This is a genomic window from Brucella sp. NBRC 113783 (assembly GCF_040372265.1).
In the GTDB taxonomy this organism is placed as follows: Bacteria; Pseudomonadota; Alphaproteobacteria; order Rhizobiales; family Rhizobiaceae; genus Brucella; species Brucella teleogrylli.
This window is the reverse complement of the sequence record NZ_BAABRX010000011.1, coordinates 1-57,671: the sequence shown is the minus strand read 5'-3', so window position 1 is coordinate 57,671 and position 57,671 is coordinate 1. Positions and strand designations below refer to the sequence as shown.

Below are 57,671 nucleotides of genomic sequence, written 5' to 3'. Positions count from 1 at the left end.
CGGCGCATCGCAAACGACGGCCCACATCAATGGCTCGCCTGAAACATGTAACATGTTAGAAATTTCTGCACTGCGGTCGGGATTTGTCATGCCGTCACTCGTCCATCAGACCGGCGTAATAGACTTCAGAATAGCCGATGTGCTGGCGCAGGAGTTTGCGCACCGCTTCCACATCATTGGCTTCGATTGCATCGCGCAATCCCTTATGCTCGCTGAGCGAATGTTCGACATGCTGCGGCTGTTGGCTGAAACGCGTGCGGAGCGCGGCAAAGCGGCTATTAACCTTGCTGGTGAATGTTTCCTCCAGGAAAGGCGAACATGCACTTTCCACGAACAGAAGATGCAACCGCGTATCGAGCTTTTGATATTCATCAATTGCCCCGCGCTGGGCGCAATCGACCATCTCGTCATAAATCTCGCTGACGCTGCGCTGCAACACACGCAGGCTGCGCTGCATGGCAAGAGAAATTGCCTCAAGTTCCAGCGCCGTGCGCAGCTCGGACAGAGCCTGAAGCTCCTGCGGCGTCGGCTTGAAAACAAAAGTTCCAGACTGCGCCCGGATTTCAATCAGCCCTTCTGCTTCGAGGCGGATATAAGCGGACCGGATCGGCGCCTTCGTGACCTGATAAAGTTCCGAAAGCTGGCCCTCCGAAATCTTCTCGCCCAGCGCAAATTCGTTGTTGACGATATCGGCGCGCAGTCGTTCCAGCACGATCTCGGATACCGGTTTCGGTCGGACGATTTTGGCAATCGTTTTCTTGGATCTCATATCATCCTGCCCGCTTGCTACCCATGGCGCCGGTCACAGTACCGGCCATGGCTTCAACTGCCTTTGCCGCGATCACAAGTGTCGTCGAGTTGGTATTGCCACTGATGATATTTGGCATTGCGGAAGTATCGCCGATTCGCAAGCCCTCGACACCCATCACTTTGAGATCGCTGGTGACAACCGCATTCGGATCGTCCTCGCGCCCCATTCGCGCTGTACCGACCGGATGATAAACGGTTTTGACGAATGCCCTTGCATGTTTGGCCAGCTCTTCATCCGTATCCTTGCCGGTGCCCGGAAAGATTTCGCGGTCGACCATATGCTTGAGCGGCGCCGAATTCAGCACCCTGCGCGCCTGACGCAAGCCCGCGACAGACAGGCGCAGATCTTCCGAATCGGACAGATAATTCGGGTTCACCAGGGGCTGTTCGTCAGCCCTTCCAGAATTCAGCCGTACCGTTCCCCTGGACGCCGGACGCAACACACAGGAATTGATGGTGACGCCATAGCTCGGCTTCAGATCGGTTGTGCCCCGGTCGAGATAAACCGACGGAATACAGAACTGCTGTATCTTCGCGTCGTTGGAGAAATCATCCGGGTCGAAGAACGAACCGGCTTCCACCCCGTTCGATGTGACAGGACCGCTTTTGAACAGAAGATATTGCAGGCCATTGCGGATCTGGTTCCAGCCCCTATCCTGCCCGAAATAGCCGTATTTGCCGTTGCAGAAGGCAAGCACCGGCACCTCGGTGTGATCCTGAAGGTTTTCACCGACGCCCGCTCGATCCAGCACAACATCGATGCCGTGCGCCTTCAGATGCTGTTGCGGACCGATGCCCGACAGCATCAGGATTTTCGGCGTGGCGATGGCCCCGGCGCAAAGCACCACTTCCTTTTGCGCCTCGATCTCGGTTACGGCATTGCCACGCGAGAATATTACGCTCTTTGCACGTCCGTTTTCGATGCGCACGCGATGAACGAGGCTGCCGCTTGATATATCGATGAGCCCCGTTTTCGTCGCCGGATAGAGGAAAGCATCGGCTGCCGAACAGCGTCGACCATTATGCGTGTTGAGCTGGAAAAAACCCGCTCCGGTCTGCTGACCGCGATTGAAGTCAGCCTTGAAGGGCAGGCCTGTGGCCTGCGCTGCCTGCACATAAGCCCGCGACAACTCATTGACATGCAACGGGTCGGAGACTTTCATCGGTCCTTCGCTGCCATGCAGATCGTCGTTGAAACGGTTATTGCCTTCAATGGCGCGAAAAAGTGGCAGCAGTCGCTCGTAACGCCAGCTCTCGTCGCCGGTCGCCTCCACCCAGCGGTCGTAATCGGTGGACTGGCCACGGATATAAACCATCGCATTGACCGAAGACCCGCCGCCGATGACGCGGCCGGACGGAATGACCGGTGTGCGTCCATTGAGCTGTTCCTGTCGTACCGACTGGAAAAACCACATATAGCGCGCAGCATTCAGCAACTTCACATAACCTGCCGGCATCTGGATCAGCGGATTGCGATCCGATCCGCCCGCTTCGAGAACCAGAACACTTGCGCCCTGCTCGGCCATTTTAGCCGCGATATAGGAACCGGACGTGCCGCCACCGACGACGATATAATCATAAGCCTTGCGCGTCATTTGAACTGGTCTTCCTTTGCCGCATGAAACAGAAGCAGTTGCGACGGATCGATGGAAATCGCGATCGCCTCACCGCGTTCCACACGAATATCCGGCGCTGTAACGATGGATATGCGGGTCGCGCCGACATCGGCAAAGACAATGCTGTGATCCTGCAATTCCTCGGTAATGAAGGCTTTGGCTTTCAACTGGATCGGACCATGCGCGCCGAGTTTCAGGAAATGCGGTCGCACGGCGATCTGTCCCTGCGGCCCGACCTCTTGCAGACGCGGCAGCAGATGGTCCGGCAGATCGATATGATTGCCCTCCACATCCAGTGCACGGTTAGAGGCTGCCTTATAGGGGAGAAAATTGATCGGCGGCTCGCCGACAAATCCCGCCACAAAGGCATTTTTCGGGCGTTGATAAATCTCCGATGGGACGTCGAATTGCTGGATATTGCCGTTGCTCATCACCATGATGCGGTCGGCGAGCGCAAGAGCCTCTTCCTGATCATGGGTCACATAGATCATCGTATGGGCGAATTCCTGATGGATCGCCTTGATGAACCGCCGCATGCGATAACGCTGACGCGTATCGAGATGGCTGATAGGCTCGTCCAGCAAAAAGACCGACGGCTTTCTGACCAAGGCGCGCGCCAGTGAAACACGCTGCGCCTGCCCCGACGACAGACCGCCCGGACGCAACGAGAGCAAAGACTCCAGCTCCATCTTGGATGCGATGTCGCGCACACGCTTTTTTACCTCCGCATCGCTCATGCCGGATGCGCGCAGGGGAAAGGCGATGTTTTCGAAAACGGTAATCGGCGCATAGAGTGCGTAATTCTCAAAGCTCATGGCGACGTTGCGATCGCGAGCGCGCACATCGTTGACCTTTTTACCGTCGAAATAAATGGCGCCATCCGAGACAGTTTCAAGGCCAGCGATCATGCGCATGGTCGAGGACTTGCCGCAGCCGGAAGGCCCCAAAATAGCAACGAATTCACCGTCATTAATCTCAAAATTCAGCGGGTGCACGGCTTCCACGGTGCCGTATCGCTTGACGAGGTTTTCCGCTCTTATCGATGCCATGTGTCAGGCCCTTCCTTCCAGAGCCTTTTCGCCCTGGAACAACTGAAACTTGCCGGGATCGATTGCAACGCCGACCCTGTCACCAGCGCGCACAGAGGTCGTTGTCGGCAGCGATATCGACACCTGATCCCCACCCACATTGACGACGGCAATATTCGCATAACCAAGATGCTCGACGACGCTGACCTGCCCTGCAATCGTGCCGGACTTACCTGCTTCGCCAAGCGAAACCGCTTCCGCCCGGAAGCCGGCCTTGAGATCATCCAGCTTGCTGAAGCGGCTGAAATGTTCATCGGAGACAATCTTTTCACCGGCCAGGCTTGTCAGTCCGACGCTCTTGCCTTCGCCTGTCACACGCACGGAAACGAAACTCATTGGGGGATCGCCAATGAAGGAGGCAACAAAAGCGTTTTCGGGCCTGTGGTAAAGCTCCGCAGGGGTTCCAACCTGTTCCAGCTTGCCCAGATTGAGCACCGCGATGCGGTCGCCGAGCGCCAATGCCTCACGACTGGAGGTGGTGGTGAACACCACGGTCGCATTGAGGTCTTGCGCAAGCGCCTTGAGTTCAGCCCGCATCTGGTGACGCAGCTTTGCGTCAAGGTGGCCGATGGGTTCGTCCAGAAGATAAATGTCGGCCGGGCGGATGATAGCGCGTCCCAAAGCCACGCGCTGACGCTGCCCGCCAGACAGGAAGCCCGGACGGCGATCGAGCAGATGGCCGATGCCGAGCATCCCCGAGACCCGCTTGACCCTGTCTTCGACTTCCGCACGCGACATCTTGCGCGCCTTGAGCGGAAAGGCGAGGTTTTCGCCGACGCTCAGATGCGAATAAAGCGCGTAATTTTCAAACGCCATCGCAGCATCGCGCCGTTCGGGCGGCAGCGGCAACAGGGAAACGCCGTCGCGCTGAATATCGCCCGATGTCGGCCTGGTGATGCCGCCCAAAAGGTTGAGCATCGTTGACTTTCCGGCACCTGCTGGACCGTAGAGAACGAAGAAGCTACGCTTTTGAATATCCAGATTGATCTTGCGCAGCGCAACCGTTCGCAAGCCGTAACGTTTATGGACGTTGACAAAACTATACATGGTCAGTCCACCTCTTTCATGAGGGCGGCGATTTCAGCTTCGGCCAGCGCACGCTCCTTGCGGCAGCTTTGACGGGCGAAAATGAAGAAGCCAATGGCGAGTATGGCGGCGACGATATTCATGATCGTGACCGAAAACCCACGGTCAGGAAAATGTGCTTCAAGAAAGCAGAGCCAGAAGAAGACAACGCCGATGTAGATCATCACGGACTTGAAGCCCGCATCCCAGATTTGTGAGAAAGACATCGTTACCCCCTCACCGCGCCGAAAGTCAGTCCGCGGACCATATAGCGCTGCATCAAAAGGACGAAGAGAAGCATCGGCGCGACCGAGATCGTTGCCGCTGCTGCGACGGGACCCCAGAGAATGCCTTGCAGGGTGAAGAAGCTTTCAACGCCGACCGTCACCGTCGAGGCAAATTTGCGGGTGAGAATGTAGGCGAAGAGGAACTCGTTCCAGCAAAAAATCAGGGTGAAAACCGTGGTCACGGCAATGCCGGGTGCAGCCAGCGGTAACGTCACCTTGCGCAGTACTTTCATGCGACTGAGACCGTCCATACGCGCCGACTGTTCCAGTTCACGCGGAATGTCCTGAAAGAAGCTGACCAGAAGCCAGATGGCGAACGGCAGATTGAACATCACATAGGACACGATCAATGCGCCATGCTGGTCGAGCCCCAAATGCATGAACTTGCCAAATCCGGTGCGCCCGATATCGCGAAAGATCAGAAAATAAGGCAGGATCACCGCAATGGCTGGCATCATCTTGGTGGACAGGATGAAGAACAGCACATGACCATCGCCAACATTATAACGGGCGAAACTGTAAGCCGCGAGCGAGCCGACAACGATCACGATTGCAGTCGAGATCACCGAAATGATGAGCGTATTGCGCACATAGAAAAGGAACCCCTTGTCAAAGAGCGCATGCTGGTAGTTTTCCAGTGTCGGCGTGAAGAAAAACTGGGGTGGCGACACCATGATCGCCGATTCCGGCTTGAAGCTCGTCAGCAGCATCCAGAAAATCGGAAAGAAAAAGAACAGAAGTACGACAAGGATCGCCGCATAGCGCAGAATTTCTTTCAGTGATGATGTCTTGTGTTGCAACATCTCATGCCTCCCCTGCACGATCGGTGAACTGCTTGAGCAAAGGCTTGAGCGCGAAGATTGACGCCACAAGCATCACGTAAAGGAAAAAGACAGCCATGGTCGAAGCATAGTCCATGCGGAAAAGCTTCAAGCCTGTGCGATAGAGATAGAAGGTCATGGTTTCCGTCGAGGTGCCAGGACCACCCTGCGTCAGCACCGCGACCGCATCATAGAGACGAACGCAATCAATGGTCCGCAGCACGAGAATCAGGAACAGAACCGGCTTGAGCAATGGAAAGGTCAACGTGCGCAGGACGCGCCATGTGGATGCGCCGTCCAGTTCGGCAGCCTCGAAAGGTTCCTTGGGCAGCGCCTGAAGCCCGGCCAGCACGATCAGGGCCACAAAGGGCGTCCACTGCCAGACGTCAAAAATAATGACGGACCAGAGCGCGATATTGAAATCGCCGAGCCAGTTGGGCTCCGGCAGACCGAAGGCGCCCAGCACCCAGTTTACGACGCCGAACTGCGTATCATAGAGGTAGCGCCAGAACAGCCCCGTCACGGCAGCCGAAGTCGCCAGAGGCAGGATCATGATCGATCGGATGAGGCCCTTGCCATAGCTCGCCCCGTGGATGAGAAACGCAATCGCTATGCCGAACGACATTTGCAGGCCGACCGATACGATGGTGAATTTCAGCGTGATCCAAGCCGCAGCCCAGAAGGCCTGGTCGGCAAATATCGTGCGGAAATTGTCGAGTCCGACATAGTCTCCCAGCTTGCCGCGTGAGAGGTCGGCAAAACGGAAAGATACGTCCACCGCATAATAAAGCGGCAACAGCGCGAAGATAACGATGACCAGCATCGCGGGAACGATAAGCAGGACCGAGAATGCGCGGTCGGACGCCACCTTTGCAGGTGGAGCATGATAACTGTTCATGACAGGAACCCGGACTGTTTCTGAGTAGGGGTACCGGAGCGGCCTGCGGGTGCCCTCAAGGCAAAAGCCGCTCCGATGTATATCAGACATTTCCGACGGGGCGCTCAACGCTTCCGCGAAATATGCCAACTGATCGGTCGGTCGGAACATGTCCCGACCCCGACCATATTTACTTGCCGATGGGGCAAGGACCACCGCAAATCTTCTCGACTTCAGTCGCAAGGCTTTCAGCCGCCTGCCGCGCGGTCAACTGACCGGCCGCCGCTGACTGCAACGGAATTTGCATCGTGTTGTAGATCTTGGCGCCAAATGGCGAGGAGACGAGATTGGACGTGAAACCGTTCATGCTCTCGAAGACCTTGGCCAGCGTTGCATATTCGCCATTGGTCTTGCGCGCTTCCGGCGTCTGGAATTTCGGATCGGTCAGGATCGACATGAGGGTGGTCGCACCGCCATAGGATGCAAACTTCGCCTGCGCTTCCGGTCCTCCGATATGGGCAATGAACTTCATTGCCATATCTGGATTTGCCGAACTCGACGAAACCGCCAGAAGGAAGCCGCCGACATAAGACATTTTACCCGGTGCCTCCGCGACGGCCATTTTCGCTCCGGGCACGCTTTCCTCGGTTTTGACCGCATTTGGCCATTGGTCGAGGAAGAAGTCATGCGTCATCGCAATCTGGCCGTCGCGCATCTGGTTCATGACACCGTCATAGGTGACGGTCAAAGCCGCGGGAGGCGCGAATTTCAGAAGTTCGATATAATCGGACAGGACCTTCTCGACGTCATCGACAGGAACCTTGCCCTCACTGTTCAGCCAGTCGGACTTCATGTCCCACAAAGGCGCCGATAACTCGTCCTGAATGTCGGGAAAACGACCGGCCATCAGACCGACACCGTAGAAGTCTTTTTTCAGAACTTCACCTTTCAGTTTTTCGCCCGCTTTGCGCGTGAAAAACTCGGCCATGTCGCGATGCTGCTTCCAGTCGGCGGGCTTCGCCAGCTCGTAGCCATATTTGGCTTTAAAGGCGGCCTGCTCCGCTGGATCTTCCCAAAGGTCGGCGCGATAGAAGAAGCCCGAGGAATAGGTATAATAAGGCAATCCCCACAGATCGTCCTTATAACGGATCGTCATATTGGCGAGAGTGGGGTGAATATCGTCAATGATGCTTTGCTTGTCTTTCAGAAAATCCGTCATCGGCAGAATGAAGCCGTTATCTGCAAACTCCGCATATTCCGCGTTGTTGAGCGTCACGACATCATAAGCGCCGGTCTGCCCCACCATCTCGATAACCTGTTTGTTATAGAGCTGGGAATTATCAATGTTGATGACATTGACCTTGGCGCATTCCTTTTCCTGAAAGTCATTGACGAGTTGCGCCATGGCGTCGGTGTAAAAGCCTGCAATGGTAGACCAGGTGATCTCGACGCGATCCGCGTCGGAACAGGCAGCTGAAGCCGGACTGGACAAGGCAATAAGACAAAGCGCGCTCGCGCCCAGAAGATAATTTTGCATGATTTCCTCCCATTTCTTAATTAGACATGTAACATGTCAGATTGAGAGTCAAGACGGTATTTTCGTGCTATTACGGATTTGAAATCCTGCCCTGCATGGCGATCGCTTCAAAGTCAGGCGGCATGAAATCCCATGTCGCAGCTGGGGCCTGGCAGAACTGCCGCGCCTCCTCCGCAGAATGAGGTGCACCTTTGCCGTCGGGAGATTAGCCGGCAAATTGATAATCACGGCGTTCTGCGCGCCGTAATTTGTTCACCACGGCGACTGGGTGCCGTTTCAAGGGCCTGTAAGTTGTCGACGGCACTTATGAAATGACAGACCGAAGGCATCTTCGCCGCGTCGAGTCATTGACTTTTTTCAATTGTGACAGTTAAAAACGCTCAAAATTCCTTCAATGGACCATTCACAAGCGGCTATTTCGACCGCTACATCGCGTTAGTAATCAAGAGTAAATCATGGCAAACGAAGATCTCGAAGCTCGGCACTTAGAGACCTTGGATCGAGATTTGGGCCGTTTCGCCAACCTCGAAACGGCAGCGAGTTACGTTTCACGTCCGCTCGTGGCACCGGGCGTGGCGCTGGTATTTATCATCCTTGCAGGGCTTGGCGCGGCCATGCTGCTCGGTCAGACCAGCCAGACGCTGATTGTCGTCGCCGCGGCCGTTTTTGGCGCCTATATGGCCTTGAACATCGGCGCTAATGATGTGGCCAACAATATGGGCCCTGCCGTCGGTGCCAATGCGTTGAGCATGGGCGGCGCGATTGCGATTGCCGCGGTGTTTGAAAGTGCGGGTGCGCTCATCGCGGGGACTGACGTCGTGTCCACCGTGGCGACGGGCATCATCGCGCCAGATACGCTCGCCACCCCGATGATGTTCATCTGGGCAATGATGGCGGCGTTGCTTGCCTCTGCCCTCTGGGTTAACCTCGCGACATGGATCGGTGCGCCTGTCTCGACCACTCATGCGGTTGTCGGCGGGGTCGTCGGAGCGGGTGTCGTCGCGGCAGGCCTCGGCGCAGTCAATTGGTCCCAGATGGCGGCCATCGCGGCAAGCTGGGTTATTTCGCCCGTGTTGGGCGCTATCATAGCGGCTGGTTTTCTTTGGCTGATCAAGGCCCGTATCGTCTATCGCGCGGATAAAATTGCTGCGGCTCGCGTCTGGGTGCCCATCCTTATGGGGCTCATGGCGGGGACCTTTGCAACCTATCTGATCATGAAAGGACTGAAGCAGCTGATCGACGTGTCGATCGGGGTAGCCTTGATTATCGGATTGGCATTTGGCATCGGAAGCTGGATTGCCTTGATCCCGGTCATTCGCCGCCAGTCCCGGGGCCTCGAAAACCGTAACAAGTCGCTTAAAGTCCTGTTCAGCATTCCGTTGGTCGTTTCGGCTGCTTTGCTCAGCTTTGCCCACGGCGCGAATGATGTCGCCAATGCTGTCGGGCCACTCGCGGCAATTGTCCAGACATCACAGACCGGTACGCTAACTGAAGGCGTTGTAATACCACTCTGGGTCATGCTGATTGGAGCCTGCGGCATTTCCTTCGGCTTGTGTCTATTTGGTCCCAAACTCATTCGCATGGTTGGCAATCAGATCACAAAGCTGAACCCGATGAGGGCCTATTGCGTCTCACTCTCAGCCGCAATCACGGTCATTCTCGCCAGCTGGCTGGGGTTGCCCGTCAGCTCGACCCACATTGCCATCGGTGCGATCTTTGGGGTCGGCTTTTTCCGCGAATGGGACACAGAACGGCGGTTGAAGAAAGCACGCCAGGCTCTACCACTGAATTCTGTTCCCGTAGAAGAGCGTCGCCGTCGCAAGCTGGTTCGCCGTTCGCATGCACTGACCATTGCTGCCGCCTGGGTAGTGACTGTCCCCGCCGCCGCGATCCTCTCCGCCATCCTGTTTGCGCTGCTGAACCAAATCTCCGCTGGAGTCTCCTGACCAGACCAAAAAACTCTGTCTCCTTGACCCGCCGAGGACAGTAATCGCCGCTTAGCTCCAACACATGGAACCTCAGCTGGTCTGGCCGGTTATCCTTGATGCGTGCGAGGAGGAGAGTGGCAATTGAGCGATTTCGATCTTTACTACTGGCCAGTACCATTCCGCGGCCAGTTCATTCGAGGAATTCTGGCTTATGCTGAATGTTCCTGGGATGAACATGATTTCGGCGAGATTGAAGAAGTCATGCGCCTTGATGTCGAGGAGCAGCCGATCGCATTTATGGGCCCACCGGTGCTGATTGATCGTCCGCGCAATTTTGCGGTGTCACAAATGCCCGCGATCGCCATGTACCTCGGAGAAAGGCTGGAACTCCTGCCAACAACAATCGAAAAACGAGCACTGACAGCCAAGATTGTAAACGATGCGAACGACGTCATCGATGAACTGACGCTCGACGGCGGGCGTGAAATGTGGACGCGTGAAAAATGGACCGAATTCGTTCCCCGACTACGCCAATGGCTCCGCATTTTTCAAGATACTGGCAAGCGAAACGGGCTTAAAGTCGATACAGGATTTATGCTTGGAACTGAAAAGCCCGGCATCGCCGACATCGTGACTTCTATCGTTTGGTCTACGATGGCCGACAGGTTCGCTACAATTGAGACCATAATCAAAGATACCTCACCGATGATATGGGGTCTTTCCAAGCGGATGCAGGAGATACCGTCGCTGGCTGCGCTGGATACCAAAAGCTTCAATGATTATGGCGATGCCTATTGCGGCGGAGAAATCGAGAAGTCGCTTCGGAAAGTCGCGACCTAGAGCGGTTCCGGTTCAAACGAAATCGGGGAATCGCTCTATCTATTTGTTTTTACGCATTATCCCACATGCAGGCCCGGTGCTTCCTGTCCTGTGCTTTCGACATATTCGGTATAGCCGCCACCATATTGCTGAATGCCATCCGGCGTGAGTTCCAGCACGCGATTGGAAAGCGCCGCCAGAAAACGACGATCATGCGATACGAAAAGCATCGTCCCTTCATAAGATGAAAGCGCTTTGATAAGCATTTCCTTGGTGTCGAGATCCAGATGGTTCGTCGGCTCATCGAGTACGAGGAAGTTCGGCGGATCGAACAGCATCGCGGCCATGACCAGCCGCGCTTTTTCACCACCGGACAGCACCCGGCATTTCTTCTCGATATCATCCCCGGAGAAGCCGAAGCAGCCAGCTAGCGCGCGCAATGGAGCCTGCCCTGCCTTTGGAAAACGCTGCTCCAGCCATTCGAGAATAGTGCTATCGCCGTCCAGAATATCCATCGCGTGCTGCGCAAAATAGCCAAGTTTCACGCTGGCGCCGAGATTCACAATCCCCTGATCGGGTTCCGCTGCACCTGCGACAAGCTTCAGCAGCGTCGATTTACCGGCGCCATTGACGCCCATAATGCACCAACGCTCACGGCGGCGAACCATGAAATCCAGTCCGTCATAGATCGTGCGGCTACCATAGGTTTTGTTGACGCCCTTGAGACTGACCACGTCTTCTCCCGAACGCGGAGCGGGCGCGAAGTCGAAAGCAACCGTCTGGCGCCGACGCGGTGGCTCCACACGGTCAATTTTTTCAAGCTTCTTCACACGGCTCTGCACCTGCGATGCATGAGATGCGCGCGCCTTGAAACGCTCAATGAACTTTATTTCTTTGGCCAGCATTGCTTGCTGACGCTCGAACTGGGCCTGTTGCTGCTTTTCGTTCAGCGCACGCTGGCCTTCATAAAAGGCATAATCACCCGAATAGGAATTAAGCGAGCCGCCATCGATTTCGATAATCTTGGTGACGATGCGGTTCATGAATTCGCGATCATGCGATGTCATCAACAGCGCGCCATCGTAGTTCTTGAGGAAAGCTTCGAGCCAGATCAGGCTTTCAAGATCAAGATGGTTGCTTGGTTCGTCGAGCAGCATCACATCAGGACGCATCAGCAAAATACGGGCAAGCGCAACGCGCATTTTCCAGCCGCCGGATAATTTGCCGACATCGCCATCCATCATTTCCTGACTGAAACTCAAGCCAGCCAGAACTTCACGCGCCCGGCCGTCCAGACCGTACCCGTCGAGTTCCTCATAGCGGGCCTGAACCTCGCCATAGCGCTCGATGATCGCATCCATCTCATCGAGCCGATCGGGATCGCACATGGCCGCTTCAAGTTCGCGCAGTTCCCCAGCAACAATGCTGACTGGCCCGGCGCCATCCATGACTTCGGCAACCGCCGAACGTCCACCCATTTCGCCGACATTCTGGTTGAAATAACCAATTGTCACGCCTTTTTCGACCGTGACCTGACCTTCATCCGGCAGTTCTTCACCGGTGATCATACGGAAAAGCGTTGTTTTGCCAGCGCCATTTGGCCCGACAAGACCAATCTTTTCACCACGGTTCAATGCGGCGGAGGTTTCGATAAACAGAATGCGATGGCTATTCGACTTGCTGATATTGTCGATACGGATCATGAGTGTGGGAGGCCTTGTGATAACTTGGCCTTCCTATGGCATGCCTTGCTCGCGCTGTCACGGGGCACCGCGCAACCCGCGTCGCTAATTTCTTTCTTAATACAGGAACGGGCAAATTGGCCATTGTTCGACCGGCAAGGCACAAGCAACGCCGAACTACGCCGCTCGATCCCTCTCAACGCGATTTCGTCCGTGTTGCTTGGCACGATAGAGATAGCTGTCGGCGCGGGCGATTGCCGATTTAAACGGCTCGCCCTGTTCCAGCACTGTTACGCCAAAGCTCACGGTCAGCTGCAGATCGGCAGATATATGGCGCCATCGTCTGGCTGCAAATGTCTGGCGCAAATCCTCGGCCAGAGTGGTTGCAACCGACGCAGAAGTTCCGGGCAGGAGTGCCACAAATTCCTCACCCCCCAAGCGCGCCACGCAGCTTCCCGGGCCCGCCCGTTCCTGTAACAATTGAGCAAAATCAGTCAAAACCATATCGCCGGCATGATGGCCAAACCGATCATTCACCGTTTTGAAGTGATCAATATCCGCAAGAATGATTGTCGTTGGCTCGACCGACCCATTGGCCAGCTGAAACGAGCGCAGGAACGCCTGCAGACCTCTGCGGTTTGGAACACGTGTGAGCGAGTCCGTGTGAGCCATATCGCGATAGCCGTTGATCAGATCGATACTCACCGCAAGGACAATCGAAAACGTTAAGATAACGCCGCCGAAAAGCCCCGTATATTGCAGCATAACGCCCCAGAACGAACGGCTCCAAAAGCCGACCTCAGGCGCGGCGTCGCTCAAAAACAGATAGACGACACTCTGAACCAAAAGAAACGCGAAGATGGCAATAAAGGTCACAAAAAGTACATTCTCGGAAGAGGATTTCTTCTTTGCTCTCACCTGCCAGAGAGACGCCAATGTCAGTGATGCGCTGCCACTGAGTATCGACAGCGTCTCAAGCCTCACGCTTTGAAAAAGCGCCAGCGATAGTGCCGCTGCGCCAAGGAAAATCACGACAAGAGCGATTTCTAAAACCGGCTTCTTTGGCATTTTGAAATGGTAAACCAGCGCGCGGCAGCATAGGGCCACGCCCGCCAGAATGAGCAAGTCCTCTCCCAAAGGTTTAACCGCCGAGAATGTGGCCGTGCGAAAGAGCATCAGGCCATAGCCAGCTCCAAGCAGGCATAATCCGCGACCCCATAGAATTGTTGGAAAACCGAACCGGGCAGCAACAATCAGGCCAAAACCGCAAACAAGGATCAATAGTGGAACGGACCATTCCAAAGCGGAATTGATTATACGGCGGCCTTTACAATCATTTAGTTGAATACAGACTTAACTGATGTCAGAAGGTCGAGTATGCCACGCAAAAACGTGGATTGCTTACGCCGTCCTGTCCGCTGATCGACTAACACTTAAGGGCGCATTCAACAACCCACGGTTTACTTAAAATCAATCAAAACAATGTGTTAATCATACATGATTGGTGAGAACAGTGACTACATTATCTATAACGACCTGCTATCAGGGCGTACCTTTCCCAACGACGGCTGATATTCCATTCGTTGGCTTTGGGCACCACACTAACTGAGTGAATTCCTGCCTACCTGCAGAGGATCGAGCTACTGACAATAGGACGGCTTCTTACCGCTTACCATGCCGCAACCGCGCTTGATTTCATCCCTGATCAAATCGCATGAATTTCCCGAATTGCACGGCGGGTTGGTGGCGGGCGAAATTTCCTTGCATTGGTTGACGAGAATATTGGCCGCTTTCGCACCAATCTCTTGTTTACAATCCATGGCTGCATCGGAATCGTCCTGCTGTCCGATTTTTTTCAGCCAACCCAACTGCTGGCTCAAGAGACCTATTCTTTGGCGCGTCAGGACTTCCTTGCAATCCGCTTCAGACACCATGATCGCGTAGTTTACTTGCTGATAGCGGCATTCACTGTCGCGGTACTTGATCCAGTTGCGCTGGCTTTCCTTGAGCTGCGCTTGACTTCCATCCGGCAAGGCATTGATGACCTGACCATAAAGGTCATTCAGCCGGCGATCCGCCGCCTTCAAATCGGCATAGGCAAGAGAAGACTGGAGCACAGCAAACACAACCAAACCGAACATCATCAATCGCTGCATCGTCTCGCTCCTCTATCGCCTAAAATCTGAACGGGCACCGGCGGACCGAGCGTACTCGATCCGCCGTTACTGGTCTACTTGGTTGTATAACCGCCATTGACGAGAATTGTCTGCCCCGTCATCCACCAGCCTTCCGAGACCAGCAAGCGGATCCACGGAACAATATCGCCAATATCCGTCAGGCCTGTCTTCGAGAAGCTCGAAAGTGCTGCGGCTGTCTTGTGATAGGCCACCGCGTCCGCACCTTCAGCGGGGTAGAAGAACGGCGTATCCATGGGACCGGGTCCGATAGCGGTCACTGAAATCCCGCGCTCACCGAACTCTTTTGAAGCGGCGCGCGTGAAATGTTCGACGGGAGCCTTCGTACCGGCATAGCTCGAATAAAACGGCGTATAAGCGCCGAGCAGCGAAGTGACCAGCGTGCAGATTTTGCCGTTATCGTTCAGTTGCTTGCCTGCTTCCTTGATGAAAAAGAATGCGGCTTTCGCATTGACTGCGGACATCTCGTCATATTCAGCCTCGGAGATCTCGGTCATTGGCTTCTTCAAGACCTTGCCGACGGTATTGATGGCAATATCCGGCTTGCCAAGGGCTGCAATCGCGTCAGCGAAAAGCTTCTCCGTCGCGCCAGCCGTGATCAGATTGGCCTGAAATGCAACGGCTTCCGCACCTGCCGCCTTGACAGCGGCAACGGTGGCATCGGCATCCGCTTTGCTTGCTGCGCTGTTATAGTGGATCGCGATTGCCTTGGCGCCATGAGAGGCGAGATCACGCGCGATAAGCCCCCCCAGATTTTTCGCACCGCCAGCAATAATGACGGTTTTGCCTTTGATGGAATGATCGGTCATGGAAAGGGCCTCCTTTGAAAATTACCGAATTCATCAGCTATCCCTCCAGGAAGGGGCTGATACTCGCTATATGAGCATGCATATCTGAGTTATCGCTACTAAATCAGATGCTGTTATTCCTTTCTGATTGAATTCAGATATGACAGTCGTTTTCGAACAATGGCGGCTCTTTGGAACGCGGCAGGTTAAGAGACAACCTGCCTGCGTTCTTATATTTCGCCACGCCTTATCTTTGTGGGCGTTGTATGCAACCGTTCCCTTATAAGGGAAGTCATATGGCTTTGGCTTCCAAACCCGCAAATCCGCCAGATTTCGGCAAGCGGCAGATCGTCGGCGCGAATGAGAAGTTCTGCGCGCTCGACACGCAGATCAATGAGATACTGATGCGGGCTTTTGCCGGTAGTTTGACGAAAGGCGCGGGAAAAATGGCTGACGGATAAGCGCGCCAAACTCGCAAGGGTTTCGATAGGAATGGTATCTGCGAGATGCGAGCGCATATAATCGTCCACCGTGCGCCAGGCCCTTGCCGAGAAACCACCTGCGAGACCGTTATATGTAGTTTTCCTAATGGAAGAATGATTTCGCAGGAGATGCAGCCATAACGCGACATTCAGGGAATCCAGATACAGCAAATTGGAGCTGTCGTTTCCGCGTAAAATCTCCTCCCGCATGAGCCGCGCAAGCGCCAATGCGGTCTTATCTATCCGCCCAGGGCTCAACGGCCTTAACTCAAACTCATCCGTCTCAAATTCTACACCGGCCAGATTGCGCAACCGATCGCTTCCGAAACAGGACAGGATGTTTTCCTTTGGCGTGCGCCAGCGCGCGAAGAGATCAGCCTGATCCGGAATAAGCTCCAGCGATCCAACCGGGACATTCGCAGTGGTGCTTCGGTCGGAGCCTATTCTCGCCTCCCGTTTTATCTGCGGGGTGAGCAGGATAAGCGCGAAGGGATCTGGGGCCACAATCTGGATTTGATTTGGCCCGGTCCGGGTAAGGGTGACCGCGCTTTGATCGCTCTTGTGCAACTTACCCCATTCTTCGGGAATACTGTCGAGCCACTTCATCCGACCGCCGAGCTCAAAACCGTACTAAACCGTTCGTTTTGCGCAACAAAAGGGCGACCGCTGCCAGTTAACTGGGGGCGAACTGACAGCGGTCTGTCACAGTGCCTGCGTTGGAGAGTGCGGACAACCAACGAGGATCTGTGGACTTCGATTACCCACTCACGCGAAGGTAGAACTTCTTTTCTATCGAGAAAGGGCTGTGTTCGAGCAGAGGGATATTCGCGACCAAAAATGGCGCTCTGCAATTTTAGTCGCCAGGCGGCACGTCTGAAATCCATCCGCAGTTCGCCGATTATTAAAGATTCGCTTCTCAAACCAGCCGCTGACAGCCAGTATATCCGATCAACCATGCGCACCCCTTAAACGCATTATTTAACACGCTCGTATTGACCAACACTCGATCAGAATACGCTACTTTGAATAGTCCTTAAATGAGCAACAGGTTTTGGGGAGGTTACGTAACCGTCACATCCACCGCGAAACGTCAGACGGGGTTGATATCGGACGGAATGTTACGGAAAAACTTTGGTATATAGCTTCCCTTGGGGATCGCGATATGGATGGGTTCCAGCTTTCCCTTCCCGTTATTGTAGACGTCCAGTGATTGTCGGAGCCTCTTGGCACTTGTTCTGACGAGTGAATCGCCTGCGAGATCGTGCCCGCTTTTCCGGTCAAATACATCCAAGGCGATTGTATATTCTTTTATTCTGTCCGCCCGCCCTGAAAGGGTTTCTTCGACAATATAGATAAGAAATTTCCGCGCACGCGGCGATCTGGAGAATTCGGCTGCGCTTGTCAATTTGGCAAGACATGCACGTATAGCTTCATCCATATCCGGAAATTCATTCTGTTCCACTTCCCGCTGATTTACGCCATTCATCGAAATAGTGGACGTCTTCGAAAAATCGGCAGACGTGCTGGAAGAATGCTGTATTTCCGCTCCGCTGTGCAGCACAGAGGCTTCGACCGTAACGGACGACTGATCCAACGCACGCGATTTCGATAAGGGAAGCGTATCGGGAACTCGGCTTATCCTATCTCGATAGGCAGCAATGATATCCAAATTTATTGTCAGGAGCACTGACAGCGCGAGTATAAGACCGCCGAAAAGACCTGTATATTGCAGAAAGACGCCCCATATGGAATTACTCCATAGACCAACTGTGGGATCGACGTCTTGAACAAATATATATGCAGCCGCTTGCATCAACAAACAAACCAGTGCAAAAGAAAAAACTGATATTAATATCCATTCACTAGCGGTTCTCATTCCAAATTTTACGCGCGATAAATATGAAATCAAAAGAACAGCGCATCCGGTTAGAACAGATAGACTTTCCAGTCTAACGCTTTGAAAATAGAACAATGAAAAAGCAGCCGCTGCTAAAGCGAGAAAAACAATCAGCGCATCAAAAACAGATAGTACTCGAAGCTTAAACTTGCTCGCAAACGCATGGCAGCAAATCGCAATCCCCGACAGTATCAGGAGATCTTCACCAAGCGGTTTAATAGCGGAAAAGCTTTCAGTACGAATAAGCATCAACGAATAACCGACGCCCAAAAGACACAAACCGACGCCCCATTTTATGGTCGTCGCGTTCAACTTTGCCGCGACGATAAGTGCGATCCCGCAAAGGAAAAGCAGTATCGGAACGGACCACTCCAGGGCAGCAGTTAACATAGTTCAGGGCCTTTTCTTTAAACCGCGATAACGAGGGCAATAAAGGGGGGAACCCGCGCTATGCAATTTGGAGGGTTGATAGCCGCTCCTTTTAAAAATCGACTAACACCAGGTCTTTGGCCCTACAATAAATTTAATCGCTTATGCATTTCAAATGAGTATTTATTTCGTATATTTTCAGTGAACGCGCATATAACGGGGGACACTAAAAAGAATTCAGTATCCCGCTCGCGAGAACGGCACGAAAGCTTTCGATTGTTGATCCAGCCGTCCGTTTAGTTGTCGGTATCCGGATTATCGACTTCGCATCCCACGCCATGGCAACCGGTATAATTGCCTTGTGTATCGAAGTTCGGATTGCCGTCCCTATCGAACTGAGGCCGTGTATCTATCTGGCTTTCTTCACGGCGGCGGCGCTCCCGCTTGCGTTCACGATCACGCTCTTCCTGTGCCTGAATGCGATCCTGAGCGCGCTGCTCATCTTGTTCATGAAGCGCACTTTGTTGCATCATGCAGTTCGCGAAGGCATCGGTGCCCGGGCGAAAGCCGAAGGACGAACATTTGTCTTGGAAGACTTCATCTGCGGTGACACAGCCAGTGATTACCAAAGGCACAGCTGCAAGTATGAGGTACTTTAACTTCAATCGTGGCATTCGATACTCCTCATAAGGGGGGAACAGATGGCCGCGTGCGAGGCTATGCTGGATCAAGCCCGTCTCGAAAGAACACGGCACCAGAGCAACATTTAAACTTGGAAACACGACGACGACTGCATTTTTAGAGGCCTTTGTTAGCTGACTTCCTGTAGTTCACGATCTGCAATGTCATCCTGACTTAGAAAAGGGCGACCACGTCATTTCGTGGCAGCGACGCATCCGGCCAGAGATTAATCCACCCGACGGCCAATATTAACAGCCGCCGCGCCCCTGCCCATTAAGAGCTTCTTTTCTATGGCAGATTCGAAGTAAATACGAAATCTTATTTTGACGACGCATAACAACATTGCCATTTGCTTTGCGTTTTAAAGATAAGGGCGGCGCGTTTGCGCGCCCTCATCTATGCAACCTGCTAATCAGGGCTGTCCACCAAACATCCGACACCGTGACAGCCGATATAATTGCCATGCGTATCGTAGTTGGGTTCGCCGTTTCTATCGAACTGCGGTGTGTTATCGATACGCTCAGAGCTATCCGGCCTGTCGACAGTGCACCCAATGCCGTGGCAGCCATTATAGTCACCGGAGTCACGGTAGTTGCTTGTTGCATGGCTGTGTTTGTGCTTGTTATCGGCAACCATTCCCTCGACGATTGCACCGAGAACTGCACCTGCGACAACACCGCCAATATCATGACCATGATGATCATACTGGCGCGCACCCGGATCGAACCCATCGCCCCGGCCATGGTGATAGCCACCGACATCTGCAAATACGCCGGAACACCCTTGCGCAACCCATATATAGCGGCTCTTTGGATTGTATCCCCACGTGCGGTTCAGTATGCAAGCAGAGCTTGACGTTTGATGGATAAGTTGTGGCCTGGACAGCGGCCCGGCGTAGCATTCATCGTATTTGTAGTCTCTTGAGCGGCACTCGACAGTCGTTTGAGCTTTTGCTTCGAGAGTGAACGGCGGCGCAATTGTTGCACCAACCGCGATAGCCCCCACCATGGTCAGATATCTTAGCATTCTTCCCTCCGAATCCGTTGACATTCCGTCGTGCTGGTCAGAGTGCGCCTAGAACACGTGACCAATGCAACACAAACCCACGAGATATACTTATACAATTTCGTGATGACTTGTTTAGTGTAATCTGAATTAATGTTAACATAGAGAAAATTAGTAACTTATAATATACATCTATTTATGAGATAATGGGCGCGAGTTGGCTGCTGCACTTAAGTGCTGATCGCGACGCTACTGAAATGGAGTTCTGCAAGGAAAGTGGCTTCGGCGAAGGTAATCGGCTGGAGAGGTATTTCTAAAAGCAATTAGAACGCGAAGACAGAGTGATAATTCGTCGCGCGACTATTCAATCGCCATTCTGTTGGTTCTTCTCAATCTGATAGGTAAGCCAGCGGCAGAACATGCCGATAATGGATGTTGCCGCGCCGGATATCAAACATATCGTCGGCAAAATACTTTTATGCGCGCCGTCCCAACTAACGACTGCCAACAGCAAAACGCTTAGCGTGGAAACGAGATAGCCAGCACCCTTCAGTGTGTGCAAGGAATTCGGGCTCATCCTCGACCCCATCTCGCTAATAGTTTTTAACGCGCTCAACAAGCTGAGCGAATGGCCCGTCAATATATGCCTGTAGCGTCGGGAGTGCCTCGGCCTTGATGCCCTTCTGACCGAGAAAATACTTGATCAGTGCATCGGAGCCTTTCATGAACTTGCCCCGCTCAACCTCTGCAGCGGGGAAGCTCAAATCCTCCAGCACCGGGGACAATTTTTCCCTGATCTGAGCCTGCTCAGTTGTTCCTTCGGCAAACTCGATAAGCTCAATACAATCAAGCATTCCGGCTTCCAGCAATGCGAGCCGCAGTTTGAAACAGAAAGGGCAGCCTTTCTTCAAATAGACCACAGGCTTGCTTAAAGCGGGTTCAGGCGCATCGGATGCCGATAGCCCTTCTCCCAGGGCGCCGGTGACGCCTCCGGTTTCCTCGTCTGGTCCAGGCTTGCTATAGCGATCATCGTCTGCGGTGCGAACTGATTTGGGCTGATTGTTCATGTCTCCCTCACTGGCATTAGCGGACAAACGGGCAAGGCACTTGGTTACAGTTTTACGGCCTCTTCGCGTGGCCAGAACCTGAGCTTGCGGCAAGCTTCGACAAAAGTCGGAATCGAAGTCGCACTGTCGATGGAAAGAAGGCCCTTATCGGCATCCGGCGCTATGCCCGCCTTTGCAAGGAGCGGAAGGGCCCCGGAATTGAACCCGATGAACTTGCAATGCGCAAAAGCATCGGCCACGAAATCACGCGCTGCAGCTTCTCCGGTCAATCTATTGGCCGCCTCTTCTGCCAGGACAAGGGCAACGGCGTCAAACACAACAGAGGGGCCACCATCAATCATATGATGGGCCACGATCCATTCGCCAGCAGAGGTCTCAAAACCGCCAACTGTTGGAGAGACAAGTTCTATCACCGCTCCTTCTGTCACAGCCGCTTCACGGATCGCTTCAATCAGTTCCATATCCGTCCCATTCGCCACAAGAACGCCGATCTTGCGGCCCTTGAAGCTTGAGGGACCATTTTCAATAATGCTGAGCGCTGGCGACAGAGGGAGATCCTGGCGAACGGGTGCAAGAGCATCGGCAGGCTTTGGCATTGTGCGGATGCCAAGCCTCTCCGCGACCTCGTTTGCCAGCCCCTCTTCAATATTCATCAAATGCGAGACCATCCGTTCGCGGATAATGGGCGTTTCTACTTTCGACAGTTCGAAGGTCAACGCCATCGCAATATGTCTTTGCTCAACCGATGTCTGGCTCAGATAGAATTGGCGAGCCTGGCTATAATGATCGTTAAAACTCTCCGGGCGCAAACGTACTTTTTCACCGCTTTCCTGCGCCTCAAAAGACCGGAAGCCGTTGACTGGATCGGGCCGCGGCCCCTTCCCCCAGGAATTGGGCTGATAATTGGCCCGGCTGTCTGGATTGCGCATCGCCATATGCCCGTCCTGCTGAAAATGCGCAAACGGACATTTGGGCGCGTTGATGGGAAGCTGGGTGAAATTCGGTCCACCGAGCCGCTTTAACTGCGTATCTAGATAGGAAAAATTGCGCCCCTGAAGCAAAGGATCGTTTGAGAAATCAATGCCGGGCGGCACATTCTGCGTCATGAAGGCAACCTGCTCGGTCTCCGCGAAAAAGTTCTCCGGCATGCGGTCAAGGACCAGCCGACCGACCGAAATCGGCTGGAGAATTTCTTCGGGTATCAGCTTGGTCGGATCCAGCACGTCGAAATCGAAGCTGTCGGCAAATTCCTGATCGAAGAGTTGCACGCACAATTCCCATTCCGGGAAGTTACCGGTTTGAATGGCAGTCCAGAGATCGCGCCGGTGAAAATCCGGATCGGCCCCATTGATCTTCACAGCCTCGTTCCAGACGACCGATTGCAGTCCGAGCTTCGGTTTCCAGAGAAATTTGACGAATGTCGATTGATTGTCCTCGTTCACGAAGCGGAACGTATGGACACCGAACCCTTCCATGAAGCGAAACGAGCGTGGGATTGCGCGGTCCGACATGATCCACATGATCATGTGCATGGATTCCGGCGTCAGGCTGATGAAATCCCAGAAATTATCGTGAGCGGATTGTGCCTGCGGAAAAGCGCGATCCGGCTCTTCCTTCACGGCATGAATGATGTCAGGGAAGCGTATCGCATCCTGAATGAAGAAGACTGGAATATTGTTGCCGACGAGATCCCAATTGCCTTCCTTGGTGTAAAACTTGACCGCAAAACCGCGCACGTCACGGGCGAGATCGAACGAGCCTTTTGAACCCGCAACCGTGGAAAAGCGGACGAAGACCGGTGTTTTCTCGCCAACGCGCTGGAATATATCGGCGCGCGTATATTCGGAGATCGACCGGGTGGTCTCAAAATACCCGTGCGCGCCATAACCTCTCGCATGGACGACACGTTCCGGTATGCGTTCATGGTCAAAATGAAAAATCTTTTCCCGAAAATGGAAATCCTCGATCAGCGTTGGGCCGGATTCGCCGATTTTAAGCGTATTCAGATCGTCTGATACCGGCCCGCCCTGAGATGTCGTCATGACCGGAACATCGTCAGTCGCAATCTGGTGAAGATCGCCACTGTTGCCGGGAAAAAGCTTCTGGTCGTGGATTGTAATCGGCTTGTCTTCGGCGCTCGGCCTTTTGCTCGCGGGCATGGTTCGCTTCCCCTTTTTCAACGGTTGTGAGCCACTTGGAGTGACAGGAGCTTGCGTCCTAACCTTGCGAATTGGGGTTTGTTCCAAACTGCCGCCTGCGCTTGTCTTTTAAATCAGGCGCGCCAAGACAACTTTGCTAAGTTTCCGGGACCGTTACGGCGAGACTTTCGGGGCATTCAAACGCGATTTTGGCCCGCTGACAAAACCGGACCCTCGCAACCAGAAGCGCCAGGGCTTCTCAACTGCTCGACTGATACCGATGCGCGGACCGCAATCCACAGTGCATGGCTGTTCAGGCGCCGAAAGCAAAAACGGGGCGGCATCGAGCGCAGCCCCATCCAACTCGCCGGAAATTGCCAAAGCCTGGGCAAGCTTCGCCGGCCCCGAACAAAGCTGCTTAAGGTCCGTCATACCTCGCCGTTCCTGCATGAGCGGTATGCCCTGTCGCGGCTCAATTGCCCGCAGGAGTACGGCAGATGCATCAGCGCAGACAATGTTCATGCACCAATGCAGGCCATATATCCGATAAACATAGGCGCTGCCCGGACGTCCAAACATGGAGGCGTTTCGGCGCGTCGGACCAGAGAAACTGTGAGAGGCCGGGTCAGTTCTGCAATAGGCTTCAGTTTCGACAATCAGACCGCCGACTTCGCCGACGCGAAACGTCCAGCCAATCAGTTGCGGAGCGATCTCTACAGCGCTGCGGTTCAGAAACATGCGCACAGCATCATTATTGTTCATGAAGGCCTTTAGCGCCGGTGTTTTCAAGCCGAAAGCGGTTCCTTTGAAAACAAGCACAGTTAGGTGTCATCCGCAATGACCCCTTGGCGTGCATTAGAATTTGCTACCCCAGTGTTCGGCTGATGACGATCTGCGTACTTCTTGTGCGAGAGCCGGGCAGAAAGCTCTACAATATAGTTCTGGTCCCGCAGCCCGCTATCATAGAGAAGCAGGATGGATGACGCCAAATCCCGGCCCGAATATTCATGATCACTCTCTTCGAGGATGATCGCCGCCAATGTATAACAACTGCGCATGAAGTCGACCTCGACCTGACTGTAAATGCGGCTTGCTTCGTGGAATAATGGCATGTCTGCCTCCATTAAAAAACCATTATGCGCCTACTTCTCAGCCGCGTATTAAAGGGTCTGCTAACGTACAGACCATATAGCTTTCCCGCGGTCTCCGTTCTTCAGGCCGCCTGTTGCCACTATCGGACTCCCCTTCTAAGTCCCATTTCTGCAAAGCTGCTCGTTTTGAAGTACATCTCAACAAAGCGGCTTTCCCGAAAGTGGCTCCTGATTGGCTGGCTTTGCCGGAATTGTCCGCTAGCGTACCAAAAATCATTTGCCGGATCAAAGTGTTATAGACTTAAAACCGTCAAAGAGGATTGGGAGCGTGACGGCGAGGCGCTCGTACTCTGCCCGAAGAAAAACAAGATGTACGACAGAAATACAGTGAAAAACCGCCTGTTAAAAAGCCTTCCGCCAGACATCTACAATCAAATTCAAACTTTATTGGAGCCTGTTACCCTGGAACGTGGACAGGTACTCGTTAAAGCTGACCAACCTATCGATTATATTTACTTTCTCTGCGAAGGCATCGGATCGGTCATCACCGTGTCTGATAAAGGTCCAATGGTGGAAGCGGGCATGTTCGGTCGCGAGGGATTTTCGCCCACATCGGCGGCCGTTGGCGCAACGACCAGTATCCATGAGGTCGTCATGCAGGTCAGTGGTTCTGGCCATCGGATCGAAATCGGCTCGGCGCGGGCGGAAATCAACCGCAACAGCTTGTTCGCCAATTTGCTGGCTCGTTACATTCAGACCTTCGCCTCGCAATTATCCTACACAGTCTGGGCGAATGTGAATCTGCATATTCACGAACGTCTGGCTCGCTGGCTTTTGATGTCTCACGACCGGACCGACGGGGATGAAATCGTGCTCACCCACGATTTCATCGCGTTGATGCTCGGCGTCAGACGTCCCAGCATCACGACCGGCCTGCACGTGCTGGAAGGGAAAAAGCTGATCATATCCGAAAGAGGCCGTATTACGGTTCGTGATCGAAAGGGTTTGGAGGATTTTGCCGGTGAAGCCTACGGCAAACCGGAAGAGGAATATCGTCGTCTTTTTGGTCTGAGCGGTTAGACCGGATCGGAACGGGCGCGGTCAAAACTGCCCATCAGACGTGAATACTCTTTTTCCGGCCAGCCGTAAGCATCCCGCGCATATTGCTCCAATTCTCGGCGGCTGCGAATGATAACCGCTCCGCGCACGGATTTGATCAGCCCCAGCCCCTCCAATATATGGAGCGAAGTGGTCACGCTTGGTCGCCGGACCGCAAGCATGATAGACATGAATTCATGGGTCAGGGCGATTTCGCTGCCAGATATCCGATCGTCACACATCAATAACCAGCGCGCGAGGCGTTGAGGAACATCGTGAATGGCGTTGGAAGCCGCAGTGTGGGCCAGTTGAACCGAAAAGGCTTCTATTGACCGGATCATGATATTGGAAAAATTGCAGCTACTGGCCATCCAATGACGAAACCGGTCATAGGGTATTTCGTACGCTTCGCCTGCGACCTGTATGAAGACATCGTAAGAGCTTGTTTCAACACCGGCAATTGCCGAGGTCGGCACATAACCGTCAAATCCAAACAGCCCCGCCTCGGCCCGGTGACCTTCGGCGGTCGTCACCACAATGGAGCCGATGCCGGATGTCATAAAATAGACTTTTGTGATTGACCGGCCTTTTTCCGCAATAATGACACCTCGCGGAAGATCGACATGCACGGTTTCACGGATGATCGCAGCATAATCGTCAGGCGGGAGCAAAGCCAAAAGCTTGTTCGCCATGGCGTCTTGGCTGGGAAATGACATACATGCACCTCTTCTGGGTCCCTCACCCAGGGACAACAACCAGAAGAACGCTTGGTTCCGAAATAGCCGCCATCCCAACTTCGTGGAGGCGCTTTGATGAAGAAGCAGAACCCGGCCCATCGAGCAGGCAAGTTCTTATTCAATGCTTGCCGGCGGAACTCAAATCGCCTTCAAGCTGTGTTCTTGCTCTGTTGAGCCGGCTTTTGATGGTGCCGATGGTGCAGCCCGCTTTTGTGGCGGCGTGCTCATAGCTCAAACCATTAAAAATCACCAGTTCGATGACGTTCCGGTGAAGTGGCGATAACCTGTCATAGGCGCGCCCGACATCCTGCAATTCCATGGCCCAGTCTTGCGACGGACCGATGGTGGGCCCGTCCCACTCCTGCATGACATCCTCGCGCTGCGCTCGCTTGATTTTGCTGCAGAAAGTGTTCTTCATGATGGTGAAGAGCCAGGACTTCAGCGGCCCAAACGGCACATATTTATCCTGGTTCTTGAGCGCCTTCACCACTGTCTCCTGAACCAGATCGTCCACATCGGTGGATTGGCGACACATGGTTCGCGCAAACTGATGGAGCGCGGGTAAAAGTTTCAGCAACTCATCTTCGAAATCGGGATTGGATGACATGGTAACTCCTCCTGCCCACCCGGTGAGATAAGGCCTCTCGAAGCTATTGGTTCCGACGCAACTGCAATTGGTACGTTACCGTACATTTTTTCGGCAGGCATGGAACAACGCGGAGCGCGGCGGGTTAGGACCAACCAATTCGAGGAGCGTGACATGAATATTCTGACGATCAATGTTCGCAGCGATGAAACGCCAGTAGTCGTGGAATTTGTCGGCGAAGCGGAAGAGAAAATTACAGTTCAACTTACGCCCAGCGGTTCGTCAGAACGAAATGAACAACTCGAGCAGGCGGCAAACTGTCTGTCGCAGGCGATAAAGACGGTCGAGATAGAATTGGGGCGGGCAACCACGCCCCCGCAACGAGATGATGAAAATCAGCGCCTTGAAAAAGGTTTGAAGGACAGTTTTCCGGCAAGCGATCCGGTTGCCGTGACAACGCCATCGACACCGGCCTCAGCCGATCCAAAATCCTGAGGTTTGTCTTTTCGAAACGCAGATGGGGATTTCGATGAAAAGCGATCTTGTCGTCCCGCCGCCCTCATTGCATCGCATCTCATGCCTGTAGAAACGGGTCTTTTGCGGGGTAAGCTCCAGCCCGGCTCCGTGCATCTTTGTATCGACATGCAGAATCTGTTTGGACCAAACTCGCCATGGTTCGTTCCGTGGGTAGAACAGATTTTGCCACGGATCATCGATATCTGCACCGTCCAGCGTGACAACACCATATTCACGCGCTTTATCCCGCCAAAGCGCCCCGAGAATGCGGTAGGTATCTGGGTCGATTACTACCGAAAATGGGAAGCGCTCACGCTGACCCATATCGATCCTGCGCTAATTCAGCTTGTGGACCCGTTGAAGGATTTTGTGCCCCCCGCTGCCGTACTCGACAAGACAGTCTATTCGCCATGGACAGAAGGCCATCTCCAAACCTATCTGGTCAATAAGCGCATTCATACACTCGTTATCACCGGTGCGGAAACGGACCTTTGCGTACTCGCTACTCTGCTGGGTGCCGTGGATCGTGGATATCGCGTCATTATGGTTCATGATGCAATCTGCAGCGTTTCCGACCAAACGCATGACGCGATCATGTCGCTTTGCCACCAGCGCTTCAGTGAACAACTGGAACTGGTTTCCACAGAGGAACTGATAGACGCCTGGCGTTGAGGTTGGAGGTGTAGCCTTGCCGATCAGCGGCCCCAAATCAGGATAAGCGCCACTATAATCACTAGCAGGATCACCAGCGCCACTAAGAATGGCTGCACAGTTCGCTTTCTATCCTTCTCCCACTGACTCAGGGCCGAAGCGTGACTGGAGGCATTGCTGTCGTGCTTCATACTGTCTGGTGATTGTTCATGATCGCGCCCCGGAGAGGAACTGCCGCCCGCTTCGGAATCCGTTTCGAAAGGCGCTGCAGCCGGATCAAATCCAGGCGCCTTGTCACCGGTTTGTCCCTTCTGGATAGCACCGCGTATGCGGGATCCTTCGCTCGTTTTGTGTCCGTCCTTGTCCATTTTTGATCTACCTCGGCAACCAAACCCCACGTTGGCCCAGATGTTCCCGGTGCGCCGTCAGTGTTATTTGCCCCGGCGGCGTCTCCCAACATCGCCGGGGCAGGCGCTTAGCGTTCGAACACTCCAAGTGTTGCTTCGCGCCATCCATCCGATGAACCGTACCCTCGGATGTTCACGCTGGCAGTGCTGGAGGACGTGCAGACTCATCCGCAGCCTTGATAGCGGCAATGAAGCACTCTCTGGCTGTGTTGGGCTTGTTCTCAAGGTCGGCAAGACAGTTCTCGATGGCGCGCCAGAATTCCGCACCGCGGGCCTCATGCGGCCATTCTTCAAGAAGATATTCCGCAGCCATCGCCGTGTTCGTGACCGCGCAGTGTTTGCCCGTTCCGAACAATTCAACGTCAACAGGTTCACCCCAAGCCATGGCAGCCTCCCAAAAAGATGCCCTGCCTCGGCGGGGGCGAAAGGCAGGGCTGGTGACAGCCTGGCAAGCAATGTTCGAGCGGGACTGACACCAATTCTAGATCGGTGAGCCTAACCGCCTGCGCTTGAGTTTGTTCCCTGAAGATTTGAATTTGCCGCCATCGATTTCTGACGGCGATCCATGAATTTCTTGTTGGCGAGCCGGGCGGCCAGTTCGGTAATATAATTATGATCGCGAAGGCCGCTGTCATAAAGCAACAGTGTCAACGACGCCAAATCGCGCCCCGAATATCCCCGGTCACTTTCTTCTAGCATTATAGCCGCGTGAGTATAACAACTTCTCAGGAAGTCGACTTCAATTTGATTATAGATGCGGCTCGCTTCATTAAAAAATGGCATGTCTGGCTCCCGGCTTCGACATAACCAGCAAACCATATTCATTCTAATAAAGATATCATTCCCTGATCACTTAATATGTGAGTCAAGAAAAGCTCATCCGTACAAAAGGATGCGGTTATTCATTATTTTTCCGCGCCGCTTTCTTTGCACCCGTAGATAGAATTCAAAAATTCTTCAACTTACTATTACGTCAACTATTCGGACTTTTACAAGCTGCACGGACGGATAAGGGCGACCAGATGGTCGCCCCTACCAACTTTGGAACATTAACGCCTGCGACGATCATCATATTCGTAATCGCGGCGATCATCCCAACCGCGCCGCGACGCTTCGGAATGACCTTCTGGATCGCCGAACCACCCGCCATGGCCCCGACCAGTGGAACGCTGGTCATCGTCACGGCTTGCGTAACGGCGGTCATCATCGCGACTGGAATAGCTGCGTCGGCCGTCATCACGGTCATCGCGCCGTTCGTCCCAGCCCCGGCGGGCGGCTTCTGCATGCCCGCGAGAGTCACCGTACCAGCCACGACCACGATCATCGTCGTCATAGCGACTGGAACGACGGTCGTCGAAATCATCATTGCGGCTGGAATAGCGGCGACGATCGTCATAATCCCTGTCGTCGCGGCGTTCGTCCCAGCCACGGCGGGCGGCTTCAGCGTGTCCTTGCGGATCGCCAAACCAGCCGCCGTGGCTGCGTCCCCTGTCGTCATCGTCGTAATGACTGGACCTGCGATAATCGTCATCACGGCGGCTTTCGGCATAGTGGCGACGACCGCCGCCTCTGCTGCGGTCATCGTCACTGACAAGGCGGCCCTGATCGTCACGTTCTGGCATATTACGTGGCATTTTATCCTCCTGATTGTATGAATTTTGCGCGCAGTGGCGCATTGAGCTGCAAGAGCTCTTCTCCAGCTGCATTCCCGCAGCCGCGAGTCTTCCGGTTTCGATTATGCTGTACCCTTGGCGGATGGCGCCGTGGCCGAGCGGACCTTGATGTTGTTTTGAACATCCGCCACGCCCGCACATGCTTCGGCGCAATCCTCAGCGCGGCGTTTATCCTGTCGGGTTGCGACTTGTCCCTGCAAGATGACTTCGCCCTTCTTGACGCTGACCTCAATGTCGGAGGCATCAAGATCTGCATCTTCCATCAAGGCGTCAGAGACATCTTCCTTGATGCGCTCGTCCGTGCGGGTGTAACCCTTCGGTCCCTTTCCGCGATGCATTCCTGTGCCGCTTGAGGACTTCATCGGCTCATTGCGTGCGCCGTGACGCTCATAGCGGCTATCGCGCGCAAAAGATTCTCTTTGCGGAGAATTATATGCGAAGCGTTCCTCGTCATCGCTATAGCCGCGCGAACGATAATCACCCGGATAGCGTTCGTCATAGTCGCGGTAGTTTCCGCCACGGCTTTCATAATCACGGTCCCGGTAGGGTTCGTTATAATAGTCGTCGCGATCTTCGTTTTGGTATCGACCTGGCATATCACGTGCTCCTTTGGTCATTGGCAAATGACAGCCAACCCAACCGCAAGCGATTGCCTTTGTTCCTGCATGTTCAAATTTTCTGAGACCCGACCGTCGCTATCAATGAAATCGAACAAACAGCCGAGTATCAGCGGCTGAACACGTCCAGCCGCGCATGGTACATGCCTTCTCCAGTCAGCCGGAGGGCAGGCTATTCAACAGGTGTGTTAGGCAAGGCGATTGATATTTCGAGCGTGTTGTCCGTCCACGCCCGATCAAGTTGGGCCGCAAGGGCTGAGACCAGCGCCTTTTCAAGTCGCGTTCCGAATCCTTCGCTTGGTTGATCGTTATGATGTTCATTGCCCGTTTCCAGCCAATGAACGACGACAGCTTCCTGTGTTTCTTCTACGCTGACCAAAAGCTGGCCCCCTGTTACCGCCAGTGCGCCATGCTTGGCGGCGTTCGTCGCCAGTTCATGCAAAAGCAGCGACAGATTTGTCAGCGACTTGCCCGAGATTGCAGGATCAGCCCCGGAAATGCGAATACTCTGCTCATCATAGGGTTCTAGAATGGTGCGTAACAGAGTCTGAAGCGGCACCGAAGAAACCGTCATTTCGGCCTCTTCCCATGCCGGCATTGTCAGTTCATGCGCCCGCGCAAGCGCGGCTAGGCGCGCCTGGACGGTCTCGCGGAGTTCATCAACCTGCGTGGTCGATCTTGCGCTCAGCGAAACGATTCCGTTCGCCAGTGCGAAAAGGTTTTTCACACGATGCTGCATCTCGCCCATCAGGAGCAGCTGCTGCTTTTGTGCCTGCAGACGTTCTGTAATGTCGCGCGCGATCTTCGAAGCCCCAACAATCACGCCATTCGCATTGCGAATGGGTGAAATCGTCAACGAAATATCGATCAGCGTTCCGTCTTTTCGCTTCCGGATTGTTTCAAAATGGTCGACCCGGTTGCCATTGCGTATCGCGGCCAGAATAGCCGGCTCTTCACCCAACCGGTCGTCTGGAATGAGAATTGTCACCGGTTTGCCAATGACTTCTTCCGCCTGATAGCCGAAAAGGCGCTGTGCGCCCCTGTTCCAGCTCTTGATGATTCCTTCCAAGTTCTTGCTGATGATGGCGTCATCAGAACCGTCGACAATCGCAGCCAGCCAATCGCGGATGTCGAGTTCCGTATCGCTAAATTGCGGCCGGGCTGCTGCTGTGACGGACAACGTGAATCGACGTATACCGCCGGTCGAACCAACGAGCCGCTCATCGCCAGTTTGATCTTGATGACTTTCCATCTTATCCGCCCATTCCAAAAAGATTAATTCATATTAGTCGATCATGACGCGATATCAATTGTCTGAAATAAACCAACCGGATTCCAGGTGCAGGCGTTGTCCGCCCCTTCTCGTTCGCGCCGCAATTCCGTTCTTGCGAAAGGGTGTTTCGATCCCAAAGCTTGCAAGCGCAGCGACACAAGGAACAAAAATGTACGCGCCAGGTTAGGGAGCCCGAACTTGTATTGGCGCCAGCTGCCGTTCGAACGACACTTGCCAAGCTGACGTCAGCCCTACCTTACCACCTCAAGGCAGGGCATCTTTTACTGGGAGACCGCGATGGCTTGGGGAGAACCCGTTGATATTCAGCTCTACGGCTTCGGGAAGTATCAGGTCGTGACGAATACGCCGATGGCGTCGGAATGCCTTTTAAACTATTGGCCGGAAGGCGCCCAGGGCGAGGAATATCAGGACGCATTGCAGGCTGCCTCGCGGATATGGAGGGGCTGCCAAATACTGCCCGGGCGTCATTTATCAAAGCCGCAGAAGCGGCGGGACTGAAGGTCCGCCATAATCAAAAGCCCACGCTTAACTAAGCGGCGACGCCTTTTCCCAACTGTCTCTGCTTTTCCAACCGCTGAAGGGTTTCGCTCGTACGTTCTGACAGACACTGCAATGAAGTGGGCCTGCCAAAACATCTGTTTGGCGGCCATGTAACCGTATCATTACCAGATAAGCACTGTCTTAAGTATTCCCAGCCTGCATAAGCTTACGATAAGATCGAGAGTCCCGGTGCCGTTTCGAAAGATAGGAAAACGGTCACGTCTATATTGATGGTAACCAGGAATGGGACTGCTCGCCTCGCGTATCTCTCCTTTTCAGCCAGATTTGATTTGGCGCACCGCAGCCCGTACGCGCCCAGAGGGTGATTTTCACGGCGCAGCTTATGCCGATCAGTGTGAGTGTAAGCGGGGCCAATACTTCATTACGGAGGTCAGCAGATAATCCTTTCATCGTCCCCCCGCACCAGCCAAGTTTTTGGCGCCTACTATCTGATGCTCGACACACCAAGGAATAATCCATGAGCGAATCAGTTCATCCTCTTTTGCGCCTGCGAGACGGTCATCATGCGCATGTCACCTATGAAGAGCTTTTCTTCGATCTCGTTTACGTCTTCGCGGTCACTCAACTCAGCCACGCGCTGCTTCATCATCTGACCGCGTGGAGCGCGCTTGAAACGCTGGTGCTTTGGTTCGCGGTCTGGCTCGGCTGGCAATATACGTGCTGGGTCACCAACTGGTTTAACCCCGAACAGCTGAAAATTCGCCTTGTTCTGTTCGGCTGCATGGCGCTGGCGCTGGTCATGGCCGCCTCAATCCCGGACGCTTTTGGCGCAGGCGGCCTGATATTCGCCGGGTGCTATGTCGCGATGCAGCTTGGACGAACCAGCTTTATCGTCTGGCAATTGGGGCGGGGTCATCCGCTGGCAGCCAATTACCGGCGCATGCTGGGTTGGCTTACCCTTTCAGCCTGCTTCTGGATCGGTGGAGCCGTTGCGGAAGGGGAAGCCCGGCTGGCGCTTTGGATCGTGGCAGCGCTTTGCGAATATGTTTCGCCAATGATCGGCTTTGCCTTGCTGGGAATGGGCCGCTCACACGTCAGCGATTGGACGATCGAAGGTGGGCACCTCGCCGAGCGTTGCCAGCTCTTTGTCATCGTGGCGCTGGGCGAAAGTCTTCTAGCAACGGGCGCCACCCTTGCAGGCGCGGAAAACTGGAACATTGCCGAACTGTCCGCCATGCTTGCGACCTTTCTCGGCACCATCGCCATGTGGTGGCTCTATTTCGGGACGTCGAGCAAGGATGCGACCGCCCGCATTACGCAGGCCCGTGATCCGGGAAAGATCGGTGCCTATTTCCACTACATCCACGCCATATTGATTTTCGGCATCATCGTGAGCGCTGTGGGCAACGATCTTGCCATGGAGCATCCCGCAGGTCATGCCAGCGTGGCGCAAATTGTCGTCATCGCAGTCGGTCCTGCTATCTACCTGATTGGCAGCGCGATCTACAAATATGTCGTTTACGGTCGCCTCCCCCTGTCCCATATCGGAGGGGTCGTTTTGTTGGCTCTCATTGCGCCGTTCGCACAGAGCGCCGATCTTCTCACGCTGGGATGGCTTACAACCGCCGTGCTTTTTGGTATCGGCTTATGGGAAAGCCGGACCAGGAGCGAAGTTTCCTTAAATGAAGGCGGCGTCCACCAATAAGGTGACGCCAGGTCTTTCTTTCACGGCGGCGCATCAATGGATGCGCCGCAGCAATCTTTCGCGATAGGTATCGACAATCACAGCAAGTATGATCACCGCGCCAATGATGATTGGCTTGTAATTATCGCCGATGCCGAGCAATTGCAGGCCGGTCGCCAGAACTTGCAGAATACAGGCGCCCGCCAGTGTGCCGACGATCGAGCCTTTTCCCCCAAAGAGACTGGTCCCGCCGATAATGACTGCCGCAATCGCGTTCAGTTCATAGCCGATACCGGCGATCGGGCTGCCAATATTCAAGCGCAGCAAATAGACGATCGCGGCGATACCTGCGGTGACACCCGAGATGACAAACGCAGCAATCTTATACGTGTCGGGATTATGCCCCGACAGACGGACCGCCTCATCATTGGCCCCAACGGCGTAGATCATGCGACCGAAAACAGTAAACCGCAGTATGAACCAGCCTGCAAAAATGACCGCCACTGCCACCAGAAAGATTGAGGGCAGAAAGCCGCCGATGATCAGATTACCGAAATCGACGAAGCCTTGCGGCAGTCCCGTAATGGTGGAGTTGTTGGACACCACGCGCGCTGCACCAGCGGCTATATTCAACATACCGAGCGTCACAATGAAGGACGGAATCTTCCAGAAGGTCGACACCTTACCGTTGATGTAGCCACAAAACCCACCAACTGCGATGCAAGCCAGCACGGCAAGCGGTATCGATAATCCGGGTTCCAGACCTGATGTCATGATGAGCGCACCTATGACCGTGCAAAGCGCGAGCACCGAGCCAACGGAGAGATCAATGCCGCCGGTCAGGATGACGAAAGTCATCCCCGCCGCGAGAACCGTATTAATGGCGATCTGGACGAAAATCTTCAACGCGTTGCCGGGCGTGGCGAAATAAGGCGCGGTGAAAGAAAACACCAGCGTGATCAGTAAAAGAGCTAGAAAAACGCCAGCGTCACGCAGCAAGAAGCGTTTCAACTTCTGTCGGTCCGCTGCTGCGGATCTCTCGGGCACAGAGGGCTTAGCTGTCATTGAACATGCTCCTGATAGGCAAGCGAGAGAATACGCTCCTGATCAAATTGCGACCGACGCAGTTCTCCTACCAGCTTGCCATTGGAGAACACGATAATGCGGTGACACATGCCAATGAGTTCAGGCAAATCCGAAGAGACCATAATGATTGCTTTTTGATTTGCGGCCAGCATCCAGAGTAATTGATAGATTTCGCGTCTGGCACCGACATCGACGCCCCGCGTCGGTTCATCCAGGATCAATGTTGAGGAACCGCGAAACAGCCATTTTGCAAGCACCACCTTTTGCTGGTTACCACCAGACAAATTGCGCACCGATGTGCCTATGGAGGCCGTTTTGATCCGCAATTGCTCAACCAGTTCCATAACGGATTTCTTTTCTTCGCCTTTGTCCAGCAATCCGCCATGGGAGATTTTCTTCAAATCGGTGATCGTCGCATTTATGTCTACAGGCATATCCAGCATCAGCCCCTGCCCCTTACGATCTTCGGTCAGGAAACCCAGTCCATTTCTGACAGCATCTTTGGGATTGCGAATATTTACCGGCTTGCCGTCCACACGGATTTGTCCCCCGCCTTTGGGATCAGCACCGAAGATCGCGCGCATGATCTCCGTGCGGCCCGATCCTACCAGACCTGCCACACCCAGAATTTCGCCCTCGCGCACCGAAAAGGAGACCGCAGGGTCTGTTGTCGATCGTGTAACGCTTTCGACCTCGAGGGCAACCGAACCTGGCACGATGGTGGAGTCGAAGCTATATTCGTCTGCAATATCCCGCCCAATCATCATGCGGACCAGATGGGGCACGCTCAGCCCCTCAAAGGCGCGCGTTTCAACCAGACGACCGTTGCGCAAAACGGTGACCCGGTCACCAATTTCAAAGACTTCATGCAGGCGGTGCGAGATATAAATGATAGTTACACCCCTGACCTTCATTCTCCCGATAATGGCAAAGAGCCGTTCAATTTCAGGCGGTGTCAGTGTCGCCGTCGGCTCATCCAGGACCAGAAGCTTGCTATCATAGCCAAGCGCCTTTGCAATTTCGACCAATTGCATTTGCGCGACGCCCAATTCGGAGACAAGTGTGCGAGGATCTAACGCCAGCCCAACCTCGTCCAGCAATTCAGAGGCACGCCTGTTGAGCGAAGCCCGATCCAAGATGCCGCAACGTCGCGGGAGCCTTTCCAACATCAGGTTTTCCGCTATGGAAAGGTGTGGAAGTAAATTGAGTTCCTGATGAACAATACGAATGCCCTGAACTTGCGCATCATGCGGCGTCTTGGGCCGATAGGGCTGATCATTCAGAACAATCTCGCCAGCGTCCGGCTGATAGATACCGGCAAGCAGTTTGATGAGCGTTGACTTGCCAGCGCCGTTTTCACCCAGAATAATATGCGTTTCGCCGCGCAACAGTTGTAGATTGATACCCTCCAGAGCAGTTACGCCCGGAAAGACTTTGCCGACGTTTTCAAGCTTCAAGATCGCGTCGGCTGACTGCATACTATTCCTGCCTGTTGGAGTGACGGAAGGCCGCAACGGAGTGCATCCGATGCGGCCTCGCTATCTTGCGAGTTCCTAAAGGTCCTTGGCGGTAATCAGCTTGATATCCGTCTTGACCCAGCCTGAGAATTTTTCTCCCGCCAGTTCCTTAAGGCCATAATCGATGCCCATTGCCGCCATCTGCGCGCCGAACTGGTCGATCGTGGCCAGCATCTTGCCGTCCTTGATCAGTGGCTGTACGGCGGGAATATTGTCGAAACCAACGACTTTGATCTGGCCTGACTTGCCTGCTGCATCAAGCGCCTTCACAACGCCCAGCGCCATTGAGTCATTGGCTGCCATAACGCCCTGAATATCCTGATATTGTGTAAGGAAATTCGTCATGAGTGTGTTGGCTTCTTCTGTCTCCCAATGCGCGGTCTTGGAATCCAACAGTGTCAAGCCGCCTTCGGCCACAGCATCATCGAAACCCTTCTTGCGCTCCTTGGCATTGTCGGCCTCGGGATTACCTTCGAGGATAACCACCTTACCGCCCTTGCCGAGTTCCTTGGCAAGTGCCATGCCGGACAGCTTTGCGCCTTCGCGATTGTCGGGTCCGAAAAATGCCAGATCGACACCGGCCTGCTTCTTCGCCTCTTCATCAAGCGCCACGTCGATATTGATGACCTTGATGCCAGCTTCCAGCGCCTTCTTCACCGGTGTGACCATAGCCTTGGAATCGGCCGGCGCCAGAACGATCACATTGAACTGCTGCGTGATGAAGTTTTCAACCGCATCAACCTGGGCGGCGAAATCTCGTTCGTCTTTCATGCCAACAGCGGCAAAGGTAAACTTGTCCGTATTCTTGGCCGCATAATCTTCAGCACCGGCCTGCATTTGCTTGAAAAACTCGTTTGCAAGCGACTTCATGACAAGCCCGATTTTGGGTTTGTCCGCTGCAAAAGACGGTAAGGACGGCAAAAGCAGAGCGCCTGCTCCAGCCGCGCTGGTCGTTAGAAACTGGCGTCGCGAAATTGAACCTAGACCCAGCCCATTAATAATTGAACCTTTAGTCATGAATTCCTCCCCTCGCTTCAGCATTAAGCTTGAGCGTGAATTCAAGGTAGAGCCGGAAATGGAAAACTGTCAAGACTACAGAAAGTGGGAGATTATAAGTAACCCGCTAGGGCGAATACATTCGATAAAATTGAATGGCAGATAGTATTTTCCCAGTTTCTTGGGTCTAAGTGCCCGACTCAAAATTCGAGCCTTGCGATACGCCGTGTCATTCGCCTGATTGACGAGATGAACATCCATGCCTCTGCGGATGCAATTGAAGCCTCCCAATCTTTTGCCAGACGGCGGCAGCGGTTGAGCCAGGCGAAGGTTCGCTCGACGATCCACCGTTTGGGCAAAACTACAAAGCCCCTGACCTGATCGGATCGCTTGACGATTTCAATTGCCAGCGCTTTGAGATGTGCCACAGCAGTTGTCAGCTTTTCGCCAGCATATCCGCCATCGGCAAAGAGTTTCGCCACGGTGGGATAGTTGTCACAGGTGCGATTGATCAGATCAGGTGCACCGTCCCGGTCCTGAACGTCGGCACCATGCACGATGCCTTCCAGCATATTGCCCGTCATATCGGTCACGATATGGCGCTTGCGCCCTTTGATCTTTTTGCCAGCATCATAGCCTCGTGGACCGCCAGATTCCGTCGTTTTGACCGACTGGCTATCGATAATAGCGGCTGTCGGCTCCGCCTTGCGGCCTTCCGCCAGCCGTGTCACCGCAACCAGCATTTCATTGATAAGATCAAGCAAGCCGTTGTCGCGCATCCGGTAGAAATGGTACTGCACCGTCGTAAACGGCGGGAATTCCTTCGGTAATTGCGCCCATTGGCTGCCGGTTGTCGCGATGTATTGGATTGCGTTCCACAATGTGCGGGGATCATGCTCGCGCGGACGGCCGACTTTGCCCATCGGCTGCAAAAGCGGCGCAACAACTGCCCACTCATCGTCGGTACAATCGCTTGCATAGCGCAAGCCACGTCTGACATAGTCTCGCCGGGCGGTTTCAGTCCAGGCCATGTGATCCTCCGTAGTCTTGGTAAACCACAGAGAATCATAAACTCCTGAAATCGCTCAACTTAATTTTCGGTTCGGCTCTAAACCGACACACCATCTGTCTTTAACAAGCAACTTCTACCCACCGCAAAACTCGCCCGAAGGCTTCGCAAAGTTGATTGCACTTCCCCGGTGCAACAATTCCTCGACTTGCTCCACTGAAGGTTTGTGAGAACCGCTCGGCCGTTTTTTATCGACTTGTCTAAGTTGCTCTAACCAAGTGCTCGCTTGATCTTTTCAGGTGTGATCGGAAGTTCATAGAACCGCTTGCCCGTGGCATGCGCTATGGCGTTTCCAATGGCCGGAATGATCGGGATCGTCACGACCTCGGCAATGCCCTTTGGCGGCGAAGTATCAGAAAGCGGCGTCAGATAGTCCGCGCTCTGTTTCCATACGGCGACGTCTTTCGATCTCGGCAATGTATAGCGATTGAAATTCCATGTTCCGTCGCCCGGACCATCATCGTAAAGTGGCAGTTCCTCCATAGGCGCGTGGCCGATGCCCATGGCGAGGCCACCCTGCTGCTGGCCCGATACCAGTTCGGGCACGATGATCTTGCCGGGATCGAGAATGCTGTGATGCTGCATGATCTCAACCGCACCCGTAAAAGTGTTGACGTTGAGTTCCACAATGCAGGACGCTGGCGCATAGGTCGTCACGCCCGCATTGACGCGCTGCACCGGCGGGAAATTGACCTTGCTGCGTTTGATATATTCATAACCACCCGTGGTCATCCGCCGTTTCGCCTCGGCGAGAGCGCCATCATCATAGCGCACCGCCAAAGCGTCGATGGCAAGCTCGCGCATGCCTGCGCCGGGAACGGTGAACTGAGCGGTCGCCCATTCCCAGCGACTGAAACAATGAAGCGCCACCCCTGTGATCAAGCCCAGTTCGTGCGCCTTGCGGGCGATGCGCCCAAAGGAAAGCGTTTCCATACTGCCGCCGCCCACACCGCCCGGGACTATACGGATATCGGCGAAAGTCACGTCACCAGCCGATATTTGTCCGTCGGCTGGCCCTTCGCTCCAGATGGTCCGCGCCGCAGGCCAAATGGTGTGTTCCAGCAGGAACTGCGCGGCCTGCCGGGTGCCGAAGCTTAGAAAATACGCGCTGTTGGAGGCACTCATCGCTGGCAAAGTGGCAGGGACCCAGTAAGGGTTCTTCTCGGCCTCGTCCTGCTGCGCCTGCGTCATGGTATAGGGCGAACCGGTGCTGGTTATCGGAAGCTGCGGAAAATCCGTCACGCCGAATTCCACGTCATCGGGCACTTTGCCGATGATGTCGCGCGCCAGAACCTGTTGCGCCGTTGTCGCTCCGGTGCCAATTTCCAGCACGCAATGCCGCATGGTCAGCCGCCCCTGCGCGTCGAATTCCAGCGCAAGCGCGGAGGTGTCAGCCCCCGTGCCGTAATCCTTCTGCACCTGCGCAAAGCCGATGCCGTAAAGGCGGCCCGGATGCGCCGCGTCATAATCCTTCTTGGCCTGTTTGCGATTGGTCCAAAGCGGATTGCTGGCCGCCTTGTCGAGCATTTCGATATTGCGCGGATCGCCAAGCGGCTGAGCGCCTTGCGTGTTCAGGTAGCCCGCCTTGGTGGCGTTGCGGCGACGAAGCTCAATGGCGTCGATGGCAAGTTCATTTGCCAGTTCATCAACCATAAGTTCAGTCACCGACATGACCTGAAGCGCGCCATAGCCGCGCATGGAACCTGCCTCCACGGCCTGGCTCGCCAGCGCGACCGAACTGAAGTCCGATTTCGGCAGATAATAGATCGATTGCGCCGCCGTTGCGGCGACTTGCGCGACGGAGAAGGAATAGTTGGCCCGTCCGCCTCCATTGGCGACATAGTGCCCTTTCATGATTTCGAACTGGCCCGTCTTGCGGTCGGCGACAAGCGAGACATCCATATGGAACGAATGGCGCTTGAGGCCCATCTGGAACTGCTCATAGCGATCATTGGCAAGACGCACGGCTTTGCCACCGCCGTAAAACGCCGCCATCACGCAGTAAAGCGGGAAAATCGAATGGTCTTTCGAGCCATAGCCGACCGTTGTGCCGAATTGGAGCTTGATCTCATCGACCGGAAAGGTCTTGTTGCCCTTGACGATCATGGCTGCGAAGCGCGCCGCATCGTAAGGCGATTGCACGGCGGCGATGATATGCAGCGTCCGCGTTTGCGCATCGTACCATGCATTGCCATTGTCCGCTTCCAGCGCCGAAGGATCGATCGACTGGGAAAACGCCTTGCGGTCAAGCACGATCTTGTCTGGGTTCTTCCGCGCCGCGTCAATCTCTGCGCCAAGTTGATGCGCCGCATTCATGCCCCGGCGCATGGGCTCGTAAGTCTCGCGCGCCACCTGTTCAGGATCGCGCGCGCCTCAGCCCCGGTGCCTGGTCTGCACGGAGCGCGGAACGAACAGGCCCGTTTTGCTTTCATCCGGCCAGACCACGTCGTTGCCATCAAAATTGCCGTAGATCGTCGCATCCTGAAAGGATGAATAGACCTAAGGCGATGTCGGGGTTCCTCCGCCAATGCGCACATAACGCGCTGCGCCGTAATTTTTCGGCGACTTGAAGCCGGTCTCAGCGCCATAGCGGACGACATCCGCTTCAAAGCGCAGCATACGCTTCGCCAGTTCAAACCGCTCGAAATCGTCGTAAACAAGCAGCGCCACCGAATGGCCAAGCAAAAGCGGTGTTTCGCCCTTCGGAACGAGGAAATTCTTGCCGAAAAACTCTTCAGCAAGATCAGACACTTGCGGAATGCGGATGCCGTCCCGCTCCAGATCCTCATGCATCACCAGACGGTCATGCTGGAGTTCTTTTCCCAGCAACGACAGGTCTAGCCCTCAAAGGTGCGGTCTGCTTTTGTCGCCTTTATGAAGAAAGCGTGCCCCTGATCCCTCGTCCAGCCGGGAATATCCCGGGCGCGATAATCGCGGGCAAAGGTTTTCCCGCCGGTCACTTTTCGTATGGCGTCCCAGCGATGGCGCGCCTTGCCGTCAGCGTCCAGCCAGTCCGCAGTCGACGGCCCCGATTGCACCTCCAGCGCTTGAGCAGCCGGAAGACGCGCGAAGAGAACGGATATGCCCGCGAACGTACCCAATTTGATGAAATCACGGCGTGACAGTCCGGCAGCCATGTATCTATCTCCTTAATTGACCGTGCAGGGATGTCGTCCAAGATGCGGTCAAATCAGTTCTACGAATTATCGGACAGAGCGCTGGAACGCTTTGACCAGCCCGGCAGTAACAGGATGGCCCCCGCGCCCGCCCCACTGCGCCCGCATCCAGCTAACCAGCGCGGCAATCTCGCTCTCGTCCATCGCGTCGGCGAAGGCCGGCATGGCGTACATGCGCTGCTGGTTGGTGAATGCCTGAGTGGCAATACCGTTCAAAACGGCGCTGATCAGCGCGTTCGGTTTATCCAGCGCAACTATGCCGTTGCCTTTCATGGCGGGCGCGACATTAGGTATGCCTTCGCCGTTCAGGCTCAGCACGCTTTACCGGCTGTCGTTTCAGCTGTTCGATAAAAACGGTCGCGCCTGCAACGAACCCCGGCGTGCAATAGCCGCATTGAAAGGAAAAATGATCGATGAAAGCCTGCTGCACCGGTGTCAGGCTGAGAATACTACCGTCACTGTCGCGCTGCGCGTGGCCCTCAATGGTGAGGATCGATTTGCCGGCAAAAAAATGTGCATCATAGATGCATGTGCGGCTTTCGGTCTTGGCGCCATCGGGCTTGACCTCGATAACTGTACAGGCATGGCAGATGCCCTGACCGCAGCCAAAATGCGTGCCCGTCAGGTCGAGATATTCGTGCAGAAAGTCGATCATCGGCATCCCGAGCGGAACGTCAACGGGTCCGACTGTGACACCATTAATCGTCAGTGTCAGCGGTCGCTTTTCCATATTCTATCCCGAAACCTGTTATTGATCAGCCGCTCGAACAGACCGCCACAATATAATTTTTACCGAAATCTTACGCGTAGCTAATTTAACTAAATGTAATATTATTCAATTAAATAATAATCATTCTTCCATTAACGGAATATGAAACTAAATCCGACCGAATATCAATTCAATAGATAAATAATAATTGGTTGTTCCAATTCAGAACGAGCTACCGCTGAATTAACCTTTACGGATATGCGTCCTGTTTCCGACAACGCCGGACGGCGGTATCAGGAAACGCAAGGCGGCCAATTCCAAGTAATCATCTAAAAAATTGCTATAAAAGCACTTTCAAGAATCTGGACAGACAGAAAAACTGAATTATTATATTAGTTATGCATCAGCAATAAAATATAAGTTTGCAAGCCTGGGGTCCGCGTTGTATTTTCTCACTGACCCTGTGGTGGCGCTATTTGCTTCCCTTGCAATAGGCTACCTCATCGGCCGCTTGCGCATTGGCCCGGTTCGATTGGGCGGGGTTTGCGGGACATTGCTGGCGGCGCTAGCAATCGGGCAACTTGGCGTCCGCATTTCGCCGGACCTGAAGGACAGCGCCTTCACTCTTTTCATCTACGCTCTCGGATTTACGGCGGGACCTCAGTTTTTCGCCAATATTCAAGGTGGGTGGCGGTATGGAATTTTTTCCATCATCGAAGTTGTATGCGTCACTTTGCTGGTTTCGATTGCGATCATTCTGTTCAAGCTCGATATCGGAACGGCAACCGGCCTTTTCGCAGGGTCCGCGACGGTATCCGCGGCCATCGGCACAGCGTCACAAACGATTTCCCGTCTGCCCATCTCGCCAGAAGAGATTGAACAATTGCAGGCCAATGTCGCCACCGCTTACAGCCTCACCTATCTGTTCGGGCTTTTGGCGATCGTGGTGTTCACGACCCAGCTTGCGCCGATACTTTTGAAGGTCGATCTCAAAACCGAAGCGCAGGCGCTCGCCAGAAAACTGGATTCGGAGGATGAGGACGACGATCAGGTCGAGGGGTTACCTATGTTCGTCGCCCGTGCTTTCAGGGCTGGCTCCCTCGGCGGACTGACGGTTGGCGATTTGGAGAAAGGCTGGAACTGGACTGTCACGATTGAACGTGTGCGCCGACATAAGAAAATTGTTCAAACAGACCCTGCGTTCCTTTTGAAGCCGGATGACATTGTCATTGTACACGGACGCCGTAACGCGGTTATCGCCATTCAGGATTCATTTGGAGACGAAGTTCCCGTGCCGGACGGCACCAGTCTGGCGCTGGTGACCCGTGAAGTGGTTCTCATCCGGGCTGACGCATTTGGGCGTCAAATTCGCCAGTTGCGCCATTCGGCTTCGCCAGAATTGCGGCGTGGCGTGTTCATATCAAATATCCGCCGGTTAGGGCAGAATATCCCGGCATTGCCCGGTACGGTTCTCCATGAAGGAGATGTTCTGACGCTTTATGGACAGGAAGAGGTGGTTACGCGCGCGGTGCATGCATTGGGTAAGCCGTTGCCCAAAGTCGCCAGCACAGATTTTGTCTTTCTCGGACTGGGGATCGTCGCCGGTCTTCTGCTGGGTAACTTCTCTCTCAATATTCGCGGCTGGGAGCTGACGTTAGGGTCAGGCGGCGGCGCCTTGATCGCTGGCCTTGTCTTCGGTTGGCTCAACATGCGAAATCCGGCGCGCGGCGGGTTTCCGGTTCCTGCCGCTGAATTTGCGAAAGATTTCGGACTGGCGACATTCATCGCCGCCATCGGGTTAAGCGCCGGACCCGAGGCGATCGATCTTGTCCTTCAATACGGACTGATCCTGCCGATCCTTGGCCTGATCGTTTCCTTCGTTCCGGCTCTCGTGTCACTTTTTGTCGGCGCGAAACTGATGAAGATCGAGACACCAATTCTTCTTGGCGCAATCGCTGGTCAGCATTGCAGTACGCCAACGATCAGCGCACTTGTGTCCCAGGCCGGGAATTCGACGCCGGTCATCGGATACACGGTCACCTATGCGATTTCCAATGTTCTCCTGCCCCTCATGGGACCAATGATCGTGGGGATTGCTGCGGCGCTCGGAAGCTAGCTGACCCCAGCAAATCTCCGGCGATGTGCCCGTTACGTGGTCGGCAATCCGAGGCGAACGGCATAGGCCGTCAGCTCGGCAGAACTATGGAGATTAAGCTTCCGCATCAGGTTTTCGCGATGCTTGCGTGCGGTCAGCGGACTGATCCCCAGTCGCGTTGCCACATCCCGCGCAGTCAGACCCTGCGCGACCAGCGCCAGAATTTGACGTTCGCGGCGCGTCAGCGGGATCGGCGACAGAATATCCGGCGCGGGCTCAGAGCTGCTGCCCGTCGCCCCCGTGACCGCAAAACGGATGGACTGGGCCAGATAGGTCTTGCCATTTCTGACAGCGTCGATGGCGGCGCCGATTTCTTCCGGATCGCCGTCCTTTGTAAGATAGGCGCTGGCCCCGGCTTCCATCGCGGCGCGAATTGTTCTGGGCTCAACATTCGCGGTCAAGATCAATATTTTCAGTCTAGGCGCAACAGCTTTTATTTCCGAGATGAATTGAATTCCGGCGACCCCTGGCATGCCGAGGTCTAGAATGAGCAGATCGGCCCCTGCACTGCGCACATGCTCCATAACGGACGTTCCATCATTGGCTTCCGCGATGACGGAGATGCCGTCCATCACGGAAACCAGAAGCTTCAGCCCCTGACGCACGATAGCGTGGTCGTCGGCAAGAATGGCGGTAAGAGGACGGGTCATCCGGCTGTCATTCACCTTGCATTGGCGCCCATTGGCGCAAATCGTTCAAATCACAACTTATTGGCGGCAAGTTACTGATCGATCAATAATTTAAGTATATCACTGCGCAACAGACGACAATGCAACATATTGGGAGGACGGATGCAGGAAGACAGGATACGTCAGGCTCTCACGGAGCTTTTGTACCGAAATTCCTATGGCGTCATTATCTCGAACGTCGTTATTTCTCTCGGTGCGATCTATGTTCTGAAAAATGCTGTGCCGACGAGTTGGATCGCCGGATGGCTTGGCGCGCTTTATTTGCTGACCGCAATCCGTGTTTTCGCATCACGCCAATTCTTTAGCCGCCAAAGAGACGCGCAGTCCATTCAGCGCTGGGCGTGGCTTGCCGCGAGCTTTTCCTGGATATCTGGCCTGTTGTGGGGCGGGCTGGGATGGGCGGGATTTCTGCCGGAAGCGCCAATCGTTCTGTCCTTCACCGTCATCGTCCTGACCGGACTTGTCTGTGGCACGGTGCCTTCGCTCTCGGCCTTTCCACCAGCGCTGGTCGGGTCAATCATCGCGACGGTCATACCGATAGCGGTGCGTTGCATCACCAGCGAAAGCGAAATTTCTGGCGCCTTCCTGTTTCTGCTCGCTTCGCTTGTCGCCATCAATTTCTATTATTGCCGGATCACCTATCGCATGCTGCACGAGACCATTCGCCTGCGACTGGAAAACGAAAATCTGGTCGAGCATTTGCAGGAGGAGACGGACCGGGCGCAGCGCGCCGACAGGGCCAAGACACGTTTTCTGGCGGCGGCAAGCCACGATCTTCGCCAACCGATCCACGCATTGAGCCTGCTGATATCTACGCTCGGAGTCTTGGGGCAGCGCGGCAATGTTGCATCCAGCGATGCACGCGATCTCGCCGGAAAGGCAAAATCCGTCGTCCACGATCTGAGCGGACTTTTAAACGAGCTGCTCGATATTTCGCGGCTCGACGCGGGCATTGTAACGGTGGTGAACGAACCGGTTTCTCTGTCGGTACTATTTCACGACCTGCATGACGAATTTGCGCTGGAAGCTGAGCAACGCGGACTTCAGTGGCATGTTGTCGAGAGCGATCTTTATGTCGACAGCGATCCGATGATGCTCAAACGCATCCTGAACAACTTTCTATCGAATGCTTTTCGATACACCAAGCAAGGTCGCATCCTCCTTGGCTGTCGCAGACGCGGCGATGCGATCGAAATTCAGGTCTTCGATACCGGCCCCGGTATTCCAACCGATCAACAGGCGAAGATTTTCGAGGAGTTTGTCCAACTGCAAAATCCGGCGCGCGACCGGTCGCAAGGTCTGGGACTAGGGCTCGCCATAGTCCGGCGCACAGCCATGCTGCTGGGACATCCGTTGAAACTCGTGTCCATTCCGGGCCGAGGCTCAATGTTCTCGCTCACGGTTCCCCAAACCCGCGACGAAGACCAAGCAAACCCGCCAGGGCATCTGCCGCTCGAAGTGGAAACCGCGCTCGGCGTCATCGTCATTGATGACGAGAAAGATGTTATCGACGCCATGGAGCAACTGCTTCACCTTGATGGACACCGGATTTATCCGGGGCGCTCAGTCACCGAGGCCCAGGCATCCTATGCGGCAGCCCTGGAGAGTGGGGACGCGCCGGTCGATTTGATCATTGCCGACTATCGGCTGGGCGGTGGCGTTACCGGGCTCGACGCCATTCAAACACTGCGCTCGGTGGTCGGCCGACCTTTGCCGGCGATTATCGTCACCGGAGATACCTCTCCCGCGCGATTGAGGGAGGTCAATGCCAGCGGGGCACTCATGCTGCATAAGCCCATCGATGTCGATGAGCTGCGCAAAGCAATTGCCGCCGCGATTTCCGCCCCGGTCAAAACCTCACCCTAAGCACGGCGTTTACACCCTGTTGATAGGCGTGAGAACCAATCTGGCCGGTATAATTGACCCCAAGCTTGGCGCTGCGGGAAAGATTGAAGTTCAGGCCAGCCTCGATGAGCGCGGCGTCCTTCGCGATGGGCGCTCCGTAAACCGTGAAGGCGGATGACCCGATGAAACTGTTCGTCGAACCTGTGTCGATATCGCCATAGGCGTGACGCCAGCCAATAGACCCGTGCGCATTGGCCGATACATTGCCCAGCATGAAATGTCGTGACGCCCGCAAGCCGATGGTCGTGAAAGCTGTGTCCATCGTATCGCTATCGACAGAGAGCCGCGCCGCCGTTCTTCCCGCTTCATTGAAGCCATCCGTGCGGTGATGCACATAAGCAAGATTGGCAAACGCTTCCAAAGGCGTGTCTTCCCTGCCCCATTGATAGGCAAGTTCGCCAAAAGCCTGAAACGTGCTGGCGTGATAATCGCTGTTCAGACTATCGGAAAAGCCCGGAAAAATGTCAGATCGGTCGAGCTCGATTTCGTGCCACGTATAGGCAAGCCCGGTGCGGAAGGCGATTGCATTGCCATTGTTCAGTTTCCAGGACGAACCGGCATAGGCGCCCAATGTATAATTATCGCTTTGCCCCGAGGATGCGCGCCCATCCACATCGAATGTTGTCCGGCTATAGCCCGCCAGCAATCCAAGACGCCAATTATCGAATACTGTACCGTCTACTCCCGCAACGAAGCCGCCGGTATTGTAGTCAAGCCCCGCAGTGTTTCCGTTGCCGTCGATTGAAGCCCAGTTACCATAGCCCTGAATCCAGGCGTTATAATTTTGCTCGCGAGCCGTGGATGTTATCGCCGCAAACGCGTCCGGCCTGGCGGCAGTCGAGCCACTCTCGGGACCATAGGAAAGTAGAGTTGCGGAGGGCGACAGCACGAAGCTCTCGGTTGATCGCAAACGACTGTTCATGGCGTCGCGAATAACGGCGCTTCCTTCGATGAGTGCTGCTTTCGTTGAAGCATAGGCTTCGCCGGACAGAAGGTTAAAAGCAGATCGCGCCTCGTCTGCGCTGAGCATCAACAATCTGTTGTAAAGTTCGAGAGATGGCCCCGACTGCTGCAGCGTATCCAGCGCCTTTGCCGTCGCGATCTGGTTCCTCGTTTCCGAAACAGTTGCGAAGAGCGCCGGTGGCGGTGTGCCCGAGGTCGGGTCGACACCTCCCCCATCCGTCTGACCGACATTTTTGACAGCAATTGTCAGATTAACGTTGTTGAGATCATAGGTCTCGTTTGCATTGATAAAGGCCGACTTCGATACTGTATCCTCAAAAGCGCCGTTTATTCCGCCATCCGAGGTGAGGATCGTATAGGTCTGTCCGCTTTGATACCTGGTGGCAGGATCAAGGGCGGTCACGCTGACATTTCCGCCCAAAATCGTGGTTGCGCCGGTCACATGCGTCAGATCGCTCATGCCAGCGCCTGCAATATCAACGGCGAAAGTCGATCCACTTTGAAGCGTCAGGTCTCCGTTGATTGTCAACGTACCAATCGAATTGCCAGACGACAAAGTTGCGCCAGTCAAAATGTCGACCAGCGACCCACTGCCCGAACCGATGGAGCCATGCCCACCAACCAAGGCACCGTCTCCTATAATGAAGGAGCCACCCAAAACCGCATTGCTGTGACTATCATCCGATCCGACAATCAAGCCGCCTGCGGACACTTTGGTCATGCCCGCAAATCCGGGGCTTTCGCCGTTATAGGCGAGCGTTCCAGGTCCAGCCTTGATGAAAGTCCCCTCACCCGTCAACAGACCGGTAAACTGCGCGCTGGTCACCTGATCGAATGTAAATGCGGCCGCGGCAGCAATAGAGACATCGCCGGAGAAACGTTCCGCGCTGGAAGTCAGGTCGCCCTCCTGTACGATCCAGTTGAGATCTGACGCGCCACTCAAGATAAGGCTGCCAGATCCTTCCTTGATCATCGTTCCGGCAACCCCGCTTGCGCCCGCTATATTTCCGGCAAAATTGCCATCAGCTGCCTGCGCGAAAACGACGACACCCGCATTTGCGATATTGCCCGCAATCGTTTCCGAATTGCCGACGAGACGACCCGCCTCAATGACCGTGTTGCGATAGCTATTACCGCTATTTGTGAGTTGAAGCGTCCCTGCCCCCACCTTCACGAGATCATCCTGTCCCGATATGACACCGTTCACGGTGAGGTCGGTATTATCCAGCACATCGAAAATTCCGGCCTGCGTAAGCGTGATCGACCGGCTCGTCTGGACACTCGCCGTCGTCGCCAATGCGCCGCCGTTGAAAATCAGGCCACCGGTCGGATCGCCGAGATTATCATCGCGCAACACCTGCAACACGCCCCCCGCTATCGTCGTGCCGCCTGAAAAACTGTTGATACCACCAAGCGTCAGCACGCCGCTGTTGAGTTGCAGAGCCAGCCGACCGCTGCCGCCATCTTGAATCACGCCGGAAAATTGTGACGGGCCGACAGACGAACCGTCAATGGTCAAGACACTGCTTGTCGCCGCGCCATTTTCAACGAGACCAGCGCCTGCGCCAATACTGTTGATAGCGCCGACGGTTGTACTAAACCCATTGAGTTTGATGGTTCCCCCAACGCCACCCGGCAGATTGTCGAAATTGACGCCAACACCTGACGTCACAGCATTGGTGGCCAGAACATTAAGCGTGCTATTGCCATAGAGGGTCTGAGCGCCACCGCTCAGACCGCTGGTGGCGGAAACGTTGAAAACGCTGCTATCGTGAAACTCCCGAGCGCCACCGTTGACAGCATTGGCCGCCGACGCATTCAAGACACTGAGATTGTAGAAACGTTGCGAGCCGCCACCGACCGCTTCGCCCACGCCAGCATCCAACACGCTGTTGTCATTGAAATATTGCTCACCACCGCTCAGCGCGTTGGCAGCTGTCAACGCCATGACGCTATTAATGTAAAAACTCTGCGTTCCACCGTTGACTGCGCTTGATGCGGTCGCATTTAGATGACTGCTGCCATTGAAAAACTGCGAACCGCCAACGATGGCGTTCGCTGTCGCGGCGTTCAACGCGCTGGTGTCATAAAAAACCTGCTGCCCGCCACTGAGGCCGCCTGCCGTTGTTACGTCCAGCCTGCTGCTGGCGTTGAAATACTGAAAGCCGCCACTAATCGCATTTGTCGCCGATGCATTTAGCGTGCTGGTGTCGTAGAAGCTCTGCCCGCCGCCGGCAATGGCGAATGATTGTGACGCATTGAGACTGCTGAGGTCGTTGAAATATTGCGATCCGCCAATAATGGAGTTCATCGCGGTGGCGTTCAGCGCGCTCGAATTATAGAATGCTTGCGTACCACCGCTAATAGCACTGGTTGCTGTCGCGTTGAGCAGGCTTGTATCCCGAAACAGCCAGGTGGAACCGGATATGTTGGGGAAATAGTCGGCTGAGTTCGCGTCAACAACCGTAGCGCCCGTGCATGGCGACGACGTGCAAGCAGTCTGGGCGTCTGCCGGCGCTGTGAGGGCGAGACCGGCTGCGACTAACAAGACCGCCTTGGTTATGTCGAGATTTATGACCGACGCCGGGCTATTCTTCCAAGAGGCCAGTCCTGTCCGAACCACAGGCGCCTGTTCAACTCGCTCTCCAATTAATCCGACCAAATACGCAATCAACGCACATCCCCCACAAACCAGCCGGCGAAAGCAAAGCCAATCACCCGGGCTTGAGCACTCGAGACCAGCATTCCTGAAACGGAAATGCTGGGATCGGAAACTCCGTTCTGTTTGTTAAAGGGGTAGGTTATGCGCGCCGTCAGAGGAACATCACCAATATACAAGGTCGCCTAGGCTAATCGACGATTATGGGCTGAACATTACGCCATTGTTGGTATCGCACTACGACACCTATCGAATGCGGTTTCCCACATTATCGGGGATCATCTTCCACCCGAGCACCCCAACATTCCGCACTGAAACAGTCCGGAAATGATCGCTATAAGGCTTTCGCCGGAGCCGTTCGCACATGAGGGGCCCAGCACGTCTGATGCCTTTTAGCCGGTCGAAAAGAGATTCTTTGGGTCTTTGCGCAAACACAGCTGTAGATTTTTTGGTGTCAATCAGTTATAGAGTTGCGTATCGAATGCTGCGTTACGCCCTGGCTCACGCGGCAAAGTTCGAACTGGAACACTCCTCCAAAAAAATTAAAAACAGACAATCGCTCGAGCTAAATTTAAGATCCACTTAGCTTTTGTTTGCGAAATTTTTCACCATAATTTCAATAGCTTGATTTCATCGCAATCCATCGCCCCCAGTACCTTTATAAACACTCATTCATGCGCGTCTCGTTTTGCGCGCTGGGTTGGAATGCCGTGTACAACCTGTGAGACTGAGGGCAACCTCAACCCGTGTAGTTATTCGATATTCTCGCCCAGTCCAGCAATACTCCTACGATCAGCAATATCAGTCGATGCGCCCCGTCAATTCAATTATATGACCGCAGCAAACGGCCCAACAGTAAAGTCGGCAACCTGACGGTCGGCCTTGAGATGACGGCGAGACAAATTATTCATGCTTGGAGACACGTTAGTATAACTAAAAAATTGTTTGAAACTGCAAACGTTTTACTCGTGCGTACGACTGCGCTCGTTTCGTTATTGCCCACGCCCGCCATATTCAATCGAAACTGAAATTGACAGCTGTCAACGCGTCAGCGCAAACAACTCTTTGCCACCCATAACAGCACTTTCACCGCATTCCATCCATATGTGAGAGCCCTATCACGACATGAATAACGCACCGGAATCGTCCGGCATGGGCATTCGACCCTGATCGTAGGTCCAAGTCTTCATGCTGTGGGCTAAGTAAGAATCGGTTATCATCGCCTTCAACAACTGGCAGGAGTTTTTCTATGAGTGTCGCCTTCGCCAAAGAAGAGAGCGCAGAAGCAGCTTCGGAAACGATATTGCCAGATCGTGAAATCTCGCCTCACCCCAATCTTGTGACAGAGAAGGGCTTGCTACTGCTGCAGGAGGAGCTTCAGAAGGCGCGAGATGCGTATGAAGTCGCAAATTCGATCGAAGACATCTCAGAACGCCGCTGGCAGACCGCACATCCAATGCGTGATCTCCGATACTATGCAGCCCACCTTCATTCAGCGCAGCTCGTACCAACACCACAATATCCATCGAATGTTGGTTTCGGCTGCGTTATATCTATCAGCAGGGATGGCGGGGCGCGCCAAACTTATCAGATAGTCGGCGAGGACGAAGCTAATCCGAAGTCTGGCACGATATCGTTCGTTTCGCCGCTGGCACGATCCGTCAGCGGTAAATCACTTGGCGATATCGTCATTTTGGGCAACAATGAAATTGAAATCCTGGCAATCTCGTGAGTTTTTCAGAAATGCCGGCTCGGCTCTAGACAGATTTATTCTTCACCAATCTGCGTCAGACCCAGTTGTCAGCGCATTTCCGGCAACATTGACAGCTGTCAACGTAAACAACACATGACGGAAGATTAAATTACCACCAGATTGCTCGTCAGTAAAATCGTTTAGTCCCGATAATTGCTTTGCTTGATGTTAACTATTCATTAACTAAAAACAAATTGCGGTGAAGACAGAATCGGGGCATCTTTGTCAGCGCATATTTGTTACGTTTTACTGAATATGCGCTGATAAGGACGAGCCATGCACCAAAACCCGACAGCATCTCCGCAACCTCATAGCAGCCTTCAGTCTTTGATTGAAGCCGACGCTGAAGAGCTGTCGAAGCGACTTCAGGCGCATCAAATGCGCATTTTTCCGCCAACAGCGCAGAAATCGATTCGCTCATTCACGCCCGCGGAAGCTGCATCTTTTATAGGCGTGGCGGAAGGCTACCTCCGGCAGATCGTATCGGAAGGCCACGGACCAGCGCCCCAGAGCAATGGTCGGCGGATGTATTCCATTCAGGACATCCACGCCATTCGGCAATTGCTGGATGACAACTCTCCCAAGACGCACGGCAAATATATCCGTCATCGTCGCAACGGCGAGAAGTTGCAGATCATTTCGGTCATGAACTTTAAGGGTGGCTCTGCAAAAACCACTACGTCGGCCCACCTCGCCCAGTATCTGGCTTTGCGCGGATATCGGGTTCTGGCCATTGATCTCGATCCGCAAGCCTCACTTTCGGCGATGTTCGGCCATCAGCCTGAGCTTGACGTGCGCGTCAATGATACGCTGTATGGCGCCATTCGCTATGATGCGGAACGACGTGAGATTACGGATATTGTCCGATCGACCTATACGCCGGGATTGCATGTCATTCCGGGCAATCTCGAGCTCATGGAATTTGAGCACGAAACGCCCAAGGTTCTGGCTGAGCAGAAGAATGAAGCCATGTTCTTCTCACGCATCGGCAGTTGCCTTGCGGTAGTCGAAGATCTTTACGATGTCGTTGTGATTGATTGCCCGCCGCAGATGGGCTTCCTGACCCTGTCCGCCTTGTGCGCGGCCACATCGGTTTTAATCACCGTCCACCCACAGATGCTTGATGTTATGTCGATGAACCAGTTTCTGCATATGACGTCCGACCTCCTCGCTGTTGTTGAGCGCGCTGGTGGGAATACGCAATATGACTGGATGCGTTATCTGATCACCCGCTATGAGCCTAACGACGCGCCACAAAATCAGATGGCAGGCTTCATGCGCTCGATATTTGGCAACCGTGTTCTTGAAACCCCGATGCTGAAATCGACCGCTATTTCCGACGCGGGCCTGACAAAACAGACCCTTTATGAAGTTGATCGTTCTGCATTCTCCCGCGGTACTTATGATCGCGCGCTGGAATCGTTGACATCTGTCAACGCTGAGATTGAAGACCTAATTCGCCAGACCTGGGGGCGTAACTAACCATGGCCCGCAAGAATATTTTCGACTTTTCTGAACAGACCGAGCCATCGCAGAAAACTGACGATCGCTCCACACATGCGTCCTTCGAGCAGGCGAGGCCGCTTGCAGGTTTGGATCGAGACCGTGCAAATCGTCCAGCGGCGCTTGGCGCAATTTCGCAGTCTCTTGAAAAGATCAACGAACGGTCCGCCCGCGCCGATGAAATCGAACGTCAGCTTTCAACTGGTCAAACCATCGTCGAACTTGATCCCGATCTGATTGACAGTTCGTTCGTCTCCGATCGTCTGGGATTTGACGATGAGGACCAAACAAAGCTCATTGAGCAGATCCGCGACAGCGGGCAGCTGGTGCCAATTCTGGTGCGCCCTCACCCACAGAATGCGGATCGGTTTCAGATCGCTTATGGCCATCGGCGCGTCGCAGCGATTAAAGCGCTCGGCATCAAGGTCAGAGCGGTTGTCAAAAAACTCACCGATGAAGAACTGGTTATTCATCAGGGCCAGGAAAACAATACGCGTTCAAACCTCTCCTTCATCGAAAAGGCTTTCTTTGCCTATATTTTGGAGGGGCAGGGCTATTCGCGAGAAACGCTTTATCAGTCCACCGGCATTGATAAAGCCATCCTGTCCAAGATGATAACGATCATTAAGTCGATTCCCGAAGAGATCATCCGCAAGATTGGCCGTGCACCATCCATCGGGCGTACGCGCTGGGAGGAGTTCGTTGGCCTTTTGACAACTGTCGGCGAAGCTGTCGCAACGGACGCCATAGGTAGCGCTGGCTTTTCCACGTTGCCTTCAGACGATCGATTTCAATTCGTATTCGATGCGCTCAAATTGTCAGCGTCGAAGGATAAGCGTCAAAAGAATGCTGTTCTATCACCTGTTCTCGGTGACGGTATTCAGCCTGTCTCCATCAAACGAGCTGGCAAAAATGTACAGTTCACCTTCAATGACAAGGCGGCTCCGCAATTTGCCGACTTTATCCAGTCGCGACTTGAAGAGCTCTATGCTGAATATAAGGCCAGCGAAGCACCCAAATAGCCTGGGAAGCGTAAGCCTTCAGCACTCGATCTAACCGATACATAACCCAGGAGACTAAAACGCAAAAGAAAAAGGCCCCCAAAACGTTGCCGCATGGAAGCCTTCCTCAGATTTAAGCACTCCGAGAATCGCATTTCCATGAATCAGTGTCAAGAGTCATAACGTCATTATGGCGGCTGAATTTCTTTTGCCTGAAAAAAGGTAAGAGGAAATGCAAATTCTGGAGTCAATAACGTCCACATTTCGTGGGCGAAGGATGGCGTTTGGCCAATTGAAGCCTTCGTCACCAACCAAATTAGATGGCAAGACGGTCAACCGTTGGGCGATCTATAAAGAGCTTTGCATTGCCAAGTCAGTGTTCGGGATCAACGATCGCTGTCTGGCGGTGATAAGCTCGTTGCTGTCGTTTCTTCCCGAGAATGAAATCACCGTCAAAAACGGACTTGTTGTTTTTCCTTCCAATCGTCAGCTCTCCTTGCGAGCGCATGGGATGCCGGAATCGACTGTTCGTCGCCATATTGCTACTCTCATCGAGAGCGGCCTGATTGCGCGACGCGATAGTCCCAATGGCAAGCGCTATGCGTATAAAAACGAGGCCGGACAGGTAGAAGAAGCTTTTGGCTTTTCACTAGCGCCGCTTCTCTATCGTGCAGAGGAAATCTCGCAAGCCGCCAAGCGAATACAGGCCGACGCAGCGCTCCTCAAACGTAAGCGTGAACAGATCACCTTGCAGCGACGAGACCTCACCCAAATGATCAACGCAGCACTGGCTGATTCTCCATCCAGCTTCTGGCAGAATGTTCATTTGCGCTTTCGCGTGATCGTTGACGCCATCCCCCGCCGTGCTTCAACGGCAGAACTTCAAGACATTCTAGACAAGCTGACCGCATTACGGGCAGAAATTGATAAAGCGTTGATTCAGATGAACAATATTGAGGAAATGAGCACCAATCACAACCAAAATGAGCGGCATCATATTGAATCCCTGCCTGAATCCCATTTTGAATCTCAAAATATAAAAATGAATGATTTGAAGGCGTCTTCTTCATCATTCACCGAGACCACGATTAAAACCAGCAAACCCGACCCCACGAAACAGATCTCCCTCGATACGGTGCTCAGAGCATGTCCTGACATCAAGGATTACAAACCAACCGGCATTACGTCTTGGCGTGATTTAATTGAAGCAACGAGAACTGTTTCAGCTTTCCTCGGCATCACGCGATCAGCCTATCATGAAGCCTGTCAGGTCATGGGCGTTGAAGGATTGTCAGCGACAATTGCCGGCATTCTACAGCGCATAAGAGAAATCGGATCAGCCGGCGGTTATTTGCGTTCTCTAACCCACAAAGCACGAGTAGGGGAGTTCTCCATCGCGCAAATGCTCTTGTCGTTGATGAAAGCAAACAGATCTCAACATGCTTTGAGTTGACGAATACGCTAACGAACTCCGTTCTGCACACCGCAACCGGGACATCATCGTAACCGACATGGCCATTCCCGCCTGGTGCCTGCGAATTATCCTCTGCAGGTGATGTGGAAAGGGGCGTCTCGGGTTGGCGGGAAAATCTAATCAGCTTGGAAGAGGGGGCATGTTTTGAAATCGAAACTGTGGGTACCGTGAAAGCGTTCGAACCTCAACGTTACGGTGTACTACTAAAACTAAAACCAATCCGCTCGTTTAATGTATCGAAGGTCTGTTGTAGTTTGTCGCTGTTCGATCGAGACAACAGCTCCGGAAATGCCTGACGCAAGAACAACCAGGACGTCCCAAGCGTTATGAACTGGTTGCGATAGCGTGGGCCAGAAGCAGGGCCCGTTCGCGCGCATCGCCGGTCAGTTCAACAATGGGGATCGCGCAACGAGCGCCAGCGCCTGATAACAAGCGGCAAAGGCGATCCATTCGGTCTCGGCGGGAGGCGCGCGCGCTGGCAAGATGCGATCATCGCCTGAAGTTGATAGGCGCCGGGGTGACGGCCATGGCGCGGTTCAGGCCGTCTGGGCCGCTCCGGATCTGCGACCAGTGCGGCGGCTGCGATCCTGACCAGCAGGAGGATCGGGTTTCCTGCCTTGTCGGAGCGCGCGGCAAAGCGCGATGCCTACCATTCCATAGGGACGGCAAGACCGTGGACATCGGGCTTGTTTGGCATCAATGCCGCAAGCGGGCGCCCGAGGCGCAGCGCTTCATGGCAAAGATCCGCACCAGCCAGTGTGCGCATTCGCTTGCCATATAACCCTCGTTGAAAATTAGACAAACCACTTCCAGCACGGTGGAATGCCGCTGCCGTCGTTCACGGCCCTGAGGGGTTTCGAAGACAGCTGTCGATGCGTTGAACGTAAGCGCTGTCCTGACCCCACCTTCCGGATCATCGCTTGATCATTGATGTTCAACCTCGAAAGAGGGCTAGGACATATGTCGATTTCAGAACTTACGCTTAAATCCAAGGATGAGCCGATACGCC

At 54.2% G+C, this 57,671-nt stretch carries 54 protein-coding genes (1 of these 54 running past the window's edge); 13 read left to right on the top strand and 41 right to left on the bottom strand.

What is annotated here, in order from left to right; all coding sequences use genetic code 11:
- From ABWW11_RS22450 to ABWW11_RS22410, 9 genes are all read right to left on the bottom strand, one after another.
- Window positions 1-27, bottom strand: the 5' portion of a protein-coding gene (locus ABWW11_RS22450; protein WP_319080420.1) for a zinc-binding dehydrogenase. 972 nt of this gene lie to the left of the window's left edge; only the first 27 of its 999 coding nucleotides appear in the window; its start codon is at window positions 25-27; its stop codon lies off the left edge, out of view.
- A gap of 67 nt (window positions 28-94) precedes the next feature.
- Window positions 95-769: a GntR family transcriptional regulator gene (locus ABWW11_RS22445; RefSeq protein ID WP_109365621.1), complete on the bottom strand. Its 675-nt coding sequence runs from the start codon at window positions 767-769 to the stop codon at window positions 95-97.
- A 1-nt stretch (window position 770) separates the two neighbouring features.
- The gene (locus tag ABWW11_RS22440) at window positions 771-2,405 is read right to left on the bottom strand and encodes a GMC family oxidoreductase (protein ID WP_109365620.1); all 1,635 of its coding nucleotides are present in this window, start codon (window positions 2,403-2,405) and stop codon (window positions 771-773) included.
- On the bottom strand, window positions 2,402-3,475 hold the full coding sequence (locus tag ABWW11_RS22435) for an ABC transporter ATP-binding protein (protein WP_319080421.1): 1,074 nt from the start codon (window positions 3,473-3,475) through the stop codon (window positions 2,402-2,404). The genes ABWW11_RS22440 and ABWW11_RS22435 overlap by 4 nt, the downstream gene beginning before the upstream one ends.
- A gap of 3 nt (window positions 3,476-3,478) precedes the next feature.
- The gene (locus ABWW11_RS22430; RefSeq protein ID WP_109365618.1) at window positions 3,479-4,561 is read right to left on the bottom strand and encodes an ABC transporter ATP-binding protein; all 1,083 of its coding nucleotides are present in this window, start codon (window positions 4,559-4,561) and stop codon (window positions 3,479-3,481) included.
- 2 nt (window positions 4,562-4,563) lie between these two features.
- Window positions 4,564-4,806, bottom strand: a complete 243-nt coding sequence (locus ABWW11_RS22425) for a hypothetical protein (RefSeq protein WP_109365617.1) — start codon at window positions 4,804-4,806, stop codon at window positions 4,564-4,566.
- 2 nt (window positions 4,807-4,808) lie between these two features.
- Entirely contained in the window at window positions 4,809-5,669 is an 861-nt protein-coding gene (locus ABWW11_RS22420; RefSeq protein ID WP_319080422.1) for a carbohydrate ABC transporter permease, read from the bottom strand.
- A 1-nt stretch (window position 5,670) separates the two neighbouring features.
- Window positions 5,671-6,585, bottom strand: coding sequence for a carbohydrate ABC transporter permease (locus tag ABWW11_RS22415; RefSeq protein WP_109365615.1), 915 nt, complete (start codon window positions 6,583-6,585; stop codon window positions 5,671-5,673).
- A 169-nt stretch (window positions 6,586-6,754) separates the two neighbouring features.
- Window positions 6,755-8,101, bottom strand: a complete 1,347-nt coding sequence (locus tag ABWW11_RS22410; RefSeq protein WP_109365614.1) for an ABC transporter substrate-binding protein — start codon at window positions 8,099-8,101, stop codon at window positions 6,755-6,757.
- 455 nt (window positions 8,102-8,556) lie between these two features.
- Here ABWW11_RS22410 and ABWW11_RS22405 point away from each other — a divergent pair, with 455 nt between their 5' ends.
- Both ABWW11_RS22405 and gst read left to right on the top strand, forming a co-directional pair.
- Window positions 8,557-10,047 (top strand): inorganic phosphate transporter, encoded by a 1,491-nt coding sequence (locus ABWW11_RS22405; RefSeq protein WP_319080423.1) that lies wholly within the window; start codon window positions 8,557-8,559, stop codon window positions 10,045-10,047.
- A gap of 123 nt (window positions 10,048-10,170) precedes the next feature.
- Window positions 10,171-10,869 (top strand): glutathione transferase, Atu5508 family, encoded by a 699-nt coding sequence (gene gst / locus ABWW11_RS22400; protein WP_109365612.1) that lies wholly within the window; start codon window positions 10,171-10,173, stop codon window positions 10,867-10,869.
- A 56-nt stretch (window positions 10,870-10,925) separates the two neighbouring features.
- Here gst and ABWW11_RS22395 read toward each other — a convergent pair whose 3' ends face one another.
- The 13 genes from ABWW11_RS22395 to ABWW11_RS22335 all read right to left on the bottom strand — a co-directional run bounded on the left by ABWW11_RS22395 (window position 10,926) and on the right by ABWW11_RS22335 (window position 24,264).
- Complete coding sequence (locus ABWW11_RS22395) at window positions 10,926-12,551, bottom strand: ABC-F family ATP-binding cassette domain-containing protein (RefSeq protein ID WP_319080424.1); 1,626 nt, start codon at window positions 12,549-12,551, stop codon at window positions 10,926-10,928.
- A 156-nt stretch (window positions 12,552-12,707) separates the two neighbouring features.
- The gene (locus tag ABWW11_RS22390) at window positions 12,708-13,655 is read right to left on the bottom strand and encodes a GGDEF domain-containing protein (RefSeq protein ID WP_319080425.1); all 948 of its coding nucleotides are present in this window, start codon (window positions 13,653-13,655) and stop codon (window positions 12,708-12,710) included.
- Between the two features lie 515 nt (window positions 13,656-14,170).
- Window positions 14,171-14,686 (bottom strand): lysozyme inhibitor LprI family protein, encoded by a 516-nt coding sequence (locus ABWW11_RS22385; protein ID WP_109365610.1) that lies wholly within the window; start codon window positions 14,684-14,686, stop codon window positions 14,171-14,173.
- Between the two features lie 74 nt (window positions 14,687-14,760).
- Window positions 14,761-15,534, bottom strand: a complete 774-nt coding sequence (locus tag ABWW11_RS22380; RefSeq protein ID WP_109365609.1) for an SDR family oxidoreductase — start codon at window positions 15,532-15,534, stop codon at window positions 14,761-14,763.
- A gap of 209 nt (window positions 15,535-15,743) precedes the next feature.
- Window positions 15,744-16,601: a helix-turn-helix domain-containing protein gene (locus ABWW11_RS22375; RefSeq protein ID WP_109365608.1), complete on the bottom strand. Its 858-nt coding sequence runs from the start codon at window positions 16,599-16,601 to the stop codon at window positions 15,744-15,746.
- A 484-nt stretch (window positions 16,602-17,085) separates the two neighbouring features.
- Window positions 17,086-18,282 carry a hypothetical protein gene (locus ABWW11_RS22370; protein WP_109365607.1) on the bottom strand — a complete coding sequence of 399 codons (1,197 nt, stop codon included), beginning with the start codon at window positions 18,280-18,282 and terminating at the stop codon, window positions 17,086-17,088.
- Window positions 18,283-18,557: 275 nt separating this feature from the next.
- On the bottom strand, window positions 18,558-18,935 hold the full coding sequence (locus ABWW11_RS22365) for a hypothetical protein (protein ID WP_109365606.1): 378 nt from the start codon (window positions 18,933-18,935) through the stop codon (window positions 18,558-18,560).
- 415 nt (window positions 18,936-19,350) lie between these two features.
- Window positions 19,351-19,968, bottom strand: a complete 618-nt coding sequence (locus ABWW11_RS22360) for a DUF3011 domain-containing protein (RefSeq protein ID WP_109365605.1) — start codon at window positions 19,966-19,968, stop codon at window positions 19,351-19,353.
- Between the two features lie 343 nt (window positions 19,969-20,311).
- Entirely contained in the window at window positions 20,312-20,524 is a 213-nt protein-coding gene (locus tag ABWW11_RS22355) for a hypothetical protein (protein WP_109365604.1), read from the bottom strand.
- Window positions 20,525-20,540: 16 nt separating this feature from the next.
- Window positions 20,541-21,014 carry a thioredoxin domain-containing protein gene (locus ABWW11_RS22350; protein ID WP_109365603.1) on the bottom strand — a complete coding sequence of 158 codons (474 nt, stop codon included), beginning with the start codon at window positions 21,012-21,014 and terminating at the stop codon, window positions 20,541-20,543.
- A 44-nt stretch (window positions 21,015-21,058) separates the two neighbouring features.
- Window positions 21,059-23,173 (bottom strand): catalase, encoded by a 2,115-nt coding sequence (gene katE / locus ABWW11_RS22345; RefSeq protein ID WP_319080427.1) that lies wholly within the window; start codon window positions 23,171-23,173, stop codon window positions 21,059-21,061.
- Between the two features lie 153 nt (window positions 23,174-23,326).
- Window positions 23,327-23,914: a DNA-3-methyladenine glycosylase gene (locus ABWW11_RS22340; RefSeq protein WP_109366385.1), complete on the bottom strand. Its 588-nt coding sequence runs from the start codon at window positions 23,912-23,914 to the stop codon at window positions 23,327-23,329.
- 59 nt (window positions 23,915-23,973) lie between these two features.
- Window positions 23,974-24,264 (bottom strand): hypothetical protein, encoded by a 291-nt coding sequence (locus tag ABWW11_RS22335; RefSeq protein ID WP_109366384.1) that lies wholly within the window; start codon window positions 24,262-24,264, stop codon window positions 23,974-23,976.
- Between the two features lie 348 nt (window positions 24,265-24,612).
- Here ABWW11_RS22335 and ABWW11_RS22330 point away from each other — a divergent pair, with 348 nt between their 5' ends.
- Window positions 24,613-25,323 carry a Crp/Fnr family transcriptional regulator gene (locus ABWW11_RS22330; protein WP_109365601.1) on the top strand — a complete coding sequence of 237 codons (711 nt, stop codon included), beginning with the start codon at window positions 24,613-24,615 and terminating at the stop codon, window positions 25,321-25,323.
- Here the strand turns inward: ABWW11_RS22330 and ABWW11_RS22325 are convergent.
- The gene (locus tag ABWW11_RS22325; protein ID WP_109365600.1) at window positions 25,320-26,057 is read right to left on the bottom strand and encodes a Crp/Fnr family transcriptional regulator; all 738 of its coding nucleotides are present in this window, start codon (window positions 26,055-26,057) and stop codon (window positions 25,320-25,322) included. The genes ABWW11_RS22330 and ABWW11_RS22325 overlap by 4 nt on opposite strands.
- Before the next feature lie 139 nt (window positions 26,058-26,196).
- On the bottom strand, window positions 26,197-26,685 hold the full coding sequence (locus ABWW11_RS22320) for a sigma-70 family RNA polymerase sigma factor (protein ID WP_109365599.1): 489 nt from the start codon (window positions 26,683-26,685) through the stop codon (window positions 26,197-26,199).
- Window positions 26,686-26,838: 153 nt separating this feature from the next.
- On the opposite strand from ABWW11_RS22320, the gene ABWW11_RS22315 reads away from it, so the two are divergent.
- Both ABWW11_RS22315 and ABWW11_RS22310 read left to right on the top strand, forming a co-directional pair.
- Window positions 26,839-27,159, top strand: a complete 321-nt coding sequence (locus tag ABWW11_RS22315; RefSeq protein ID WP_109365598.1) for a hypothetical protein — start codon at window positions 26,839-26,841, stop codon at window positions 27,157-27,159.
- 81 nt (window positions 27,160-27,240) lie between these two features.
- The gene (locus ABWW11_RS22310; protein WP_109365597.1) at window positions 27,241-27,852 is read left to right on the top strand and encodes a cysteine hydrolase family protein; all 612 of its coding nucleotides are present in this window, start codon (window positions 27,241-27,243) and stop codon (window positions 27,850-27,852) included.
- Window positions 27,853-27,875: 23 nt separating this feature from the next.
- Here the strand turns inward: ABWW11_RS22310 and ABWW11_RS22305 are convergent, their stop codons facing one another.
- The 6 genes from ABWW11_RS22305 to ABWW11_RS22280 all read right to left on the bottom strand — a co-directional run bounded on the left by ABWW11_RS22305 (window position 27,876) and on the right by ABWW11_RS22280 (window position 31,780).
- A complete protein-coding gene (locus ABWW11_RS22305) occupies window positions 27,876-28,199 on the bottom strand; it encodes a hypothetical protein (RefSeq protein WP_109365596.1) in 324 nt (107 codons plus the stop codon).
- A 172-nt stretch (window positions 28,200-28,371) separates the two neighbouring features.
- Entirely contained in the window at window positions 28,372-28,623 is a 252-nt protein-coding gene (locus ABWW11_RS22300; RefSeq protein ID WP_109365595.1) for a DUF982 domain-containing protein, read from the bottom strand.
- Window positions 28,624-28,733: 110 nt separating this feature from the next.
- Window positions 28,734-29,021 (bottom strand): hypothetical protein, encoded by a 288-nt coding sequence (locus ABWW11_RS22295; protein WP_109365594.1) that lies wholly within the window; start codon window positions 29,019-29,021, stop codon window positions 28,734-28,736.
- Between the two features lie 266 nt (window positions 29,022-29,287).
- Complete coding sequence (locus tag ABWW11_RS22290) at window positions 29,288-29,872, bottom strand: hypothetical protein (protein WP_147438014.1); 585 nt, start codon at window positions 29,870-29,872, stop codon at window positions 29,288-29,290.
- Between the two features lie 101 nt (window positions 29,873-29,973).
- Window positions 29,974-30,507, bottom strand: a complete 534-nt coding sequence (locus tag ABWW11_RS25305) for a BON domain-containing protein (protein ID WP_371834747.1) — start codon at window positions 30,505-30,507, stop codon at window positions 29,974-29,976.
- A 193-nt stretch (window positions 30,508-30,700) separates the two neighbouring features.
- Entirely contained in the window at window positions 30,701-31,780 is a 1,080-nt protein-coding gene (locus tag ABWW11_RS22280; protein WP_109365592.1) for a PAS domain S-box protein, read from the bottom strand.
- Window positions 31,781-32,098: 318 nt separating this feature from the next.
- On the opposite strand from ABWW11_RS22280, the gene ABWW11_RS22275 reads away from it, so the two are divergent.
- Window positions 32,099-32,320 carry a DUF982 domain-containing protein gene (locus ABWW11_RS22275; protein WP_342210473.1) on the top strand — a complete coding sequence of 74 codons (222 nt, stop codon included), beginning with the start codon at window positions 32,099-32,101 and terminating at the stop codon, window positions 32,318-32,320.
- A gap of 520 nt (window positions 32,321-32,840) precedes the next feature.
- A complete protein-coding gene (locus ABWW11_RS22270) occupies window positions 32,841-34,028 on the top strand; it encodes a low temperature requirement protein A (RefSeq protein WP_109365591.1) in 1,188 nt (395 codons plus the stop codon).
- A 33-nt stretch (window positions 34,029-34,061) separates the two neighbouring features.
- Here ABWW11_RS22270 and ABWW11_RS22265 read toward each other — a convergent pair whose 3' ends face one another.
- The 9 genes from ABWW11_RS22265 to ABWW11_RS22225 all read right to left on the bottom strand — a co-directional run bounded on the left by ABWW11_RS22265 (window position 34,062) and on the right by ABWW11_RS22225 (window position 42,581).
- On the bottom strand, window positions 34,062-35,072 hold the full coding sequence (locus tag ABWW11_RS22265) for an ABC transporter permease (protein WP_109365590.1): 1,011 nt from the start codon (window positions 35,070-35,072) through the stop codon (window positions 34,062-34,064).
- Complete coding sequence (locus ABWW11_RS22260) at window positions 35,069-36,571, bottom strand: sugar ABC transporter ATP-binding protein (protein ID WP_319080428.1); 1,503 nt, start codon at window positions 36,569-36,571, stop codon at window positions 35,069-35,071. The genes ABWW11_RS22265 and ABWW11_RS22260 overlap by 4 nt, the downstream gene beginning before the upstream one ends.
- A 75-nt stretch (window positions 36,572-36,646) precedes the next feature.
- Window positions 36,647-37,627: a sugar ABC transporter substrate-binding protein gene (locus ABWW11_RS22255; RefSeq protein WP_109365588.1), complete on the bottom strand. Its 981-nt coding sequence runs from the start codon at window positions 37,625-37,627 to the stop codon at window positions 36,647-36,649.
- Between the two features lie 179 nt (window positions 37,628-37,806).
- Window positions 37,807-38,637, bottom strand: a complete 831-nt coding sequence (locus tag ABWW11_RS22250) for an IS5 family transposase (RefSeq protein WP_109365587.1) — start codon at window positions 38,635-38,637, stop codon at window positions 37,807-37,809.
- A 248-nt stretch (window positions 38,638-38,885) separates the two neighbouring features.
- Entirely contained in the window at window positions 38,886-41,027 is a 2,142-nt protein-coding gene (locus ABWW11_RS22245; RefSeq protein WP_244597010.1) for a xanthine dehydrogenase family protein molybdopterin-binding subunit, read from the bottom strand.
- Window positions 41,028-41,174: 147 nt separating this feature from the next.
- Window positions 41,175-41,504 carry a hypothetical protein gene (locus ABWW11_RS22240; protein WP_235859064.1) on the bottom strand — a complete coding sequence of 110 codons (330 nt, stop codon included), beginning with the start codon at window positions 41,502-41,504 and terminating at the stop codon, window positions 41,175-41,177.
- 8 nt (window positions 41,505-41,512) lie between these two features.
- Window positions 41,513-41,812 (bottom strand): hypothetical protein, encoded by a 300-nt coding sequence (locus ABWW11_RS22235; protein WP_235859065.1) that lies wholly within the window; start codon window positions 41,810-41,812, stop codon window positions 41,513-41,515.
- A gap of 66 nt (window positions 41,813-41,878) precedes the next feature.
- Window positions 41,879-42,124 carry a c-type cytochrome gene (locus ABWW11_RS22230; protein WP_109365586.1) on the bottom strand — a complete coding sequence of 82 codons (246 nt, stop codon included), beginning with the start codon at window positions 42,122-42,124 and terminating at the stop codon, window positions 41,879-41,881.
- Between the two features lie 13 nt (window positions 42,125-42,137).
- A complete protein-coding gene (locus tag ABWW11_RS22225) occupies window positions 42,138-42,581 on the bottom strand; it encodes a (2Fe-2S)-binding protein (protein WP_109365585.1) in 444 nt (147 codons plus the stop codon).
- A 421-nt stretch (window positions 42,582-43,002) separates the two neighbouring features.
- Between ABWW11_RS22225 and aspT the strand changes: the two genes are divergently transcribed.
- Complete coding sequence (gene aspT, locus ABWW11_RS22220; protein ID WP_319081159.1) at window positions 43,003-44,676, top strand: aspartate-alanine antiporter; 1,674 nt, start codon at window positions 43,003-43,005, stop codon at window positions 44,674-44,676.
- A 32-nt stretch (window positions 44,677-44,708) separates the two neighbouring features.
- Here aspT and ABWW11_RS22215 read toward each other — a convergent pair whose 3' ends face one another.
- Window positions 44,709-45,365, bottom strand: coding sequence for a response regulator (locus ABWW11_RS22215; protein ID WP_121539596.1), 657 nt, complete (start codon window positions 45,363-45,365; stop codon window positions 44,709-44,711).
- A gap of 141 nt (window positions 45,366-45,506) precedes the next feature.
- On the opposite strand from ABWW11_RS22215, the gene ABWW11_RS22210 reads away from it, so the two are divergent.
- Window positions 45,507-47,270, top strand: coding sequence for an ATP-binding response regulator (locus tag ABWW11_RS22210; RefSeq protein WP_109365583.1), 1,764 nt, complete (start codon window positions 45,507-45,509; stop codon window positions 47,268-47,270).
- Here the strand turns inward: ABWW11_RS22210 and ABWW11_RS22205 are convergent.
- Complete coding sequence (locus ABWW11_RS22205) at window positions 47,254-50,820, bottom strand: autotransporter domain-containing protein (RefSeq protein WP_146200150.1); 3,567 nt, start codon at window positions 50,818-50,820, stop codon at window positions 47,254-47,256. The genes ABWW11_RS22210 and ABWW11_RS22205 overlap by 17 nt on opposite strands.
- Window positions 50,821-52,180: 1,360 nt before the next feature.
- Between ABWW11_RS22205 and greA the strand changes: the two genes are divergently transcribed.
- The 4 genes from greA (at window position 52,181) to repC (ending at window position 56,641) form a co-directional block, all read left to right on the top strand.
- Window positions 52,181-52,663 carry a transcription elongation factor GreA gene (gene greA, locus ABWW11_RS22200; RefSeq protein ID WP_109365581.1) on the top strand — a complete coding sequence of 161 codons (483 nt, stop codon included), beginning with the start codon at window positions 52,181-52,183 and terminating at the stop codon, window positions 52,661-52,663.
- A 297-nt stretch (window positions 52,664-52,960) separates the two neighbouring features.
- Window positions 52,961-54,166: a plasmid partitioning protein RepA gene (gene repA / locus ABWW11_RS22195; RefSeq protein WP_109365580.1), complete on the top strand. Its 1,206-nt coding sequence runs from the start codon at window positions 52,961-52,963 to the stop codon at window positions 54,164-54,166.
- A 2-nt stretch (window positions 54,167-54,168) separates the two neighbouring features.
- The gene (gene repB, locus ABWW11_RS22190; protein ID WP_319081157.1) at window positions 54,169-55,209 is read left to right on the top strand and encodes a plasmid partitioning protein RepB; all 1,041 of its coding nucleotides are present in this window, start codon (window positions 54,169-54,171) and stop codon (window positions 55,207-55,209) included.
- A 211-nt stretch (window positions 55,210-55,420) separates the two neighbouring features.
- A complete protein-coding gene (repC, locus tag ABWW11_RS22185; RefSeq protein ID WP_109365578.1) occupies window positions 55,421-56,641 on the top strand; it encodes a plasmid replication protein RepC in 1,221 nt (406 codons plus the stop codon).
- Window positions 56,642-57,671 lie beyond the last annotated feature (1,030 nt).

Excerpts from the sequence above, each read along its gene's own strand:
- ABWW11_RS22445 (WP_109365621.1), bottom strand. The coding sequence starts at position 769 with ATGAGATCCAAGAAAACGATTGCCAAAATCGTCCGACCGAAACCGGTA.
- ABWW11_RS22440 (WP_109365620.1), bottom strand. The coding sequence starts at position 2,405 with ATGACGCGCAAGGCTTATGATTATATCGTCGTCGGTGGCGGCACGTCC.
- ABWW11_RS22435 (WP_319080421.1), bottom strand. The coding sequence starts at position 3,475 with ATGGCATCGATAAGAGCGGAAAACCTCGTCAAGCGATACGGCACCGTG.
- ABWW11_RS22430 (WP_109365618.1), bottom strand. The coding sequence starts at position 4,561 with ATGTATAGTTTTGTCAACGTCCATAAACGTTACGGCTTGCGAACGGTT.
- ABWW11_RS22425 (WP_109365617.1), bottom strand. The coding sequence starts at position 4,806 with ATGTCTTTCTCACAAATCTGGGATGCGGGCTTCAAGTCCGTGATGATC.
- ABWW11_RS22420 (WP_319080422.1), bottom strand. The coding sequence starts at position 5,669 with ATGTTGCAACACAAGACATCATCACTGAAAGAAATTCTGCGCTATGCG.
- ABWW11_RS22415 (WP_109365615.1), bottom strand. The coding sequence starts at position 6,585 with ATGAACAGTTATCATGCTCCACCTGCAAAGGTGGCGTCCGACCGCGCA.
- ABWW11_RS22410 (WP_109365614.1), bottom strand. The coding sequence starts at position 8,101 with ATGCAAAATTATCTTCTGGGCGCGAGCGCGCTTTGTCTTATTGCCTTG.
- ABWW11_RS22405 (WP_319080423.1), top strand. The coding sequence starts at position 8,557 with ATGGCAAACGAAGATCTCGAAGCTCGGCACTTAGAGACCTTGGATCGA.
- ABWW11_RS22395 (WP_319080424.1), bottom strand. The coding sequence starts at position 12,551 with ATGATCCGTATCGACAATATCAGCAAGTCGAATAGCCATCGCATTCTG.
- ABWW11_RS22385 (WP_109365610.1), bottom strand. The coding sequence starts at position 14,686 with ATGCAGCGATTGATGATGTTCGGTTTGGTTGTGTTTGCTGTGCTCCAG.
- ABWW11_RS22380 (WP_109365609.1), bottom strand. The coding sequence starts at position 15,534 with ATGACCGATCATTCCATCAAAGGCAAAACCGTCATTATTGCTGGCGGT.
- ABWW11_RS22375 (WP_109365608.1), bottom strand. The coding sequence starts at position 16,601 with ATGAAGTGGCTCGACAGTATTCCCGAAGAATGGGGTAAGTTGCACAAG.
- ABWW11_RS22370 (WP_109365607.1), bottom strand. The coding sequence starts at position 18,282 with ATGTTAACTGCTGCCCTGGAGTGGTCCGTTCCGATACTGCTTTTCCTT.
- ABWW11_RS22365 (WP_109365606.1), bottom strand. The coding sequence starts at position 18,935 with ATGCCACGATTGAAGTTAAAGTACCTCATACTTGCAGCTGTGCCTTTG.
- ABWW11_RS22360 (WP_109365605.1), bottom strand. The coding sequence starts at position 19,968 with ATGCTAAGATATCTGACCATGGTGGGGGCTATCGCGGTTGGTGCAACA.
- ABWW11_RS22355 (WP_109365604.1), bottom strand. The coding sequence starts at position 20,524 with ATGAGCCCGAATTCCTTGCACACACTGAAGGGTGCTGGCTATCTCGTT.
- ABWW11_RS22350 (WP_109365603.1), bottom strand. The coding sequence starts at position 21,014 with ATGAACAATCAGCCCAAATCAGTTCGCACCGCAGACGATGATCGCTAT.
- katE (WP_319080427.1), bottom strand. The coding sequence starts at position 23,173 with ATGCCCGCGAGCAAAAGGCCGAGCGCCGAAGACAAGCCGATTACAATC.
- ABWW11_RS22340 (WP_109366385.1), bottom strand. The coding sequence starts at position 23,914 with ATGAACAATAATGATGCTGTGCGCATGTTTCTGAACCGCAGCGCTGTA.
- ABWW11_RS22335 (WP_109366384.1), bottom strand. The coding sequence starts at position 24,264 with ATGCCATTATTCCACGAAGCAAGCCGCATTTACAGTCAGGTCGAGGTC.
- ABWW11_RS22330 (WP_109365601.1), top strand. The coding sequence starts at position 24,613 with ATGTACGACAGAAATACAGTGAAAAACCGCCTGTTAAAAAGCCTTCCG.
- ABWW11_RS22325 (WP_109365600.1), bottom strand. The coding sequence starts at position 26,057 with ATGTCATTTCCCAGCCAAGACGCCATGGCGAACAAGCTTTTGGCTTTG.
- ABWW11_RS22320 (WP_109365599.1), bottom strand. The coding sequence starts at position 26,685 with ATGTCATCCAATCCCGATTTCGAAGATGAGTTGCTGAAACTTTTACCC.
- ABWW11_RS22315 (WP_109365598.1), top strand. The coding sequence starts at position 26,839 with ATGAATATTCTGACGATCAATGTTCGCAGCGATGAAACGCCAGTAGTC.
- ABWW11_RS22310 (WP_109365597.1), top strand. The coding sequence starts at position 27,241 with ATGCCTGTAGAAACGGGTCTTTTGCGGGGTAAGCTCCAGCCCGGCTCC.
- ABWW11_RS22305 (WP_109365596.1), bottom strand. The coding sequence starts at position 28,199 with ATGGACAAGGACGGACACAAAACGAGCGAAGGATCCCGCATACGCGGT.
- ABWW11_RS22300 (WP_109365595.1), bottom strand. The coding sequence starts at position 28,623 with ATGGCTTGGGGTGAACCTGTTGACGTTGAATTGTTCGGAACGGGCAAA.
- ABWW11_RS22295 (WP_109365594.1), bottom strand. The coding sequence starts at position 29,021 with ATGCCATTTTTTAATGAAGCGAGCCGCATCTATAATCAAATTGAAGTC.
- ABWW11_RS22290 (WP_147438014.1), bottom strand. The coding sequence starts at position 29,872 with ATGCCACGTAATATGCCAGAACGTGACGATCAGGGCCGCCTTGTCAGT.
- ABWW11_RS25305 (WP_371834747.1), bottom strand. The coding sequence starts at position 30,507 with ATGCCAGGTCGATACCAAAACGAAGATCGCGACGACTATTATAACGAA.
- ABWW11_RS22280 (WP_109365592.1), bottom strand. The coding sequence starts at position 31,780 with ATGGAAAGTCATCAAGATCAAACTGGCGATGAGCGGCTCGTTGGTTCG.
- ABWW11_RS22275 (WP_342210473.1), top strand. The coding sequence starts at position 32,099 with ATGGCTTGGGGAGAACCCGTTGATATTCAGCTCTACGGCTTCGGGAAG.
- ABWW11_RS22270 (WP_109365591.1), top strand. The coding sequence starts at position 32,841 with ATGAGCGAATCAGTTCATCCTCTTTTGCGCCTGCGAGACGGTCATCAT.
- ABWW11_RS22265 (WP_109365590.1), bottom strand. The coding sequence starts at position 35,072 with ATGACAGCTAAGCCCTCTGTGCCCGAGAGATCCGCAGCAGCGGACCGA.
- ABWW11_RS22260 (WP_319080428.1), bottom strand. The coding sequence starts at position 36,571 with ATGCAGTCAGCCGACGCGATCTTGAAGCTTGAAAACGTCGGCAAAGTC.
- ABWW11_RS22255 (WP_109365588.1), bottom strand. The coding sequence starts at position 37,627 with ATGACTAAAGGTTCAATTATTAATGGGCTGGGTCTAGGTTCAATTTCG.
- ABWW11_RS22250 (WP_109365587.1), bottom strand. The coding sequence starts at position 38,637 with ATGGCCTGGACTGAAACCGCCCGGCGAGACTATGTCAGACGTGGCTTG.
- ABWW11_RS22235 (WP_235859065.1), bottom strand. The coding sequence starts at position 41,812 with ATGGCTGCCGGACTGTCACGCCGTGATTTCATCAAATTGGGTACGTTC.
- ABWW11_RS22230 (WP_109365586.1), bottom strand. The coding sequence starts at position 42,124 with ATGAAAGGCAACGGCATAGTTGCGCTGGATAAACCGAACGCGCTGATC.
- ABWW11_RS22225 (WP_109365585.1), bottom strand. The coding sequence starts at position 42,581 with ATGGAAAAGCGACCGCTGACACTGACGATTAATGGTGTCACAGTCGGA.
- ABWW11_RS22215 (WP_121539596.1), bottom strand. The coding sequence starts at position 45,365 with ATGACCCGTCCTCTTACCGCCATTCTTGCCGACGACCACGCTATCGTG.
- ABWW11_RS22210 (WP_109365583.1), top strand. The coding sequence starts at position 45,507 with ATGCAGGAAGACAGGATACGTCAGGCTCTCACGGAGCTTTTGTACCGA.
- greA (WP_109365581.1), top strand. The coding sequence starts at position 52,181 with ATGAGTGTCGCCTTCGCCAAAGAAGAGAGCGCAGAAGCAGCTTCGGAA.
- repA (WP_109365580.1), top strand. The coding sequence starts at position 52,961 with ATGCACCAAAACCCGACAGCATCTCCGCAACCTCATAGCAGCCTTCAG.
- repB (WP_319081157.1), top strand. The coding sequence starts at position 54,169 with ATGGCCCGCAAGAATATTTTCGACTTTTCTGAACAGACCGAGCCATCG.
- repC (WP_109365578.1), top strand. The coding sequence starts at position 55,421 with ATGCAAATTCTGGAGTCAATAACGTCCACATTTCGTGGGCGAAGGATG.